This window comes from Microbulbifer sp. MKSA007 (genome assembly GCA_032615215.1).
GTDB lineage: Bacteria > Pseudomonadota > Gammaproteobacteria > Pseudomonadales > Cellvibrionaceae > Microbulbifer.
Map to the genome: position 1 here is coordinate 2,269,289 of CP128433.1, position 57,671 is coordinate 2,326,959.

A 57,671-nucleotide genomic window follows, 5' to 3' on the forward strand; every position below is an offset into this window, starting at 1 on the left:
ATCCAGGTCCTGCGGAAACTGGTGATAGCCGTCTTCTAGAATATCCAGGGCGAGTTCGCTGTTGCCTTCCGAGTGAACGGCTATGGCATATACGTAGAGATAGCGGCTCTGGGTTTGCTCATTCTCAGCTGCCGCCTTTAGAAAACCCATTGCCTCCTGGTGGCGGTTCTGACGAACCAGGGAAAGTCCTAAGGCATGCTGGATTACGGCGATATCCTCACTCTTCGATAGTGCTCCTCTGAGTAATAATTCCGCGTCGGTTTCACGTCCACTTGCCCGGTAAAGGTCGGCCAAGTTGATATAGGCGGGTGTGTAGTAGGAGGCCTTGGTTATTGCCCGGCGATAGAAGGCTTCCGCTTGTTGCGTGTTTCCTCTCCGGAAATGGAGGTTGCCCAGGTTTACCAGGGATTCCGGCCGGTCGCTGTTGAATAATTCTGAGGTGGTATAGGTTTTAAGGGCCTTTGAGTATTGCTGCTGTACTTGCGCGGGCATAGTCCCGTTCTGAGCATCGGTAACGCCATTGGCAGCCAGCGACCTGGTCACGGCCATTTTACTGAAAAGCAGCGGTACACCGATCATCAGTCGCAATTGCTCCGGTAGTTTATCCAGAGACTGCGCAAGGGCCAGGTTTAATAATGGTTCTTCGCTCTGGGCAATTTGTTGGAGTAACTGAGCGGAATTTATCGTCAGGTAGCGCGATAACAAACGGATTGCGCTGGCCCGAACAATCTCCGGTTGACTGTCGTCCTGAATAAGGTTCATTAACATCTTATCGGCCTCGCTATCCCCGCGCATAGCTGCGTGCAATGTCTGCCCGTAGTGAGGGGGAGGTGAGCCGTATTTGTCTTCCAATATCTTCGCCGCCCACTGGCTCGATTTATCTTGATGGCAGCTGTTGCAAGTATTGGGGGTGCCCAGCGCCTCGGAAAGGTCAGGCCGGGGAATGCGGAAACTGTGATCCCGGCGTCCATCCACCTGCATGAAATTTTTCTTCGGCATATGGCAGTTTGTGCAGCGGGCACCGGGGCTTTGAGTTGGGTGCAGATGGTGGTCAGTACGGGCAAATCGCTCCGGCATATGGCACTGGGCACAAACTGCATCACCAGCTGCTCTCAGTTGTAGGCTGTGGGGGTTATGACAGTGGCTACAGGTAACACCTGCTGCGTACATTTTGCTTTGCAGAAACGATCCGTACACAAATACCTCGCCATCGGCCTGGCCATCTGCGTGGTAGAGAGGCTCTTGCAGAAGTGTGAGGTTGAAATGATCCAGTAATTCGCTGTTAGCCTTCGCTCCCGGTAAATGGGTACTCCGCCGAGAATGGCACTGGGCGCAAGTTGTTATTTCACGCTGGATGGCTGCCGATGGCGCAAGCTTGGCAATCCCCGTTTGCAGATCCATTCCCCGGAGCTGTTGGGTTGGGTCAATAAGATGGGGATCAAGCCCTTTATTCGGCAATGTCTCATTCTGTGTTTTTGCCCACTGAATGTGCCTTGATCCCGGGCCATGACAGGATTCGCAACCGACACTGATCTCTGACCAGGATGTCTGGTAGCTATCGGTTTGTAGGTTATAGGCCTTTTGCAGATTGGTGGAATGGCAGTCGGAACACATAAAGTTCCAATTCTGGTTTATGCCGGTCCAGTGCAGGGGGTGTTGATGGTCTATCGCTTGATCGGGATAGAGATGGAACCAGCGCTGGCCACCGACAGATTTATCCCGGCTGTCCCAAGCGATATTCAGTGCCTGAAGACGTCCGCCTCCCAAATCAATCAAGTATTGCTGTAAAGGGTGGACACCAAATGTATAGTCAAGGGGATAGTCCTGAAGGTCTCCATTGGGCCCATCAGTGCGTACGTAATAGCGCCCTTCCTTTTGATAGAAGTGAGATTTCTGCCCCTGATATTCAAATGCCACCCCGGAGAAATCACCTAGAACGCTGTCGCTATTGGCGGCCTGCATTGCTAGCTGGTGGTGGGAACCTTGCCAGGCACCGGCCTCATCTTTGTGGCATGGGGCGCATTGCGCGGAGCCCACGAAAGTGGCTTCTGAGCTAATTGCTTCGTCCGGGCGCTTGAGAGGTTGGGTATCAACCGGCTCTTCGTTACCACAGGCCACCAGTACGAGACAGATAAGGCTGATTTGGAGGAGGCTAGTGCCAGCTATATTTATCACGGTTTTTTTATTGTGATGAGTTCTTATCTTAGGGAGTTATTCAGAGGCCCCCTAGGCCAAAAGATTAGTTCATGTGCCGTAAATGTCATTTTGTGAGAGGGGCAGAATGCTGGATTGGAAATTTAGGGTTGCCCTGAGCCGAGGGTGTCTGCTGCTGGTTTTGGCAATCAGCTTACCGGCACTCAGTTCTCCCTTGCCATCCTGGCAAGATGGCGTTAAAGCCCAAATTATGGCCTTTGTTGACAAGGTTACCCGTAAGGGCAGCGCCGACTTTATACCTGTCGGTGAACGTATCGCGGTATTTGATAATGATGGCACCCTCTGGTCCGAGAAGCCCGTGTATTTCCAGCTACTCTATGCCGCCGATGAAGTTAAAAGGCTCGCGCCCCAACACCCAGAGTGGAAAACCCAAGAGCCCTTCGCTTCGATCCTAAAGGGCGATTTATCAAACCTGTTGGGGCAAGGCAGGGAAGGTTTGGAAGTAATGCTTACTGCGACTCATGCGGGATTGAGTACGGATGCCTTTCAGCGCTTTGTTGCCCAATGGCTCAAGAGCGCTAAGAACCCGGAAACTGGCAAACACTACAGTGCGATGGTGTTTCAGCCCATGCTGGAGTTGCTGGATTACTTAAGGGCAAATGGTTTTAAAACCTACATCGTTTCGGGGGGCGGCACTGATTTTATCCGAGTGTTTTCCCAGGAGTTATATGGAATCCCCCCAGAGCAGGTTATCGGCAGTCGCCTAAAGTCGCGCTATGAAAATGGGGGTGGGCATCCCTATATCGTGAAATTAGATGAACTGGCCTTCCTCACCGACAAACAGGGGAAACCTATCGCAATCAATGACGTGATTGGCCGGAGGCCAGTTTTGCCGCAGGCAATTCCGATGGTGATTTACAAATGCTGGAATGGACCACCGCCGCTAAGGGGCCGCGTTTTGCCATGCTGATTCATCATACCGATGCCAAAAGAGAATGGGCATACGATAAGAACTCCTCAGTGGGGCGCCTGGACAAAGCGCTACAAGCCGCTAAGGCAAATGGCTGGTTAGTGGTAGATATGGCTAAGGACTGGCGGACGGTGTTTCCGCCAGAAGAGAAGGATCAATCAAGCCAGGGGCCGGTGATTCCTCAAGTTCCCGCCTACCAGGACTAGTCTTAAAGCGGTGTATTGAGCCTGCCAATATTGAGGTGTGTAATGCTCCTGATCTCCCGATCCCGTCTCCGACAGTTCCTTTTGGTTGTACTGGCTGCTGTATCCCTTTCCCCTGGTAGCCTCTTCGCGCAGACCAAACCCAATATTTTGGTGATCTGGGGAGATGATATTGGCATCTGGAATATCAGCTTCAACAGTCGCGGCATGATGGGCTACACCACGCCCAACATTGATCGGCTGGCGGTAGAAGGGCTCTCTTTTACCGATTACTACGGCCAGCAATCGTGCACAGCAGGCCGCGCAGCGTTTTTAGCGGGTAATGTCCCAGTGCGCACCGGCATGACTAAAGTAGGGCTTCCTGGTGCCAAAGAGGGTTGGCAGAAGAGTGATGCCACTATCGCCACAGTAATGAAAAGCCTGGGTTATGCCACCGGCCAGTTTGGTAAAAACCACCAAGGGGATAGGGACGAACACCTGCCCATCAACCATGGTTTTGATGAATTTTTTGGCAATCTCTATCACTTGAATGCGGAGGAAGAGCCTGAGAACCGGGACTATCCCAAAGACCCTGAATTCCGCAAGAAGTTTGGCCCCAGAGGAGTGATTAAAGCCAAGGCCGGCGGACCAATCGAAGATACCGGCCCCCTCACCAAGAAGCGGATGGAAACCATCGATGATGAAACCCTTGCAGCTGCTATCGACTTTATCGAACGTGCACACGCGGCTAAGACTCCATTCTTTGTCTGGTGGAACGCAACCCGGATGCATTTTCGCACCCATGTTAGAGAGGAGCACACAAACCTTGCGGGCCCCAACAGCAATGAGTATATGGATGGCATGGTAGAGCATGACATTCTGGTAGGAAAGCTGCTAAGTGTGCTCGATCGCCTGGATATCACCGACAATACCATCGTGTTTTATTCCACAGACAACGGCCCCCACTTCAATACCTGGCCAGATGCTGCAACTACGCCATTTCGTAGTGAGAAAAATTCCAATTGGGAAGGAGCTTATAGGGTGCCAGCCTTTGTACGCTGGCCGGGTAAATTTCCAGCGGGTACTACCTTGACAGGTATTGTCTCCCATGAAGACTGGCTGCCGACTTTCGCTGCGGCCGGGGGGAACCCGAATATCAAGGGACAGCTCAAGGAAGGGGTTGAGCTCAATGGGCGCGAGTACAGAAATTATGTTGATGGCTACAACATGATGGATTACTTCACCGGCAAAGCAAAACTTTCACCAAGAAAAGAATTTATCTACGTAAATGATGACGGCCAAATTGTAGCTATGCGCTACGAACCCTGGAAAGCTATTTTCCTGGAAAATCGCGGGCGGGGTTTTGAAGTCTGGCGAGAGCCCTTTACTGAATTACGAGTGCCACTATTGTTCAATTTGAGGCAAGATCCTTTCGAAAAAGCCCAACACAACTCGAATACCTATAACGACTGGTTTATAGACAGGGCTTTTGTCCTGGTTCCCATGCAGCAACTCGCATCAAAATTTTTGCAAACTATGAAAGAATATCCACCCAGCCAGGTACCCGGATCTTTTAATTTGGATAAGGTACAGGAGCAGCTGGAAGCTGGAGCGAGTGGTAGTAACTAAAAATGTAGATACCAACGCAAGTATCAATAAAGGTAGGGCCCATGGATAAAATTCATATCGCACTGTCGACTAATCAGATAGAAGAGTCAGTTACCGATTACAGTAAAAGGTTAAATACTGTACCCTGCGTGCATGTACCCAATGAATATGCTTTATGGCGAACTACCACTGTTAACTTATCGATTCGCCATGATCCAAATTGCGAAAGCGGAGCGCTTAGGCATCTAGGGTGGGAATCAGATGGTGCCGATACATTTACCGCAGAAACTGACATTAATGGCATTACATGGGAACACTTTAATGCTGAGCTTCAGGCAGATGAAATCAACAAGGCTTGGCCCAAAGCCAGCTACCACCCAAAGACATAGCTGCTGGGGGACCGAAATCAGTCAAGAGGGCTGGTAACACCACGCTCATGTACGCCTATAACATGGGTGTAAATCATGGTTGTACTGATATCGCTGTGGCCAAGCAGCTCCTGAATATTGCGTATATCAGTACCAGCACGTAAGAGGTTGGTAGCAAAAGAGTGGCGAAATGTGTGGCAACTCGCCTTCTTACGAATATTGAGGGCTGAAACGGCCTTGGAAACCGCCCGTCTTACTTGTTGCTCACCAATATGGTGCCGTCGCATCATATCGCTGCGAGGGTCTTGCGATAGAAATCGAGCAGGGAACACATATTGCCAAGCGGCACTTGTAGCCGCGTGTGGGTACTTTTTTGACAGTGCGAAAGGTAAATAGACATACCCATAGCCTTCTGCCAAATCCTGCTGATGTAGAGAGAGCGCATGTGCAATCTGCACCTTGAGGGGCTTAATCAGAGACCGAGGCAGCAGTGTTCTTCGCCACTTCTCCCCCTTGGATTCCCGTACTATCAAGCATTGATCACTAAAATCAATGTCCTGCACCCTGAGCCGCACAGCTTCCATAACTCTAAGGCCTGAGCCATACATTAATGAAGCGGCAAGCTTATATGGGCCACTAAGGTACTCTAATACTGAAGTTGCCTCTTCATGGCTAAAGGTAACAGGCAACCGCTTAGGCCGATGGCTTTGTTCGAACTGTAGTTGCCCTAACTCAATATCCAGAAACTGCTTATAGAGAAAGACAACCGCATTCAAAGCCGTTCTCTGAGTGTTTGCTGATACATTGCGATTAGCGGCAAGGTGACTTAACCACTGATCTATTTCAGACTTTCCAAGGTCTTGCGGATGTTGCATCCCATGAAAGCGTATAAAGTCCTTCACCCAGAAACAGTATGTCTTCTCTGTTTTGTATGCCAAATATCGAGACCGAATAAACGTCCTAAAGCGGTCCATAAAGCGGGATGGCCGCTTGGGAAGCGGAATAGGGATGTCGTCCATCTCCACAGCCTCAATGCTGTATGGATTAACAGTTTACTGAACATTTGGCTGGGAGTCAGCAGGATTTTCGATCAGTTTGACTGTTATTTTTGGCCTAGGTCCGGAATGTTTGAAAACCTATTTTATTTCAATGGGTTAGGGAGCTCGTATAAAATGGGGATAGTAGTCAAAGTGATCGTTTTTCCATTTGGTACAATGGTTCTGAATCATGAATAATATATTGATTTTACTTGGGTTTTGTGTATTTTTTCGTTAGATTGATTCCAGGATAGTAATCAGGATAATAGTGATCAGAATGATTACTATATAAATGTTATATTTTTCGCAGTAATGTACTGCCAATATTATGAGAAAGAAAGTTAGGCCTCCAACCTACGATGCACTAAAAAAAGGTAGAACACATGGATTTGGTTTGCTGCTCGACGCAGTATTGAATGAGCCTCAGAAGGTAAGGGATATAATTTCAGAGAATCCCGAAGTGCTATACGAGACATGCTGGGTGGGTGAAAATGTACTGCACTGGTTGGCTGTAGAAAATAAGCATGAGGAAATTCGTCTACTGAGAAGCTTGGGGTCGCCCATACCAGTCTATGCTCTTGTTGAAGCTGTCGAGCATGGTCATACAGAAACCATTATTGCACTATTGGAACTAGGAGCAGAGGTTATTCCTAGTGACATAACACGAGCATTGGAAAATACGTATTTTTCGCATAGCAAAAAGAAAAAGTCGTTAATTAGACGCTACTTTAGGCAGTTTGGGCATGAAGTATAACAAGTTTATGAAACACCGTTCCGGCCAAAAGACGGCCTCCACTGGACACGCGAAAAACGCGCGCCGTTTATAAAATCGTTAACTGTTCCTAATTATGAAAGCTATTCTGTATTCAAGTGAGGTTTTATTTGGTCTAGGGCCAATTCTGGTGCTTTGGCTAATCGGTGTTGGTATGGGGTTGCCGTTTAGCGTGGCAGCGGTATACAACGGCGAGGTGATGGGTGCTTTAATTCTTGGCTCGGTCCTACTTGGTTCAATTGGTATGTGGGGGCTTATTCAGCTCCTAAAAAAGCTAATATGGCCAGATATCAATTACTCTATCAAAAAATATCGGTTTCACCTTATTTGCGGTAGCCTGGCAGTGTTATTAGCGGCAATAAGCTTTATTGGCATCAACAATTTTGTGGTTATTTATATGGTGGTTCCAATATTGGTTACAGGTCATCTTTACCATGTTTGCAGTAAACACAGTTAACAAAAAAATCAACCAGACTCCGCTAAGCGTGGTTCGCTTTGCTCACAATGCCACGCTTAGCTACGCTCGGTTATTGTGGCGTTATGTGAGTACGGCAAAAAGATGAGTGGATTTAAATGGGCAGACTTACCGGAATTTGAGCAGAGAAATTATCTCTTTAGGTGGTTCTGGTCTGAAATACGTGAGGAAGGCGAAGTTAATCTTGTCAATATTCTCAAAGAACATCCTCCTCTGGCTTTGTTAATTCCGGAGGTTGTAAAAGATATCGCGGAACTCTTATGTGTAGAAGCAGATGAAGTAGAAAAACATATAGTGCGTTAAGTTCAGTTGTGATATTGGTAGCGGGTACAATAAATTATTATCAATGAGCACATAACAAACCGCTCAAAGTTCAGCCGCGTTGCGGCTTGGACCTCCGTTCCGGCGCTCGTTTTGGGGTTTACGCTACGCTACCCCAAAAAGTTTGCCTCCACTACGGCCCTTTAGCGGGGCGTTAGAGCTACCAATAAAACCGAGTGTAATTAATGTTCACACAAATATGGAAAGGTTGGACTACGGGTGTTTCCGTTATCTTTACGCCGCTGTTCTTAATTGCTGCTTTGGTACAACCTGACGCCCCTGGTAATATGCTTTTAGCCGTACCATTAGTTCCGATCATAGCTGCTGGGCAAGGCGTGTTAATTGGAGCGCTGGTTTGTCTTGGTCTCAAAATATTGTCATTTAAAAATTAACATGAGTGCCACAAACTCTAACAAGCAGCAGCACGAACGCCCGGCAAAAAACGCCGGGCTGGACGGCCTACACGCCGCTTCGCTCTGTTTCGGCCGCCCGTGTGCTGGGCGTTAAATTTCTATGAGCCATATTCACATTAATCACAGAGCTCTCTTGAAGTCGGTGCTAATTTCAGCAATTGTGAGCACCGTTGTAATGGCTTTTTTTTCAGGCTATGGAAAAACGATTACACCTGATGGTGTTGTTACTCATTATTACAATTTCAGTTCCGTATTTTTATGGATGCCAATATTGTTTATGGTAATGGCGCCAACCATCGTGATAGTTGCTTACCTGCTGGGTATTGCCCTAATCAAGAGCCGACTATTTTCATTGCCAGTTGTGGTTATTGCTGGGGCTGTGGGTGGTGGCCTGGTTATATCTATGCTGTCGGGGAAATGGCTAATGTTCTCAATAGTTGGTTTGTATTACATTGCGTCAGGTATAGTTTCAGCAGTTACCTGCTATTACCTGTACAAAGAATTTAACAAGGCGCTCAATTCGCAGGCTTCGCCTGCTGGGACGCCAAAAAACGGCGCCCATTAGCGCGGCGTTAGAGTTTAACGATGATTATTTCATTGATAAAAGGTAAAAATTTCTGGGAGTTATTGCTATCCATATTACTACTGCTCCAAACTCTACTTCGCATTGTAGGTGGTCCCTTATCACTGAGAATATCGATTATTGTGTTGCTTTGTGTAACACCATATTTAATCACACTAATCTTTAGGAGTTGGAGTTTAATTTATGAGCTTCACAGGCATGCGCATCGCCATCGTGCCGATTATCAAAAGCCAGCATTTCTGTCTCCGGAATTGATGCCCCATAGTATGGCAGTTGCTTTGTTTATACTTCTTCCGCCGATACTATTTATTGAGTTAGTGTTCGGTTTGGATAGTGTTTCTTCTAGGCCCTCTGAAGGCCAAACTATAATCTTATTATTTACTTCAATCGCGTTTTGGTATTTTCGAGTAGCAGAGCCGGTGCTATCCAAGGAAGTAGATACTAATGGGGGATAACTCTAACAAGCGCCGGCACAAGCGCGCACGTAGTGCGCTGGACTCGCAACAAGTTGCTCGCCTGTGCGGCAAGCGTTATACGTATGACTATGAATAGTGAAATTATTAACTCGCTGATTGAGCTGATCGAGAATTATGAGCGAGGATTGTACCTAGACCAGGAGTTCATAAATAAGATATTAGAAATCTCGGTAGCTTCTGGTATTGAAACAGCAGTGGAAAATATGTCAGTGAAAACTATTCAGTTGTTGAAGGAGGCACCGCTTATAAAAGAACCTCTCATAGACAAGAATGACCTACTATTAATTAATTCTGATTCCTCGGTGACGCCTGACCAGCGTATTGCCATATGCAAAGCATGGAATAAGTATTTTTATGATAGTCCTATTGCATGGTAACGTATAACAAGTTGCTGCTGTTCGTTCCGCCCCTATGGGGCTCCACCGGACAGCCCACACTTCATGCGGGCTGCCTCAGAGCAAAACGTTTAGCATTCAGTAAATATGAAATTTTTATATAGAATACTGCGTTGGCTGTTTCTTGGAGCAATTGGAGTTTCAGCAATCCTTATATTCTTAACTATAGGATTTGTCTGGTTGTGGGATATAAACTCTATTAACTCAATCGGCGAGGCTAAAGAACTTCTGAGCAAACATGGCAGTATCGAGCACGAGCAAATAATTAATGAGTGCTCGAAGTTAATAAAGGATGGAGAAGAGCGCACTTTAATGCATGAGGATATCCCAGAAGTGCTAAAGTCGTTATCGCCACAATATGTCCGAGCTTCAGAGTACTCATGTGAGGTAAACCTTTACAAACAGCCAGGCAAAGGAATTGGCTACTTTGTAAAAAAATCTCCTAGTGGCTCTTTCATCCTTAGTTGGTTTAACCACTTTGAAAGTTGGGAAAGTCATGATATTGAAGTCAAATAGTGAACATGCTAACAATCACAGGCAGTTAGCGTCGGCCCCTATAGGGGCCTCTGCGGGACGGCCTACGCTTCGCTTCAGCCGCCCCTGCTGTGGGCGTTATTGTGGCGGTCATTTTCTAGATGGTTTGTAGTTGCTGCAAGTAGCAATCTCTACCTGAACACGCTTCGCCAGAGAGTTCTCCTTCAAACTGGTACCGCAGTTTCGTTCAAGTTCCTTCGTTTAAAGCCAACAAGTTCTGCAAGCCAGCTGCACCATTGTGGAGTGCCAATCAGCTAGTTAACTGGTGGGGAAAGTATGGTATTTTTCCCTGTAAATTTATCTGGCAGTGGCCAGCCAAAGTTGGCTGGCAGAGAGCAAGTAGGTCGTTCAGAGCGCGCCAGCTATAACCAGGCCAGGCAAGATCGCCCAGCCGGTGGCTGGGCTGGACAGCCTACGCTTTGCTTCGGCTGCCCTTGCTGGCAACGTTAGGCGTCCAAGAGGATTGAGTCCCTAATGGAAATTAGCGATATTAGAAAAACGTTTGAAGAGTTCGTTGGTACAGAAAGATATTTGAACTTTTTGGCTACTATCTGTTGCTCCAACAAAGAAAATAGTCGCCTTAAATTCAAACAAGAACTTGAATGGGAAAAATTCGTTAGTGAGTATGGGCTAGGCTACAAAACATACCAAGAAATATGGTCGTTGTTTCAATACTGCCATTTGCATCAAGTAGAGCTTGAGCAGGATCATGCTGAAATCAGCTATGGTACAAGAAGATCTCCTACAAAAGCTGAGCGAAGAACTATTAATGAAAACTACCCTTATGCTAATGTTGTGGCTTATGGGCCTTGCTGGGTTGAAGATGCAAAGACAAAAGAGGTTCTTTACTGCAGCAAGTGCAGAGAAATCTATGGTAGCTAAGATAGGTTGTTCGCCTAACAAGCGGCTGCATTTCGTTCCGGCCTTCGACCTCCACCGGACTCGCTGCGCTCGCCGATGAGCCGGGCGTTAAGTGTACATATGAAAAAGCAACTTCTCGGCATTTGGTGTGGCATAGCTTCAGCCAGCACTAGCTTCGGTATCATTATGATGCTGTTAGCAGAGTTGGCTAGCGATTTATTTTCGGATTCGCACATTATCCTTTCTGCGGCTATTTCTGGCGCAATCAGTGCCGTAGTATCCCACTTAGTTTCAGAAAAGATATCTATCAAGATTTATTCGGTAGCTATAGTGTTGCTGGCAATAAGCTGGTTTGCTTTATTCCCAGCACCTGATTGGCGTAATCCATTTTTGTGGCACTGGCCCATCTATGGTTTTGTAGGTTTTTACATCGCAGTCATCTGGTTGCGTTTACCACTTAACAATCATAGTCAGGTCGACATCAATTCCGGTGTTTGATTTTTATGCTATCCGCTACGCTTGCATAAAAACAATCACCTCCATCAATGCGCCTGCTATGGGCGTTATGTGTAAGAAGAGGTTCCATCCATGGCAAAACAGCAGCAGAACTTTTGGCAGAGCTCAAAGATGATCAGGATTACAAGCTACTGAAAGCAGCTCAAAAGCAGAGGTTTTCAAAGCTTGAAGCAAGCTTTGCTGAAGATGAGAAAGATCTTGTCTCTGAAATCAATTTCGCTGGATTTAATGTCACATCTGTTTGGGATTTAGTAAATAGAAAAAACGACTATGACTCAATAGCACCAATATTGATAAAGCATTTATCCATAAAGCATCACCCTAGAATCATCTCAGGAATTGCACGTGCATTAGCATTACCATCACAAGCAGATAACATTACACTTTGGAATACTCTCAAAGATCTTTATATAAACACAAGAACTGACTCAGAGATCATAGAGCCAGTAGAAAGAGGGTGTCAAGAAGCTATCGCAGTTGCACTCGAAACTCTAGCAACAAAGTCAAGAGTCTCTGATCTTAAGCAAATTATCGATAAAGTCCCAAATGCAGATGGTATAGTCTGGCTAAAAGCAAAACTACAGAAAGTGCAATCTTACACATAACAAATCCATCTAGCCGACACGCAGGCGTGCGGCTAATGGAGGCGTTAAAAGCTGAAATGAGCTATCGAGAAGAAGCAGAAAAAAGAGGGTGTTATTGCGATGTCTGGGATAATAAAGAGGCACCAAAATACCTAATAGAGCAAGGCCTGCCAGAAGGATTCTGTGGAAAGTGTGAGCGATGTGGTGCTAATGGTCATACGTGCCATTATCCAGGTCCGGCTCCCTACACAGGAGCATGGTGCGACGATTGCTATCGGCTTTTAGGTAAAACATGGTTTTTTCGTTTGCCTATGTTTTGGTTGGTACTTATTGGTGTTTTAATTTATGGATTCTTTAAAATATCAGTGCAGAGTTTTAACTAGGCCAGTCAAGCTCGCCCAACCCCTTCGGGGCTGGGCTGGACAGCCTACGCTCCGCTTCGGCTGCCCTTGCTGGCAACGTTATTGTGGCGGTCAATATTTAGATGTTTTGTAGCTGCTGCAAGCATCAATCTCTATCTGAGCACACTTTTCCTGAGAGTTTTCTTGCAAGTTGGTACCGCGATTCCGTTCCAGTGCCTTCGCTTTCAGTCAGTAAGCCCTACAAGCCTGCTAGGCCATCGTTGAGTGCCAATCGGATAGTTATCCGTTGGGAAAAGTATGGTATTTTCTCCTGTAAATTTATCGGGCAATGGCCAGCCAAAGTTGGCTGGCAGAGAGCAAGTAGGTCGTTCAGTGCGCGCCAGCTATAACTAGGCCAGGCAAGATCGCCCAGCCGGAGGCTGGGCTGGACAGCCTACGCTCCGCTTCGGCTGCCCTTGCTGGCAACGTTATTGTGGCGGCCGATTTTCAGATGTTCTGTAGCTGCTGCAAGCATCAATCTCTATCTGAGCACTTTTTTCTGAGAGTTTTCCTGCAATTTGGTACTGCAGTTTCGTTCCAGTGCCATCGTTTTAAGTCAGCAAGCCCTGCAAGCCAGCTACGCCATCATGGAGTGCCAATCAGATAGTTAACCGGTTGGGAAAGTATGGTATTTTCCCCTTTAAATTTATCGGGCAGTGGCCAGCCAAAGTTGGCTGGTAGAGAGCAAGTAGGTGGTTCAGTGCGCGCCAGCCATAACCAGGCTAGTCAAGCTCGCCCAACCCCTCCGGGGCTGGGCTGGACAGCCTACGCGTTGCTTCGGCTGCCCTTGCTAGCGGCGTTATGTGCAAACCATGATTGACCGAGAATCTAGAAATAAACTTGCTGAGCTTATTCGTAGCTTGGTTGCTGGCATAATTACAAATGATGAGTTTGAAGATGCTTTACCTCAGTCAAAAGATGATGCTGTATGGGAGGTTTTTCATCACGGGGTTTGGTGTCTGTACAGCGATATGAAAGAGTACAAACTTAGAGGCAAAGAGGCACTTTCCAATGAAGAGCGGTCTGTTGTAGCGCGTTGGATTCTTTTCCTAAAGTCAGACATTGAGTATAAGTGGCCCTCTGCTAGTTTCAGAGACAGATTTCTTAACTCAATCAGTTTCGGGGCTTTCGGGCAAAGCACTCTCGAAAAGTGGCAAGAACATGGTGAGTTGGCATATTGGCCTTTCACTGATATCGCTCAGTACAACAAGACAAAACTGAGTAAAGGGTATCTCGGTGCCAAAAATACATAACAAATCAATCAACTTCGCGCCTACGGCGCCGGACAGCTTGCGAAACCTTCCCCCATTGAGTAGACGCCTACTTTTTGAGTAGGGTAGGAAAAAATGCCGAAAATACTGAGTGAAGAGCGGGTTGTTGAATATTCAACAGAGTTCAAAGTTAGAGTGGTAGCTCTCACTAACCAACTGAAAGTAGATACAACTACTATCGCCAACATTATTGGTTTGCATCCAGTAATGGTGTATAGATGGCGACAGGAAAGTAGAGAAGGCAAGCTGGTCGAGAAGCCCAGTCGTAGAATAAGTATGACAAAAATAACGAAAATTCCATCTCAAGCTGATGATAAAGAGATAAGACGTCTAAAAAAGCAGGTTGAAAAACTGCAAAAGGAGAATGATTTCCTAAAAAAGTGGGGAATGTACCTGAAAGATCCAAAGCCGAAAGATTCTCGTTCATAGCTCTTAATCGATCAGACTTTGGTGTCAGGTACTTATGTAGATACTTGAATGTTTCACCCCAAGGGTTTTATAAGTGGCTCAACCGTGATGAGAGCACTCGAGACATAGAAAATAGGCGAATTCTTGGGTGTATCGAAGCTATCTATGCGCAGCATGATGGTAATTATGGAAGTCCAAGAATTAGCGCAGAGCTGAAAGCTAATGGTGAACGAATAAATCACAAGCGCGTTGAGCGCCTTATGAGAGAGGCTGGAATCGTGGGGAAAGCTGGAAGGATCTATCGTCGACGCCCTTTGCCTGGAAATCCTTGTATTAAGGTTGAAAACCTACAAAGAGAGCATGGTATGCCGAGTAAACCAAACTCTCAATGGGCTGGTGATGTAACCTATCTGAAGATCAATGGACAATGGCAATATTTAGCTGTGATTATTGATCTTTACTCCCGGAAAGTGTTGGGTTGGGAGTTGTCGGATACTCGAACTGTTGAGCTAACACTGACAGCGCTAAATAAAGCTGTTCGTCGCAGAAATATAGAATCAGATCTAATAGACCGAGGTTCTGAGTACGGTGCTTATGCATACCAGAGTCGACTCAAAGAACTGGGTATTGAGCCGAGCATGAACCGTCCAGGATTTATGAATGATAATGTGTATGTAGAATCATTTTTTCAAACACTGAAAACTGAGAGTTTCAAAGGATTTAATTTTGAATCCGTTGAGGATCTAAGAGCTAACTTAGCTTGGTATCTTGATAGGTACTATAACTTTAAAAGAAGACATGGTTCACTTGGGTTCAAAAGCCCAGATGAATATGAAAGAATGGCCGCATAAGATGAATATAAGGTGGCGTCTACTTTAAGGGGGAGGCTTCTGCTCTACGCTTCGCTTAGTTCCAGCTGCCGGTTATTGAGGCGTTATGTGTAAATAGAGATTATGAGCAAAAAAGTAAAAATCACGCTCACGGAAGATGAAGCATGGGTTCTGTTTGAGCTGACTCGTAGATTTAGTGATTCAGACAAGCTTATGATTGAGGACCAGGCAGAAGAAAGAGCGTTATGGAACTTGTGTTGCGTATTTGAGAAAACATTGCATCAAGATTCTGATCTTGAGTATCGAGACTTCATTCAACAATGCAGGAATAAACTCAGAGATGGAACTTAAAATACACATAACAAGAGCCGGCACGATCAAAAATGCTGTGCATTTTTTGGACCTCCGGTGCTTTGGACCTCCGGCAGGGCTGTCCCATATAAATCGGTGTAAAAACGAACAAAATAGACCTAGAATAGCTATCTTTTTTGATAAATAGAGTGTTTTTCAGACAAAATGGATAGCGTTAGCCTTTTACATCACTTTGACGACATGGAAGATCCTCGAGTTGATCGGCACAAGCTGCACGCCCTGCCCGATATTTTACTTATCATGTTTTGCGGTGTTATTTGTGGTGCTGAAAGCTGTAGAGATTTTGTCGATTTCGCAGAATCTAAAATAGATTACCTAAAACGATTCACCCCGCTAAATAGCGGAATACCCTCAAAAAACACTTTTAGCCGTGTTATTTCAAGCTTAGACCCCGAACAATTTAAGCGCTGCTTTCTGCAGTGGGTCCAAGGTATTCAGCAAGAACTCGGTAACGTGATTGCGATCGATGGCAAGACGCTAAGGCGCAGCTTCGATCAGGCCAGTAAACGATCTCCTATACATATGGTGAGTGCTTTTGCGTCCGAGGCGCGACTTGTCCTTGCTCAGCAAAAAGTAGAAGAAAAGTCGAATGAGATTACGGCCATACCGAAGTTACTGGAGGTTCTTGATCTTAATGGTGCGATTATTACGCTTGACGCCATGGGCTGCCAGAAAACGATCACCCAGAAAATTATCGAACGAGGCGGCGATTATGTGATTGCTGTGAAGGGCAATCAGGACAAACTGCACCAGCAAATTACCACGCATTTTAATAATTTGTTCGATATGCAGTACCACAAGCATGTCGATACTGATTGTGTGGAAGAGGTGAGCCGAGGCCGAATAGAATCCAGAAAATGTCTCTCTACTAACAGTATTGATTGGCTCGGAGGTGAAGAGCAATGGCACGGTCTAAGAAGTGTTATCGCAGTCCAGGCGAAGCGAACTGTAGATGGGCGAACTAGTTGCGAAACGCGCTACTATATCAGTAGTTTAGAGCCGTGCTCAGCAGAACTCAATCATATTATTCGCTCTCACTGGGGTGTTGAAAACTCGTTACACTGGATTTTAGATGTGGTTTTTCGTGAGGATGATAGTCGCTTCAGATCAGGAAATGCACCAGAAAACATGGCGATCTTGAGGCATTCGGCACTCAATCAGTTGCAAGCGGCAAAGCCCAGCTTTAAAAAAGACATGAGCATTAAAAGGCTTCGAAAAAAGGCTGGCTGGGATAATGAAACCTTGGGCAAGATAATTACAGCCACCATTTAGACTGATTTATATGGGACAGCCCTGGGACCTCCGGCCCGTGCGGCTAGGCGTTATGCATAGGAAGACATGACATACCAAGGATACAAATCTCGGGAAGAAGTTTATAAAATGGTGAAAGATTCGTTTCCATTCCAGAGTAAACCCGAGGGCAATAGACTAACGAATCAAGGAGCAGAAGATTGTATCTGTAGGTATATTGTTGAGCATATGGAGCGCTACTCTGAAGCTGAAATTCCTATGGATGGTATTCGATATCTCCACTCCGAATTACCAAATCTGTCTGCTCGTGGTATGAATTGGCTTTTGCCCAACTTGCTAAGAAAGGCCGTAATTTGCACCAATCGTTTTGATACGATTACGGATACAATAATCTACGATCTTGAGCTTGCCGCTGAAGGAGAGAAGCAAGCAAGGTCACGGTATTCGTGGTTGTCTGCTGTTCAGCGCCAATGCCTAGAAAGTACCCTGGAGTATCTATCCGAAGTGCATGGTCACGCTATATCAAAGGCAATCTCAGCACTTAGTCCAACAAATGCATAACAAGTCAATGAACTACGCGCCTTCGGCGCCCGACAGCTTACACTCCGCTTCGCTGCGTTCCAGCTGCGGGTTATTGAGACGTTATAGCTCCTTAAATGGATAATGCGGAATGTACGAGCTGTTTAATATTTCCAATATCGAAGCCCTGGGTATATTGCTATGGTTTTGTGTTGTATTAGCTCTTAGCTATATGCTAGCTATCAAAAAAACCTTAAAGGTTAAACGAGCGGTTGTAGTTGGTGGATTTATGGCATTATTACCTCCTCTGGCAATTATATATTTGGTCTCGCTGCTACTTAGAAAAAGCCTTTCTGTATCAGAGAGATTAGATGAGACGTTATAACAAAACGCTGAAAATTCGCCCCCAAAAAACGTGGGCTGGACCTCCGGCAAAAAAATTCCTCCGGCCTTTTAGCTTTGCGTTAAGCATACAAACCATGAAGAGAATTCTACTAATATTTACAATGCTCTACTCGGCTTCGGTCCTCTCAAATGACTTTGATAGTCGGCTATCTCAGGCAATGAAAGCGGCTGAAACCGAGCCAGGAAAGAGCTATGAAAAGGTTGTACGCGAAAGTACATGGGACATTGACTCATCTTGTTTCCATGAGTCTGCAAAGGTTCGCTCCACACCGGGTTATTATCAATTGGTTGCCACCATTAACAATCAAGGTGTTGCAAACGATGTGGCGGTAAAACCAGAGCACCATTATTCAAATTGCGTGGCTAAATGGTTCTCTGAAAATACGTTTGCTAAACCCCCAAAAGACAATTGGCCGGTTTTTCTAAATGTTAACATTCAGCCGTAGTTACAAAGTGCAAATGCTTAACAAGTGACTATGGTTGCTCGTCAAGTTTTTAAGCCATACTTTCATCCCAGTAGGTGTTATTTTTCACCATCGTATTCAGAATCGTAATCTGCTTTCTCATGCAAGCAATTAGAGCGACCTTTTTAGGTTTGCCAGCGTCGACTAATCGCTTATACATCGGCTTTAATTTGGGATGATGTTGTATGGCAGACATAATGGAAACAAATAGAACCGACGTACACGATGCCTTCCACCCCGAATATATCTCTTTCCCTGGAAGCTGCCGCTATCACGGTTCATCGGGGCGATACCGACAATTGCAGCGATTTCTTTACGGTTCAATTTTCCTAGCTCGGGAAGTTCACTCATTAACGTATAAGCCAATACATTTCCGACCCCTTTAGCACTCAACAATAGGTCGCGCCTTTGCCGCCACTCAGACACACTGTTAACCAGTTTATCCAGTTGCTTGTCGATACCTTGTAGCTCTTTTTTGATGGTGTTTAGAATGGTCTGTATAGGTTTGTGTACTGATTTCGGCATTCTCTGAAGCCGATTCTTTTGCATTGTGCTCATCTCTAAACACTGACTTCTTACCGCCAGTAAGTCACTGATCTCCCTAAGCTTTTCTGGTTTTAGTGCCGACAGCCTTGGATTCATGGCCTCACCAAAATGTGCAATATCCATTGCATCTAGCTTGTCGATTTTGGCGAGACGCCCTGCGGATTTAGCGAAGCTTCTTATCTGAGAAGGATTGCAAACAACAATAGGTAATCCTGCTTTGTCGGCGGCGCAAACAAACTCTAACTCGAGTCTTCCCGTAGACTCTATTAATACTCTTTGAGGTTTAAGAGGTTGAAGTTGTTTAATGGCATCCTTAATGCCACTTTTATCATTGGCAACACTAAAAAACTGGCCAGTAGGTCTCACATAAATATCGAGTTGTTTACTGCTGGTATCGATACCGACATTGATCTCTTGAGGTTCCATAAGATAAGCTATCTCCGCCTTGCTATTTGGGCTCGAGGCCCACATGACTATCCGAGTTATGCCTAGTGAGTGCTTATCACGTTCATACTTGTTATCGGTCTTTTACGAACCGGCCAGGCAGCGAACTGTGATAAACAAGGCCTTCGGTGGCCGCCGAAGGTGGGTCTCAATTTACCCGTTAACGAAAAGGATTTTCAACATCAGAATCAGGCAAGAACAACCATACAAGCCAGGCACAGCCGCCCACTTCGTGGGCTGGACCTCCGCACTGCATGCTCCGGCCTGTGCTGGCGGCGTTATATTGTATTTTAGGTGGTGCTCAATTTGGTTATTTTGATATCTATTGCTTTTTTAGTGATTCCATTTCTCAGTATTTTTTTATGGCTTGTTCTAGAAATTAATAACTCCAAAAGAATCTATAGGGTTGCACTTGGAGCTTTATCAATTATCTCTGTTGCGTACTTTTCAGTCAGTGTAAAGAAAAAAGAAATTGTCGCGCTTCAAAAGCAGCAAGAAATGCTGGTTGAGAAACGAAAGCGGGCTGATGAGAAGTAGCTGATTTTTGAAATTGAGCCGGTGTGATTATGATCTCTGTACAATGCTTGAGCTTTATACTGCAAATTCGCTGCACTTTCGTGGAGTGTCATTAAGCAAGGGGATTCGGTTGGGAAAGTATGATATTTTCCCTGTAGATTTATCGGGGAGTGGCCAGCCAAAGGTGGCTCGCAGAGAGTATGTAGGTCGTTCAGTACTCGCCAGCTATAACCAGCCCAGGCAAGACGCCTAGCCGATGGCTGGGCTGGACAGCCTACGCTCCGCTTCGGCTGCCCCTGCTGGCAACGTTCAGGCTGTAGAAAAACTCTTAAAAGGTAGCTTTTTTGTTAAAATGGAGGTCTTGATGTCGAGATTATCCATATGCCCAATTTCAAACGTTACGATTACAACCAAGATGCAATGGTAATCATCAATTTCGAAGAGCAACTACAACCTGAAACCTTTGAGTTTACACTTCATCATCTGATTGATGACCATATCGACCTCTCTGTCTTCCATAAAAAATATCAAAATGATAGCGGCGGGCGAACCGCTTATGATCCAGCTATCCTCCTGAAAATCATATTGTTTGCTTACTCAAAAGGCATTACCTCAAGCCGTGAAATTCAATGGCAATGTGAGAACAATATCCTCTTCAAAGCACTGTCATGCGATACCGTTCCACATTTTACTAGTATTGCGAGTTTCGTAAGCAGTTATCCTGATGCGATTGAGTCGGTGTTTGAGCAAGTGTTACTGGTCTGCGATCAGCAGGGGCTGCTTGGCAACGAACTTTTCGCAATAGATGGATGCAAGATGCCATCCAATGCCAGCAAAGAACATTCGGGAACTTTTAAAGAACTAGAACAGAAGCAGGAAAAAATTCTCAAGAAGATCAAATATTGTCTCAAAGAGCACAAGAGGCTTGATGGCAGGAAGCCTAATGAAAAAGAGCGAAAACAAGCGGTAGCTAAAGCGGCGGATACTCTTCAGAAACACTTTGATAAAATTGATCAGTTCTTAAAGAATCACTCCCCCAGGATGGGACAAGGTAAAAACCCTAAAGAAGTAAAAAGTAATATCACAGACAATGAGTCAGCCAAGATGACTACCAGCAAGGGAACCATCCAGGGCTATAACGGCGTTGCCGCAGTTGATAGGAAGCATCAGATAGTTGTTGAAGCACAGGCCTTTGGTGAGGGGCAAGAACATCATACATTGAAGCCTATTCTCGATGGCATCAGTTGCCATTATCAGCATATAGGAATAGATGAAGACATCTTGGCCAAACAGGTCATCATTACTGCTGATACTGGGTTCTCCAACGACGCTAACTACAGCTACCTGCGAGAGAGCGGCATCAATGCCTATATACCTGACAATAAATTCCGTTCACGTGATAAAGCTTTTACAAAGCAAAAAACCAAGTATGGCAAGCGCAATCAAAAAGGTAGGGCTAATGTCCAGAAGACTATCCCAGCTAGTGAATTTACATTCAACAAGAAAAAGAAAACCTGTATCTGTCCTGCAGGAAAAGCGATGCTCTTGTTAAAAGAAGAGCATGTCAGTGAAGGTAAGAAAAAACTACTGTTCGAAGGGCGCCTCACTGACTGCAGGGAATGCAGCCTTAAAAATCAGTGTATGCGAAACCCGGAATCTGCCAGCTCTCGAAAAGGACATGGAAGGCAAGTATCCCTAACTTGGACAAACGGACGGACAGCCACTGACTGGATGAAAAAGCGGGTTGATAGTATCGAAGGCAAGACCATTTATGGACATCGAATGTCTGTTGTCGAGCCAGTGTTCGGGAACATTGGTACCAACAAGCGATTGAATCGCTTCTCGCTACGAGGAAAAAGTAAGGTTCAGGGACAATGGCAGATGTTCTGCTTGGTACATAATATAGAAAAGTTGATGAGATATGGCAGTATCCATTGATTGAGTATAAATTAGGGGCATCAAGGCGCCTAAATTTAATACAATGAAAGAAATTTAGTGGTATCGCTAAATTTAGACCGAAATTTTTGTTTGGAGGAACCTGAGGAATGACAGCTTTTTCTAAAACTGTTTTTCTACAGCCTCGTTCAGGCTGTAGAAAAACTAATTTATGTCTTTGCTTTCTTAGATGCGATCAAATATTAACCATAAATGGTGATTCTACGTGAATTCTGATCTAGCTTTCACTGATGAGTAGGCTATTTTTCACGTAGAAGCACAATACGAAAAGAGGGCTGAGTTTTTCTACACCCTCGTTATGAGTCATAAATGAAGCAACTAAAACTACTATCTATTAGCGGCTCGGCATGTGCATTATTTTGCGCAGTCGCGTCACTAGTTTCTACTTCGGTGATTGGAATCGCTTATTGGTCGTTAGTGCTCTCGGGTTGTTCATTGGTTTTCTGGCAGCTCCTGAAATTGACCCCAAAGCTTTTAAAAAGGCGTGGCTGGTTCAGTTGGTTTGTGGCGCCATTGCTGGTGTGCTAGCTGGCTTAGTTTTTAGCTTAGCGGCCAATGATCTCATTTATACTGCAATTATCGGTGGCTTCATCGGATGGTCAGCTAATCTGTGGGTGAAACATGTTACATTGCCATAAAATAACTCATAACAAACTGCTCAATGATCAGCCAAGGAAACCTTGGCTTGGACAGCCACTGCTGCGCAGCGCCTGCCCATTAGCAGGGCGTTAATTGCCGGAGGTGACTCATGGAGCGGTTTACTAACTCAATAAGAAAAAATTTAGAAACAGAGAATTGGTATGGGGCTTTGTTTATGGCTCTAACTATGCCTGATATCTGTGGAAAAATAACATATCCAGAAATAGAACACTCTGGCCCTAGATATAAAGAGTGGTTTAATGCCAACCTATCCCAGATAAATAAATCTAATATTATGGGGAAAGAAGTTGTGTTCTTAACAGCTTCTGATTGCTGGGCATTAAGATGCTCTCTACTTCATGCTGGCACAGACGACATAACCGAACAGAGAGCTCAAGAAGTACTAGAAAAGTTTGAATTCACTACTTTGGGAATGCACCGAATTCACATTAATAATATTCTCACTCTAAACATAAAGGCATTTTGCAATGAAGTTATCCAGGCTGTTGAAGCTTGGTATGAACCCATTGCGGAAACACTTGAAGTAAAAGAAAAAATTGCAAGAATTATTAGCATAAAAACTGAGCCATTCTCACCAATACCAGGAATACAGTTTGAGTAAAACAATTAACAAGTTTGGCAATGCGACCACTAAAAGCGTGGCTTCGCCACAACGCGGCACATTCCAAAAGCGTTAAGTGTATGAGTATGAGGATAGCTTCAATAGTGGCGTTCTTGTTGATGTCTCAGGGGGTTAGTGCTGAGGTATCAGATAAAATTCCATCTTTTGTTGGAATGTGGGTGCAAGCTGTAGTTTTTGGTATGGTCTTTTTGTTTGCCTCATTCAAAAAGCCGTGGTGTGTATTATTGGGTTTGCTGTTTTCATTGTTCTTGGCATCCGGGTTCTATGACATGGCAAATGACAAGTTTATGTATTTGGCTGTTATTAAAGAGCAGGGAGAGCTTTATTTTCTCAATGGCTATGCTTCCTCTTTTACGGTCGGGGTTCTAGCACTCTTGGGCTTAATAATTAATCGGAGCGTTAATGCAAGGAAAAACACTTAACAAAGGTAGGCAAGGTCGCGCTTCGCGCTTGACCTCGTCGCTATCGCTTCTAGGCACTTGCTACCGGCGTTAATTTTCTAAGAGTAGCCATGCCTTACAAGAGTATTATTAGGTCTGTTGTAGTGATTTTTTTAGTCGTTGCTGCTTACTATGTTGGCGAGCATCGGGGGTTCAATCGGGGTGTAGAAATTTCTGCAGTTTTTTCTTCATCGGGAAGGTCAGTAGATGAAGCAAATATGATTGCTCTTCTTCTCGGATATGCGAGGCGGGGGGAAGAAGAAAAAATGTATGAATGGGGCGAAAAGTTCATTGTTCAGAACATGGATACATACAACAGTGTTCAGAGTGTGCTCGCTACAGAGTCTGCGGCAATAAAAGATACAAAGCTCTATGATGTGCTTGATGTAATGGTCAACTCATACCCACACAGTACAACGGAAGATTATATAGAAACATACATTAAGGCGGGCAAGAACTCCTCGGCCAGCCCCGAAAATTAACCAGGCCAGTCAAGCTCGCCCACCCCTTCGGGGTTAGGCTGGACAGCCTATGCTCCGCTTCGGCTGCCCTTGCTGGAAATGTTAAGTGCATGAGAGAATGAAGACATCAGTAGCAATTGTTTTACTTACATTAATTTTGAATGGTTGCGCTACACCGCAAACCTATACCGGAACGGTAACTGATTGCCAAGATAATCCGATTGCTAGAGCAGAAGTAGAAGCATGGGAAAACGAATGGATTCCTTTTCAATTGCCTGGCAAACTTGGAGAAACCAAAACGGATGAAAATGGAACTTTCACATTAAACACAGAAAAAGGGGCGAGCTTCTTCGTTTATTCTGGTAGCAAACTAGTATTTACAAGCCACCCTGGGAAATCGGAGACCAAGTGTGCCAAAAATAGCACTTAACAAATCGTGGCAGCAAGGGCGCCCCGGGACGGCTTACACTTCGTTCCAGTCGCCCCTGCACTCTGCGTTATATGTGAGCAAACATGAATAATAGGTTAGGAACGATTATTGTAGTGGCTTTGGCATTGTTGCTTTCAGCTTGCCGTGCAGGGTACAAAGATATCAGTAGCGAGCCAGAGTATTCTCAATATATTGGCAAGCAATATAAACTAATATCCGATATGGACTATTCCGGGGTTAACTTGTCACGAGGCTATAGCGATGAAATTCATGTTTATATTATTTCATCACGAGATCCTGGCTGGAGTGGTCCAGAGGTAGTAACAAGAGAAACACTGCCTACTGGCTCTGTTGTCATAATATCAAAAGTAGAGGAATGCACAAACTGTTTAACTTTTGGCGCTCCACTCAGGCGTGCACAAGTTGAAATTAAAGGAGTCCCATCTATTAATCTACCAATACAGTTAGACTTTGATCAAATACTATCTGGAAAGCACCTTGAACGAGTTCAATGAAAACATAACCAGTCAAGGTAGCAAGGGTTACTTCGCGCACCGGGATGCACAATCCGCTACGTAGTTTGACGCCCCTGCTTGAAACGTTATTGTGGCGGTCAGTTTTATTGATTTTTCGTGGTAACTAATAGCTTAGTACGGCTAAATAGCAGCCAATATCGAGCAATTTTTACTGGTTGCTATTTAAACAGTTTCGCTCCTAGAGTGTTCGCTCAGGTGCTGTAAAAAGGGGCAGTCCGCTGCAATTTCGCGGATTGCCAGTAAGATAGGAATTGGTTGGGAAAAGTGCGGTATTCTTCCCTCGTAAATATTGGGCAGCGGCCAGCCAAACTATGGCTGGCAAAGTGCTAGTAGTCGGTCCCGAGCGCGCCAGCCATAACCAGGCTAGGCAAGCTCGCCCAATCCCTTCGGGGTTGGGCTGGACAGCCTACGCGCTGCTTCGGCTGCCCTTGCTAGCGGCGTTAACTACAAGACTTACCCACGTTTAGTAGACACCCTGTATAGTTAGGTTTAGGCCTAACACGGAGGTGTATCATGGGTAAGAAAAGAACTCAGGCGTATACGGAGGAGTTCCGTAGAGAAGCAGTTAAGAGAGCGGAAAAGCCTGGAGCAACAACGGCTTCTGTAGCACGAGAGCTAGGTGTCAGTGCACAGCAGATCTACAACTGGCGTCGCCAATTTAATCGACTGTCTGATAAGCAGTTCAATAGTTTAGAGGGTGTCGACTACTCCAAACAGGAAAGCGCTGAAGTTCGCAAGCTCAAGAAGGAACTGCATGAAGCTCGTCAGGAGGTTGAGTTCCTAAAAAAGGCAGCTGCGTACTTTGCGAACCACCAAGAGTAAAGTACGCATTGATACAAGAGCATGTAGGGTCATTCCCGATTAGCTTGATGTGTCGGTGTTTAGAAGTCTCAAGATCGGGTTATTATCGATGGCGGGGGCGACTGCCATCTGCTCGCACGATTAGAAGGATACGAACAATCGAGAAAATCCGAGAGACGTTTTTTGAGTTTAAAGGTCGTTATGGCGCGCCTAGAATTGCTTGCGAGCTTCAAGAGTTAGGTGAGCCATGCTCGCGGAACTACGTCGCTAAGCTTATGCAGCAGGAGCATATTAACGCGAGAAACGGCAAAGGCTTTCGATATAGTCAGCCCGTAGAGGGGAGCATTAACGTCTCCGCCAACTTACTTAAGCGTTGCTTTGATGTGGATCGACCAAATTGCCGCTGGACCAGTGACATTACGTATATCTGGGTTCTGGAGAGGTGGCTATACCTCGCGGTAGTTATGGATCTGTACTCTCGACGTATTGTAGGTTGGGCATTTGACTCGCAGATGACCGATGAATTGACACGTCGAGCATTGAAAATGGCCCTAGAGCGACGACCAATAAAGCCTGGACTGCTAGTTCACTCTGACAGGGGTGTGCAATATCGATCGCAGAAATACCAGGATCTCTTGTCCGAAAGCAAGTGCAAGCCGAGCATGAGTCGCCAGGCTAACTGTTGGGATAATGCGGCAATGGAATCATTCTTTAGCAGGCTAAAAGTCGAGCTGGTCTATGCCAGAACATTCGAAAGCGAAGAGCAAGCAAAATCTGAGGTGTTTGAATACATTGAGATTTTCTACAATAGGGTTCGTAGGCACTCTGCATTGGGCTATGTAAGTCCAGCAGAGTATGAGCGAAAATACGTATAGTTAGAGTGTCTACTTTTTGTGGGCAAGACCACTACCCAAGCACCCCACCATCTTTAGATCAATGAATTATGATAGATCGTGAAAAATTGAAAGAAGAAATACGAAATGCATTTGGAGATGTAGAGTTTCCTCGGCATTGTGGTATTAGGGCGGCAGAACTAATAGATGGGTGGATTGATGATAAAGAATTATTAGCCAATGAAACAAAAGCGAGAGATTTCTGTGGGCATTGGTGGGATGTGCCCGAAGAGCATATAAGTGGACAAAGTTTAGGGTTTAACTACCTAGATGCTGAAGGGGTAGAGTTTTATCTTCCGGCATTTATGGTTCTGGCCATTAATAAGCCGATATATAAAAACTTGTATACATTAGCATATGAGCTTGTTCCAACTGAGGAAATAGAGCTGGATGGTAAAGGATTGTATAAATACTATTGTCTGAAGTATTCTAAAATTATTGGATTAAAAAGAGATATTACAATTAAATTCATGCAGTACTTAGTAGTGGCTCTGCGTGAATGCACTCCCGATGTTCCTGGCTGGGATGGAAGAGAGGTGGAAAAGGCTTTATCGCACGAGTTTTGGAGAGCCAGTAGTTAACAAGGTGTTCAAGTTCGCTCCGGTTGCAAAAGGCGCAACCTCCACGGGACAAGCTACACTACGTTTCGCTTGCTCCTTAACACAGCATTAACTGTACTTATGGATCAGGATATAAAGTCACAATTGAGAATAATCTTTAGAAAATCGGAAGAGGTTTTTGGTGCAGAAAATTCGCTAGGCACCCCAGACTTACTCCCTTTTTGTAACTCTATTTTAGAGCTTTACAAAGCTGCTAGTGATATGCACATGGAGTTTGAGGAAGCATTTATTGAAGACTTTGATATCCACAAAGAGTGTACTTGGGAGTTAGCCCAGGTTTGCATGTATCATTTACGGCTGCCAAAGTATAAGACACATTTAGAAAAGCGCTTGAAAGAGGCCCGTAGTGCCCCTGACTGGAGGGCGATTCCTGTTATCGAACACATCTTGAATGCGTATGAAGATCCTTGGAAGGATAAAGAGATGTTTTATGATACAAACAGTTAACAAGGCTATCAAAAAACGGTCACTTTGTGGCCTGATTGTTCGAGCCAAGGCTAATCGTAGTTTAGAGATCGAAGGAGAAAATACGACTTTACTTTGGGACTATTTGTTCAAACAGAAGTCCATCGGAAAATACTCAGTCGGTATCTCCAAAAGAAATGGAGAGCCAGAAAGGGGAGCTAAGGTCAGTGTATCCATCGCAGAAGTAAGATTAGCGGGAAAAGGAAAATAAAAACGACCTCTTTCTATCTACGCAGTTTTTGCTAAGGAAATTAAGCCCACCAGAAGGCAAAAAAGATATTGAATGGATGCTGCTGACCGACCTTGCAGTTGAGGACTTTAAGCAAGCGAGGATCATCATTGAGTGGTATCGAAGTCGATGGGAAATTGAAACCTATTTTAGAGTGGTGAAAGGCGGATGCCAGATAGAACGTAGTCGCTTTAGAACCGAGCAGCGAATGCTGAACTGTATAGCAATCTATATGATTATCGGGTGGCGTCTACAATCCATGACAACACGAGCACGAACGCTTCCTGATACATCGTGTACGAAAGTCCACTCTGAAAAAGAGTGGCGTATGATATGGATAATGTAAGCTAAAACCTCCCCACCAAATGAAACTTCAAGTATGAGAGATATAACTCGTATGTTGGCAGGACTTGGAGGCTTTCTGAGGCGGAGCGGCGATGGTGAGCCTGGAGTTAAAACCGTTTGGCAGGAGTAAACTAAGCTTCTCCATTATATGGAGGCAGCGGAGGCTTTAAATGGACTTGAATGATGTGTATAAAACACAGGCACGGCGCTATCAAAAATATAAAGTCTCCTTATTAGTACTCTGACCAGTTAGTAACTTATTTCTACTGATTTCACCTTCATTTCACCTTTCCTTCTTTAAAGTGCTACTCAACCAGTTATTTAAAGAAATTAACTATGTCGAGTAGCATTCACTTAAAGCAAATTGACCATTATTTTACCTTGGATAAACAACAGGTCAGCCTGTTTGAGGGTTTAAATGTTGAACTGCACAGTGGCCATTCTTACGCCATTGTGGGTCCCTCTGGAGTAGGCAAATCAAGCTTATTACTGTTAATGGCGGGCCTTGAGCGTCCGGTTTCTGGCGAAGTGCAATTTCAGAAAAACGGTGAGCCACAATTATTAAAGAACCTGCGTCAAAACTCAGGTTTTATTTTTCAGCAGTTTCATTTGTTACCCGAACTTGATGCCTTAAACAACGTCGCACTGCCTTTAAAACTAAAAGGTGACAAGCACGCATTATCCACAGCTGAATTATGGCTCGATAAGGTAGGGTTATCTGAGCGAATGTATCATAAACCACAGCAACTGAGTGGTGGTGAGCAACAACGGGTGGCCATTGCCCGTGCTTTTGTAATGCAGCCGCAATTTATTTTTGCCGATGAGCCTACGGGCAACCTAGATGAGAATACCGCGCAGCATGTCGCGCAATTGATGTTTGATTTCTGTCAGCAAAACGGCGTAGGGCTGGTACTGGTCACTCACTCGATGGAATTAGCGCAGCAGGCCGATACCTTACTGCAATTGAGCCGAGGCAAATTAGCGGTCAAGGCGCGCAACAAAGCTGCGGTTATGGCGGGCCCATTATGCTGATTTTATTAGTGTGGCAGTTATTCCGCCAGCAATATCACCAAGCGGATGTGCGCTTAATTCGCTGGACCCAAGCAACTTTGATGTTTTTCATTTTAACGCTCAGCTTAACCAGCAGTTCTATTCAAACTTATTTAGCCAATAATTTGCAGCAAATGCTCGGTAGCGATTTGGTGATTTCTCAGAATCAAGCACTAACCGATGCACAACTAAGCAAGTTGCACCAGTATGCGCGGCAGTTGAGTGTGAGCCAGCTGGTGAATGTAACCTTGACCAATGATCACCATTGGCAAGCGGTTCAATTAAAAGCAGTGGATGATCTTTATCCAGTGCAAGGCACAGTGCAAGTGGCATTTGAGGCGGATGGACAAGGACAACCCCTGAGCCATGGGCCTAAATCCGGTGAAATCTGGGTCGATAGCCGATTGTTTGCTTCGCTGCAGCTCACCCTTGGCCAATCCTTAGACATCGGACACGGACAATTGAAGCTCACAGGTTTGGTGCAACACGAACCCGACCGTCTGCTCGAAGGCCATTCCGTAGCGATGCGTGCATTGGTGCACCTGGATGATCTTTCACTGATACAAGCAGACAATGCCCGCTTTCGCTATTTACTTACGGGGGATGAAAGCGAACTGAACACCCTCAAACAGTGGGCCACTACTGAGCTAGTGACTGCACAGTTTTATGATAAATACAGTGGCCATCCGCTGGCGATGTTTTGGCAACGGGTTGAGAATTTTGTGGGTTTAGCATCGGTACTGTTGTTTTTGATGGCTGCCATTGCTATCGACCAAGCCGGTCGACGTCAGTTGTTATCCCAGCACCGCTTTGCTGCGGTGTGTTTAGCCATGGGCAGCAATAAACCCCAAGTGTTTGCTTTATCATTTGGTCAATGGCTACTAACAGTCATTGCAGGTCTAATTCCGGCAACCGCCTTGGCATGGGGGGCGGAATACCTAATTTTGCAGCAAATGCAGATACAGTTTACGGACCTATCCGCCACCCGGGTATGGACGGATTTATTCAACAGTTACATGCTGTTATTAGCCCTATTGGCGATTTTCCAAATTCCCAATTGGCTAGTGATGGCCAAAGTAACCCCGGCGCAGTTGATTCGCCAAATGGCGAGTCCGAATCACCTATTGCCACGATATGGATTTGCGTTAATCGGTGTGGCTGTGGTGGCCTTTGTTTACTCCGATAACGGTCTGCTCACGGCCATGACTCTATCCGCTATGGCGGCCACCTTGATGTTGATGGTGGTATTGACTTGGTTGGTATTGAGGTTGGGCTATACGGTGACGAGCCGTACAACGGGCATCATGGCTTTTGGTTTTTATATGATGAAACAGCGTTTGCTCAGCAAATCCATTCAAATTCTGGGTGTTGGCATGTGTGCCACTTTGTTGCTGTTCACCTTAAGTTTGATGAAGGACATTGGTCAAACCATGGAAGGCTATACCCGCGAGCACGATGGTAATCTGATGATCACCCAGGCCAATGAACAACAGGTGCAAGACATACGCCAATGGAGTGCGCAAACTGGCAGTGAGATTCGCCAATTAAAGCCATTTTGGTACGGGCAGTTAAGTCATATCAATGGTCAGTCCTTGGTGGAATTAACCACCGGCCCCAGCGAAAGTTTGGCTAGCTTACAGAAGCCTATCCGCTTGCATTTCAGTATTAAGTAAGCAAACAACAACCAAACCGTGATTGGCCAACGCTGGCAAGATCGGGATGCTGACTGGCAACAAGTATCGGTGGAGCAAGAAGTTATGACTGATATGGGGTTGAAGCTCGGCGACCAATTGCGGTTTGAAGTTGCGGGGCAATCTTTGAACTTTGAAATCAAAGCTAGTCATAAATATGTACCAGGCAAAGGTTCCATCACCTTTTGGTTTAATGTGCCGCAAAGCACCATGAACCAGCTTCAAATATCGCCTCTTTATATGGGTAGCCTTGAGCTTGTTGACACTGCTTGGGTGCAGTTGGCAGAGCTTTGGCTGCGTCATCCAACTTTGCGGTTAATATCGGTGCGCGAATTAACGCAACGCTTTGATGATACTTTGTCGATGGTCATTAAGTTGGTATCTGGATTTAGTTTGATGATTATTGTGCTGGCACTGTTGGTGATCAGTGCATCGGTCAAAGGCTATGAAGCTGATGAGTGTAAAAAGAATGCCTTACTGATCAGCTTTGGTCAATCACGCCTTGCGTGCTGTAAACTAAGCCTGTTTGAGTGGTTGCTGACTTCTTTAATTGCTAGCGTGGGTGCCATTTTAGGTACTTACCTTATGGCTCAATTGATTTATCAGTCTCAATTTGGCATCAATTATAAGCCTGATTGGTTATGGATCATCGCTACTTTACTCGTCAGTGCATTGGTGGTGTGCAGCGCTGGTATGATAGCCAATCGCAGCAGTTTAAAGTTTTCCGTTGGAACCTTGTTAAGGAACACAGGGTGAATAACATTTCAATTTAGTTGGTGGAAGACCAACAGGATTTGGCCATTAATGTCACAGAATATTTTGAGCCAAAAGGTCCGTCGGTAGATTGTGCGAACTGTCTCAGGGGATGACATGAACTTTGATCATCCGGGGGGCAGCATGGTCTTCTGAACAATACAGGCGAAGATATAGAGTTGCTTAACGATGGAGGTTGCATATTAATGGTATGTAAATTGTAAAAATGTGTGTTGCGATACCTATAAAGAGTGCTCCATGCCTCTGGGCGCACTGTGTTCGGCATAGTGTGCATCGCCGTTTACGGTGATATTAGTGAGTAAAAAATGTGAAGATAATTATCGCTATAGTTAAATCTGCACATGATTTTAGTATTTACTAAGAAAATTATTCATGAAAAAGAGCCTTGATCAGCTAATAGATAATAGAGAAGACTGGCGAACAATAGCATTTGCTTTTTACTCCCTGGTTCACAATGACCCAAGTGATTGGGATAAGCTTTCAGACGAATTGAAAAATAGTGAAATAGGCAATATTGTCAGAAATATATAGATACTAAAGATGCTCAGTACCTAATGGGGGCAGGTAAGATGCTTGCAGGTAAAAATTGGTACACAGCTCTTGGAAGAGCATTTTAAATGTTTGTTATTTTAAGTTGGTATAAAAGTTGTGGTGTGTCAAAAAGATGTTAAGTATTGCAAATTAGAGTGAAATTATTTTTCCTAGATTTAACGCTGCTCGCACTCGAAAGATAATATTTCTTGATAAAGCTGAATCCAATCCACTGTTGGTTGGCTTATTTCTGGAAATTGCAATAAGCGATTATTCCAGAGCCTTTCAGATGTGTATGCAGTTTATGGCTTCGTTTAACAGTACATTGTGCTGCCAGGGATGGCACTAAAGTATGAGGCTGTCGTTCATAAAGCTCTTCTCGCTAATTATCTTTACTCCCTTTGAGGGGATGGTTTGTTGTTCAGATCGACTCAGTGTGTTTTTTCAAGAAATGTCAGGTAAGTGCCTGTAATGTCCTAGTGAATACAATTCTAGTAGAATAAAATCAAATAGCTGGTGCTGTTATATATGGCAATGATGGCAGTTCCACGCTATCCGTATTTGGGTTAAGTGGGCTTTAATTATTTGGGGCTCATAAAATAAGACAAATAAATCCGATATCAGCAGAAAGTGTAATTTAGGTAATTGAATGGAAATGTGTTGGATTTATAGTATTAAGTACTGCCGCATTAGTACTTTTATCACTATCTGTGTTGGGCTGGCTCGTGTTTATAGGAAATATATGCTGGGATGACGCCCCTTTTAATCCAAAAAATATTCGCTAAGGTGTAACTTTTTTGACTTTGCAGTTTGTTAAAAGAAAAAATGGATTGTTGTCTTTTTAAAAGGGCTTGCCAATAATTTGAATCTCAAAAAATTACTGTTTCTGTGAGCTGGTATCTTTACAAGTAATTACTTTGCAAGTAATTTCATTAGCTTGCCTTAATTGTTGGTTTTGAATTTTAGATTCTGATAATACAAGTGCTGTCGGCACTAAAAGAATGTCAGGAATTATGGTCATTTACAATTGAAATGGGGGAGAGAACAGTCTGTTTTAAAGTGTTTTTAGGTGTTTATCATTAGAAAGTGATCGGTAGTTAGAATGCTACATTGGTCACATGGATATAGCAAAAAGGAAAATCCAATGCTAAAAGATGTAACTTATAAAAAAGCTTTAAAAAGTATTATAGGATTAGTATTTGTGTCAGCAAGCTGGCAAGCGCAGGCCATCAGTTGTCCTCAGTTAGAGGACGTTTCATTGCCTCCAAAATGTAGCTCTGAAGAGCTAGGAACTTGTAATGTTGCGGTACAAAATATAATCCCAGCTGCAGCCTGTGCAATCTTCGAAGTGTCTCCGGCTGCAAATGATGCGACGTTGGTACTCCGTTTTACAACGCTAATCACTAACTCCTGGTTTGATGCAACAGCACCTTATCATCCGACAGCAAAGGGCGTTTACTCAGATATTAGTCGAATGACAGAGCCGACAGATAATACTGAGTTAAATATTGCATTGACCTATGCTTCCCACAAAGTACTAAGTGGTTTATTTCCCCATTTGGTATCTGAATGGGATGATATGCTAATTGAGCTAGGGTTAGATCCTGAAAATATTTCAGAAGATACGACGACACCAATTGGTATAGGAAATTATGCTGGCAGAAAAGTTCTGGAAGGACGTGTCAATGATGGGATGAATCAGTTAGGTAATGAAGGTAACCAGCTTTATCATCGCTTGCCTTATGCCGATTATACCGACTTTAAACCTGCTAATTCTGCCTACAAGCTGCGTTTTCCATCAAAATGGCAGCCGGCAGTTTTAATGGAGCGACCAGGCGTATTTCGGGTTCAGCAGTTCGTAACTCCTCAAATTGCATTGACTACGCCCTACAGCTACGAATCTCCTGATGAGTTCACTTCGCCGATACCAATTAAATCCAAAATTTGGAACTACCCCAGTTACGTAGCGCAAGTAAATGATGTATTGGCGACATCAGCGAATTTAACTGATGAGCAGAAGATGAAAGCTGAGTTATTTGATATGAAGATATTCAGCTTAGGCTTCGCTGCCGTTTTTGCATCTGAATCTCAAGCTTTATCCCTGATGGATTTCATACACTATGACTTCCTGACTAATATGGCAGCTTTTGATACTGCTATTGCTATCTGGAAGGAAAAGCGTCGCCATAACTCAGTAAGACCTTTTTCTGCTGTTCGATATATTTATAAGGATGAACCTGTAACGGCTTGGGGTGGTGCTGGAAAGGGAACCGTGGATGATTTACCCGCCAGTCAGTGGACTAGCTATCTGCCTGTAGCTGATCATCCCGAGTACCCCTCCGCATCAGCTAGCTTTTGTGCTGCGCATGCCGAGACAAGCCGCTTGTTTTTACCTCAAGGCGATACTTTGGGATATTCTGTAACTGCTCTGTCTGGCAGCTCTCAGATTGAACCTGGTGTAACACCACAAACTGACTTGAATCTATATTTCCCTACCTGGACTTCATTTGAAGAGGACTGTGGTAATAGTCGTGTATGGGGAGGTGTACACTTTGAGCCTTCAGTACCTGCAGGGCAGGCGGTAGGTCATCAAGTGGCACATCGTGCTTTTCAGTTTTACCTCTCAAAATTAGAAGGTAACTAAGAGAGATGACGTGGGGCAGAAGAATCACTAATTGATAAGCTCGGATCCAATTAGTATCTTCTGCCTCATTTATAAGTTAGATGTTTCTATTCTGGGACCTCTGTTCATCTATGTTTAAAATGTGAGCTAAGTTGTCATTAGATAATCTTTTATCTCGATACTTGGGAAATCTAGAGTGGCTTTCGATCACAAGAAATGTGAACCTAAGAACCCGATAATAAGTTCACTCAAGTGACTGAAAAGGCCATATAGATAATGCAGCCTATTGTACCATAAGTTAAGAAGTGAAATACTTGACAATGATTTTTGACAGAGGAGCCTGAATCTCAGTAGGGAACAATATCCCGTTGATGTATTTCTGCAGTTTTTAGATGTTTTACAGGGCTTAACTTTAATTAAAATATAATTCGGTCCTGTTTCTCTTATGCTAATTACTTTACTTATAATAATTGGATTGTTATTGCCTGCAGTATGGCAGGTATTGTTAGGATAATTGTGATGAAGCGAATCCCTGAACCCTTCCGTATAAAAATGGTTGAGCCGATCAAGATGACAACCTATAAAGATAGGGAGGTTGCACTCAATAAGGCTGGATTAAATCCGTTTTTACTGCGCAGTGATGATGTCTATATTGACCTATTGACAGATTCAGGTACTGGTGCAATGAGTGATAATCAATGGGCGGGTTTGATGCTTGGTGATGAGTCCTATGCCGGTAGCCGAAACTACTACAATTTGTGCAATGCAGTAGAGCATTTTTTCGGGTATAAATTGGTTGTTCCTACACATCAGGGGCGTGGAGCAGAACAAATTTTGTTTCCTGCGCTGATTGAGCGTATGCGTCAAGTGCGTGGAGGGACGGAGCCTGTATTTATTTCAAATTATCATTTTGATACTACTGCAGGGCATATAGAGTTAAATGGCGGAAAAGCAATTAATGTGGTGGATAAACGTGCTTTTGATACCACGACAGCATACGACTGGAAAGGTAACTTTGATTTACAACGCCTGGTTGCCACTATTGAGGAGCACGGAAGCCACAATGTCTGTGCGATTATAACTACTGTGACCTGTAACAGTTCTGGTGGTCAGCCTGTGTCCATGAAAAATATGCAGGCAGTTTATGAAATTGCTACTAAGTATGATATCCCAGTGGTAATTGATTCGGCTCGATATTGCGAGAATGCTTACTTTATAAAGCAAAGGGAAGAGGGGTATCAAGAGAAATCGATTTTAGAAATTATTCGCGAGATGTATCAATATGGGGACATGTTGACAATGTCCGCAAAAAAAGACCCTATGGTAAATATTGGTGGCCTTTGCTGTATTCGAAACAATGAGGAACTGTTTCAAGCCGTACAAACCCGCTGCGTCCCTATGGAGGGTTTTGTGACCTACGGAGGGATGGCTGGTCGCGATATGGAAGCGCTGGCCCGGGGGCTCTATGAGGCTGCCGATGAGAGCTATTTGAGCTACCGAATTGGCCAAGTGGCCTATCTGGGAGAGCGATTGAGATCTGCTGGAGTACCCATTCAATATCCCACAGGTGGGCATGCAGTTTTTGTAGATGCATCGAAGATTCTTCCCCATATTCCATCAGAGCAGTTTCCGGCACAGGTGTTAACCAATGCGCTGTATCTAGAAGCGGGAATCAGGGCTGTGGAAATTGGCTCTTTACTTCTTGGGCGGGACCCGGATACCGGTGAACAAAAGAAAGCAGATCTAGAATTAATGCGGCTTACTATTCCACGTAGAGTCTATACAAATGATCATATGGATTATGTAGCAGATGCGATTATCGAACTTTGCTCGCGGGCCAATGAATTGCGGGGGCTAGCTTTCGAGTATGAGCCACAAGTTCTACGACATTTTACTGCCAGATTTACAGAGATTTGAGCTATAATTAACTATTTTTTCTATTATAGTAAAACCATTCTTTAGTATATTTTACAACTAAAATAAGGTGGATACATTGGATGTTTGTATCCACCTTATTTTTTCTAGAAATTATCTTGCTGCCTTACCTGGTTCCAGCTGGCCCCTAAGTCGGTCGACTCATAGAAATCACCATTGGCACCATCGCAGGAAACTAATAAACGATCGGCAACCAGAGGAACTATAGAGGTGCAGTAATCTGTAGGTGGTTTATTGTCTGTAGATATCCAGCTTTTTCCGCCATCCGTTGTTGTTAAGATTCTGTTTTCTGTTTCACGATCCCTACCAGAAAAGTTACTTTGTGAAAAACCAACAATCGCAACGGCTTCATTGTCAGTTGAGAACCAGGGAACGGATCGAAATGTGAAATTTCTATTTATACAGCGATTTCTGGAAGATTTACTTTCTTTACATTCTTTAATGTACGTAGTTATTTTATCCTGGTTGCCATTTTTATCAATTTTGTAATAGGTTGGCTTTCCTGTCCAGGACCAGAAGCCAGCTTCCTCGACACCTAACTGAACTGCGCCTGCGTCAATAATTGCATTTAGGTCAAAATCATCTACTGTTTTTTCGATCATCCAACTTTCAGGATCATAGATGAAGATTTCGCTATTGATTGGCGAAAATATAATACTTCCATACGTTGATTGCTCACGGACAGTTATGTAATTCTGGCCGTTGAATTCAAAAATAGTTGTATTGTATATATGTTGGTCACTCTTGGTGTGGGCTTTCATTTCCCCTATTTTTACTTCCGCAATATGCTTCCATCCTTGACCTGATCTTGAGGAGTATTGATTCAAAAGTTTCCACTTTACTTGTGAATTTGCTACTACTCCCCTATAAATATTCACTTCAAAGTCGCGAGTAACTAGAAGTTCTATCTCTCCTGTATCTAGAAGTTTCAGGTTTTCAATGTGAGTATTATGCTCCAATGATATGTCTAGCCAGTCCCCTTTAGCAGAGCGCCAGAATAGGGCGCCTTCACTCCCCCCGACTACTAGATCACCATGATTGTTTTGTGCGATAGCCGTTAATTCATGATTGGTGTCAACAGCATCAAGCTCCCAGTCCCCGTCGGGAGTACGTTTCATAAACACGCCGACCTTTCCAAGAAAGTAGATGGAATTATCAGGAGAAATATACTCTTCGCTGTATGTCAGGGGGTTCTGTGCAATGGATATATAAGCTGACTCTCGCTCTTCATCATTTTCATCGATATGCCACCCGTTGATTGATTGAGGATCGTATTTTATGAATGGAAAGTGCTTTGCAATTACCTCTCCTTCTTTTGATTCAGGCGCGCGAATCAAAAGGTCAAGGTATCTATCACCTTGTGGCTTTGGATAATAGATCAAAGTACCAAGATCAGTGACCTCACCCTGCGTAACTGAAAAGGTCCCCAGCTTCTCATCTGCACTTACGAAACGGCTGTACCATCCATTACCGTTTGAATAGAACGCCCGAATGCTACTAATAGAGTAATTCCCTGGTTTGACAGAAGAGGCAAATACCGTTGTACCATTTAGCTTTGGTCGATCCGCAAGGAGACGTTCCGGTTTTATGGATTTAGACTCGTTCAAGTTTTCCGGGTTAATTGTGAGTTGATTAAACGGCAGGGCAACTCCAGAGGCGTTAATGATTCGAGCGACAACAATTCCATCTTGTTCGCTAATAGGGGCGTCTTCTTTCAATGTTGTTAGCATATTAACTTGCCCCGCACAACCTTGTAGAAATAATAAACAGACCGCTAAAAGAAGTGGGCAAGACTTAACGTACCTGAGAGGGTTCATCCCTGACATATTATTCTCCATAATTTGGACCAAAGCTTGCCAATTGTATTGCATTTGGCTCTGAGATAGTATTCAAAACGTTGTCACTTATTTATAAATAAACATATGGAAGTGTTATTTTGACACTAAATTTAAGAAGCGTGATGCCGATAGGCTATCAGGCAAGTGGAGTTAATACTCTTCTTAAAGGCATAATATTTGCGGCAATCCTTGTGTCTGAATCAGTAATTGCTCGGGCGCTGTCATTGGTACCCTATGATAGTCCGCCTGAGTTAGAGGGCGGGCGTGGGTATGTTTTGGTAAAGCTCGATGTAGGAGGTACTGCGCCCTCAATAGAGTTTGCTAAGATGTACGCTAATGGAAATAAATACCTGCTGAGTGGGCAAAAATATAAACTGCGAAAGAAAGGTCGTTATAAAGTCAGCCTCAAGGATAAGTCCGAAGGCTTTTACCTGATGACAGTCCCTGCTGGCCTGTACCAAATTACCCAAATAAATGCACCTTACTTCAATCTTCCCTACAAACTAGATACTGCTAAGCGGCGCACATGGCGTTTTCATGTGGAAGCTGGAAAAACAAATTATATTGGCAGCTTGTTTATAGGTAAGCAAAGAAAGTCAGATACGGTAGAGGTCTATTTCAAAAATCGAATAGCAACAGATTTAGATGGAGTTCAAGAAGCCTTAAACTCATTAACTGAGTTGTATCCTCTGGTATCTGGTGCGGGAGTGCAAGATGAATTCTTGCAAAGTTGGTTAAGTCCTCTGGAGATAAATCAATGATTGTTTTTTTTCGAGGGGCTTTATTGGTTTTGTTATGCATTCTGGTGAAAATTGGTCCAGTAGTAGCAATGCCAGCAGAAAGCTACTTTAAATCGGTTGATACTATAACAGCACAGGTTAGTCCAGATGGAAGGTTGGTAGCGTCCATTAAGCAGAGTGACGCTAGTCAAAAGTTAGATATTTGGAGTCGTAAAGATGGATCTAGTCATACCCTAATTGATCTCGAAACATTGACTTCCAGGGATGCATCAATTCAATTTATCCGTTGGGTTGGCCCAAAGTATCTTGTTGCCCAGTTTAAGGAAGTCAAGAAGGGTGTTAAAAATTTACTAGATACCAAGCCAGCTTATCGACTATTAGTGCTTGATGTATCAGGCTCCGAAGGCCAGCCTCCAGAAATATTTGAGGTAAAAACGCCGGGTTGGTTGGTCCATGCGTTGCCAAACAGGCCGGGCCATTTTCTGTATGCAAAAAGTGGGATTTACTCCAAGGTATACAGTATTGACGTATCTAAGCTTAACCGATTTAAACAGAAAGCAAGTAAACTTTTACGAAAAGATGGAGGCCAGTTTACAGTTCAGAATGAAGTGGCGTCGGTTGAAGGGTATGCGATACGCTGGTTTTTTGATCCATCAGGCCAGCCAAAGTCCGTTTTGTTTTTCAATGACAGCAAGCTTCATCTGAGTAAAGTTGTTGATGGAAACTCTACCGCCCCAATAAAGAGTTGGTCTGAAGAAGAGTTGGAAGAGGAGCCCGCTCCCGGAGCAGAGCATGGAGTCCTTATTCCGGTGTCTATAAGTTCAGAGCCTGGAACTTACTTTTGTTTAGATACTAATTCGGAGAAAGATCGGGTAGTTTACCGCTGCAATTTCACTAGTGGAGAACAGAGCATAGCTTATCGATCTGATAGCTACGATATTATCGATCTGGTAATAGAGCAATCGACAGGGGAGTTGATTGGTGTAAAAGTCGTTCATAATGGACGGTTAGAATATCAATATATTGATGAGGATAGACAAGAAAAAAATGGCATGGCGAGTCTACTAAAAACAACAGTAGGAAGAAGCCTCGATAGTACTATAGAACTTTACTATAGTGAGAGCCACGGCCAGCCAGGACGTTATTTCATTAGCAGGAAAAACCAGAAAATTGACCAGCTAGTGGCCTCAAAATTTCCACATTTAAATGATCAGCTTGAGAGTCGCCAATACCACGAGCAGGTTAAAGTGGAGGGATTGGATATTCCCTATATATTGACCATGCCAAAAGGTAACGGGCCATTCCCTCTTATAGTTATGCCACATGGTGGTCCTCTTGGCGTTTTTGACCATCAGTATTTTGACTACTATACACAGTTCTTTGTGGCGAATAATTATGCCGTTTTAAGGGTGAATTATCGAGGGTCGAGTGGTTATTCAACTGAGCTGGAGGAAGCGGGTGTTCACCAGTGGGGTAACTTAATGCTTGAAGATATATTTCAAGCAACAAAGGTGGTAAGTGACCGAAGCGATATTTTGTCTTCGGAAATTTGTTCTGTTGGAATGAGTTATGGTGGATATGCTGCACTAATGATGGCTATCAAACACCAGCAATTGTTCCGCTGTGCAGTCAGTGTGGCCGGTGTCACAGATGTTAACCTCTACCTGAACTCACCCTATGCAACTGAGGCTCAAAGTAAGTGGATGCAGGAGAATGTTGGAGATACTGTTAAAGACTATGGCAAACTGAAGGACATTTCACCGGTATATCTGGCACAAAACCTTCAAAGGCCTGTATTTATTATTCATGGTGAGAAGGATGAAACTGTTGATGTTGAACATATGTACCGCATGAATATGATGTTAAGTAAGTTTGATAAGGACTATGAGTGGAAACTATATCCAGATATGGCTCATGGCCCTACTGATAGTGAGCACCATAGAGCTATTTTTGGGTCGATCATCAGTTTCCTTAAAAAGAACATGTAGGTTTCTGGGATTATGGAGGCTCGGAGTAATTTCATAGCAGTATTTGTGGGATTACTTAGAGCCATCTATTACCCAATTAGAGAGCTAGCTGAGACTTTAATACTCTCCTTTAAGATGGAAAGAAAACTGCGAGATACTGGGATAAGTGTATCTGTTCCGGAAAGTCGGACAAAATGGCGTCGTGACTGTAACTTTAATTCAAGGATTCTATGGCTGTTAATGATGTAGCTTCGATGTAATCGGTAAAAAGTTTCCTTAGGTAGCTGCTCACTGAAACTGTCAAGTGTCATATCTGAAATAATGGTATTTGTATTGTGGGATTTAACTCCTGTCTCGGTAAGGTGGATGCGACGATAACGACCGATACTGTCGATATAGTTAATTTGGTCATATTCAAATATCTTCATTTGATTGTAATCACTCAAAACCAATCGGTTTCCGCTTGTCGAAGACGTCTGTTGCCCTAAGGCATACATCTCTTGCCGTAATATCTTGCGAATGCTTTTCTTTATTAATTCTGGATGAGCAGGCTTTGTCAAATAGTCGATTGCATTTGTGTCGAACGCACGCAGGGCATAGTGCTGATAGGCTGTTAGAAAGACAAGTTGATAGTTTATATGTTGAGTTGCATTGGCCACATCAAAGCCATTCACCTCTGGCATTTCAATATCAAGGAAAACGATATCAGGGCTTTTGGTTACGATCTGCTTTATTGCTGACTTTCCATCAGTTACTTGCGCCACAACTTTCAATTCATCGAAGGTGTTAATTACTTCTATTAGATTGGATCTTGCTGCAGGTTCATCATCGACAATAATTACTTTTTTAGTATTCATTTTCGCCATTTTCAATCTACGGGGTTATGGATGAATTTACTTGTGGGAAGCGAATTTTCAAACTTGCTCCTTCACCGCTTGAATTTAACTTGAGGGCGTGGTTGTCACTGAAGTTGACTCTTAATGTTTGAGTTAGAATACGTAATCCTTCACCATAGGTAATGTTCTTGTCATCAAAGCATGCCCCTGTATCCTGAACTTCCACTTCTATGTAGCTATTATTTAGTTCGACATTTACACTCACATGACCACTTTTAGCGTAGGGTGCAATACCGTACTTTATGGCATTTTCCACAGCTGGCATTAGTAGTAATGACGGTATATTCATTCCATTCAAATTTTGTGGGCAGTCAATATCAAAGGTGAATCGATCCTCAAAGCGCTTTTGCTGCAGCAAGAGGTATAACTCGATTAATCTTAGTTCTTCCTCAATAGTTATCCATTGGGTTTTGGTTAAGTTGATTGTGTCGCGCAATAAATCGGAAAGGCTGTAAATGAGCTCTTTAGCTTTTGATGGGTGCTGAATGACTTCTGATGCAATCAAATTTAGGGTGTTAAATAGAAAGTGAGGATTAGATTGCATTTTAAGTATTTGTAGCTCTGCCTGTTGTGCATGAAGCTGCGAGCGATAGAAGAAACTTTGCTGTTGAAATATATATATGGCAAAAATATAAACTGTGGATTCAAGTAGTATTATCGCCAATGGTAATATTTTAATATCAGGTACTTTAAAAGTTAATGGGGGTTCTACGATCGGTGCAATGCTTATAAATAGAAAAATGACTACAATTGGTCTAAGTAAGTAGGTATGTTTTTCTTTTAATAATCGTAGAGGGCTGTTGGGAAGATTTTCAATAAAAATGAAAAGAAGGTGACAAAAAATAAATGTTCCCCATATTTTAGCTGTAGCCAACAGGAAGAGGTGGGGGGTTAGTGACTCAAGTGAATAAAGTGTAGCAGAGACGATAAAGATATTCACCCATGGCCAAATTAGAAGAAATATCCATGCTTGGATCTTATTTATTTTGCGAAATTCAAACAAGGTTCCTTGCCTATATTGCATTCAATATCGATTTTATATATCAGAATATCAACAGTGAATGATATAGGTAATCTTATATGAAAGAAACTTGCCATTTGCTCCATTGAGCTTGAAATATGCACCGTTCATACAAAACATTCTCGATTGCAAGCAAATTTTTAAGTATCTAAGCATAAGTTTATGTATCTCAGGTTCTTAAATTGGCGGAGGTTAGTCATGTGCTTTTTTATTGAGTTTTCCCTGTTTAATTAATGATAAAACTTCCAACAGTTCTGGTCGTGCGGAGATTTTCACCATCCGCACAATTCTGTTATAGGTGGATGATCTGATGGTGATATGAATATCCTCTCCAGTTAAAGGAATTTATATTTAATGTAAAAGGAAGGTTTATATTATGAATTATTCTTTTGTCTCTATATCTATAACTCCCCAATATATCTCTATATTCCGGTGCCTGTTCGGTATCTGCTTTTTGGGTTCCCTATTGGTTGCTTGTGACTCGGATGACTCTGAAGATGTCTCAGGGACAGAGATTCCCTTAGTTACAGGTCCAAATAGCGATGCTTGTAAATTGTCTGAAAGTGAAATATATGCAACCGCTACGGGTTTGGAATATATTGTTACTCCCGATGCCTGTTTTGACTCCCTTTCAGGATATGAATTTGAGCCAAGTTACGTAGAAATTGACGGCTTAAATATGCATTACGTGGATGTTGGGCCTGATAATGGCGAAGTTATATTGTTACTACATGGCCAACCCAGCTGGTCCTATTTATACCGAAAAATGATCCCGATCCTTGCTGATGCCGGTTACCGAGTGATTGCACCAGATAATATTGGAATGGGAAGGTCAGACAAGCCGATCGACGTCACAGTTCATCAATATGAACAACATGTTGCTTGGACTAAGGCGTTTATTGATAAGTTAAATTTAACTGATATTAATCTATTTGTACAAGATTGGGGAAGTGTTATTGGTCTTCGTATTGCAGGTGATATGCCACAAGTTATCGGAAGGCTAGTTGTCGCGAATGGTGACCTTCCGGTGATTCCATTGGGGGGAAATCCTTATATATACCCGACTTTTGAGATTGATGAATCACTGGGTGATGCAGAAACATTCTTTACTTCAAAATCGACTGACAGGGTGGAGGGATTCCAACAATGGATTAACTATGCTTCTAGTGTACCGGAATTAATTGCTGGAGATGTGGTACAAACATTGACTATTAACCTGCTAAGTGATGAGGAAGTACTTGCGTATAACGCCCCCTACCCAAATATTGAGTATAAAGCGGCAATACGAGCATTTCCTGCGATGATGGTAGGCATTGAAATGCAGAATTTTTCTGCCTGGAAAACACTTGGAGCTTTTCACAACCCATTTATGTTTAATGCCGGTGAGTATGATATCAACTTGGGGAGTATTGAAACGCAACAGAAGTGGGTGGAGCATGTACCAGGTTCGGATGATGGTGATCATAGGCGCTTTGCTGCAGGCCACTTTATTCAAGACGATGTAGGCGAGGAATTGGCCATACACTTTTTAGATTTCTTGCGAAATACTACGGTTGAGGAACCATTGCAAGCTGGCGGTCCACTCTTTAATTTTCGCTATTGTGAGATATTACTGTCTTATCTAGACGGAGCTGAGGAGTCAACAGAGATTTGGGGTACCCCGGGTGTTAATTTTTGTCCCCAAAATCAGTGGGATGCTATCAACTTCAGCGATATAGAAATTGAGTATGGTGCGCTTTTTGCAATTCCTAACGGGCCGCGTTTTTTTGTGGTGGATGAAATTTTAGGTGGCGATATTGTCTCACCTAGTCCGGATGATGAACACCGTTTTTTCGGTGACTTAGAAATGCGCTTATTGACTACCACGAATTATAGTTCTGATCTCGGAGAGAGTGTTTCCTATATTCCTGGACAAGTACTAAGGAATAATACTTGGTTGTTTTATGAAGGCCGTCGTGTTTATGAGCTAACTGATATCAGTGGGCAGGTGTATATTATGCAATCATTTAGTCGTATTGAGGTCTCTGATCTTCAGTTTGACGATTTAAAAGACCTGGGAAGTCGCCTCAATCTGCCAGAAGGCTGGACATTTAGAAGTCGCATTCTAAGTGAGCCATTAGAAGTCTCCGCCATCGATGGTATTGCTGAGGTGGTACAAGACGACTTAGGTAATAGCTACCAGTTAGTGCCGTAATATAAATGAAGTAACATTCATCGGTGTTATAAGGAATTACTGTTCTTTAAGAAGCCCATTTTTATTAAAGTGGGCTTCTTATGCATCGCCATACCCTTCAAGTGCATAGGTTAATGGAGGCTTAGGTGGTCTCTATGTCAAGTTGCTAGCGCTTGTTACTTGTGACTCTGCCAATTAAACGAGTTTCACGCTCTATCCCTGGGATTTATCTATAAATATCCTCGCTTCGCCGATATTCCGCATTTGAGGTGTTGAAACTCATTTTGTTACAGTGCCTACTATAAAATAGGAAATTGAAGTTTTCTTTATAGAAACCTTTTTAATGAGTTTTATGTTGCGGTCTTATAAGAATGATTAATGTAAAAAGAGCGGGTTTAGGTGTATTGGTAGTTTCATCGGTCCTAATGGGGTGCTCAGTTACTGATAACCAAACTGATGTGGCCGGTAGGGAAGCTATTGACAACTCGGCGCTACTCCATGATCTAGCGGATCAATATGCTGAAGCTTATTTAGAAAACTTCCAGCCGTACGCTTACTTCTCAGATATGGAGCTGGACAGGCACAACCTTTTTTTAAGTAACTCCCCCAGTAACGCTGCCTCTCTAGCGGCATCTGAGGACAGAATACTCAATAAATTGGCAGAGATAGATCTTAATGGTCTAAAAAGTGATCAAGAGAAGGTATTCTACTTCAAACTAAAAGAGCGATTAGAGTCCAATGTTGGCCTAAGGGTGTGTAAGACTGAACTCTGGTCTGTTGATCATATGTTTGGGCCTCATATCATTCTTGGCTTTTTGACCGAGGTTCAGCCGGTTGAAACAGCCCAAGAAAAGGCAGATGCGATTGAACGTTGGCTTGACGCGGCTCGTTACTATGAGCAAGAAATAGCCAATCTCCGCCGGGGGTTAGAGCAAGGTTACTCCGCACCTCAGAGTGTGGTTAAGCGAGTCATTCAGCAAGTTGATGGCTTGACCCAAGTACCTATCGATGAGCACCCGTTCTTGGGGTTAGCGAAGAAAGCTGGGGACCCTGAGTTTGAAGCTGCATTTAAACAGGTGCTTTCAGATTACGTTATCCCCTCAATGGAGAATTACAAGAATTTTCTAGAGTCTGCCTATTTACCTGAAGCCAGAGCGGAGCTTGGTATCCATGCGATTCCTAATGGCCGTAAATGTTATATGGCTCAGTATCGTTCTTATACGACTTTGCAGAGAACACCTGAAGAAGTTTTTGAGTTGGGTTTAAGGGCTGTCAACTCAAACAAGAGCGAAGTGGTTCGCTTAGGCAAGGAGTTCTATCAAGTAGATTCCTATTCTGAGGCAGTGGCAAGGGCCAGTGAGGATAAAACTCAGAAATTTAATAGCGCTGATGAAATGCATCAGTTTTATGAGCGCCTGGTAGATAAGTCTAGAGATTTAACCGTTGACTTCTTCCATGAAATGCCTTTGATCGAAATGGAAGTAAAAGCTATCCCTGAGCATGAACAGGGATCAGGTCGCAGCGCACACTATATTCCGGGCACCAAGGAGCGCAAGGCGAGATTTGGATATGATCCGACAACTTACAAGGATGAGTCTTACGCTTCTGCAGAGAAGGTTACTATCCACGAAGGGTACCCGGGCCATCATATGCAAATTGCTCTCGTACAAGAGCAAGAAAAGTTTCACAAAATAGAAGATGCTTTGTCTAACTCTGCTTTTGCTGAAGGTTGGGGTAGGTACTCTGAACATCTAGCGGAGGAAGCGGGAATGTATCAGTATGGGTCAACCAAGATCCTAAGGAGAGCATGGCCTGCGCGAGGTATGGTAGCGGACACCGCAATGCATGTACTCGATTGGAGTGATGAAAAGGTTGCGGAGTTTTTGCAGGATTCTGGCGCTTCATTTGCAAAAGGCCCGAGGACTCTGATGGACCGAATGGCGGTTATGCCTGCGCAGCTTACTTCTTATGATTCTGGTGCCCTCGAGATTTTCGCCTTGCGAGAACTGATGCAAAATGAACTTGGTGAAGACTTCGATATTAAGGACTTCCATGAAATCATTCTGAGAAATGGCAATGTTCCTATGGCCGTACTAAGTGAGCAGGTAAGGGATTTCATTCAGGATAAGAAGCAAGGGTAGCTGCGTTTAAGTCTGATCTCGGGCTCGTGTTATTGCGAGCCTGAGCTACACAGTTGGGTGCCAATTAATTTTTGACTAAGTGTCAGCGCTATATAAGTTGGGTTCCCGAATTGGGCTATGTTTAATTTTTTTACTATAGTGGTTTTTTCCTTCCCAGTTACGATTTTAATCAGTCACCTAAAGTTATCTGATCTGATTAAGTACCAATTTGAGAGGTACCATGAAAAATGGCTTAGGGATGGAAGTCCGATGGCTTTGTTTTTCAAACCGAGGGGCTCTTCCTCTTATGCCTTTCATGCTGTATGTAACAGGTTGGCTCGAGGGGAGAGGCCGGGTTGGATCTTTGGTGATCCTTATGCAGAAATACTCTTTGGGAAAGTGAATTTTTGGGATGAATTTTCTAAATATCACACAATTCTCTTCGCTATCTCTATATTTTTATTCCTCTGGTAGTTGTTAAGATGGTTATAAAGTGGGTAGTTAATTGTTCTCTTAAGAAGTTGCTGCTGCCTGAGTCAAAGTAACTACCCCAAATAAAGCTTCGTAATTATTAATATGATGTTTTTAGGAGGCCTTACACTTACTAAATCCCCATTTGCCTGGACGCCAGATCCCGCATAATTTCTTCAGATCCGCCACCAATCGCATTCACCCGCACTTCACGATATATACGCTCAACACGGCTGCCGCGCATATAGCCTGCGCCGCCCAATACCTGCATAGCCTCCCGAGCGCAGAACTCAAGAGTTTCTGTGGCTTGGACTTTGAGTAGTGCGATATCCGCTACTTTGAGCTGATGTTGTTGCTCTGCCCAGGCACAGAGGTCCAGATAGGCTTGGGTGGCATTGATACGTTGAAGCATCTGGGCAAATTTGTGTCGAATCACTTGGTGATTGGCGAGACGCTTTCCGAAAGTCTGGCGCTCCTGGGCCCACTCAATGGCGTCCTGCAAACAGACCCGGCTGAACTCTACACAGGAAGCGGCAATGCCCAGGCGCTCGCGATTGAAGTTGTGCACTATGGGCAAGAAACCTTGGTTCTCACCGCCAATTAGATTACTCGCGGGCACGCGCACCTGATCAAAAAAGATACTGGCCGTATCAGAACACCACCAGCCCTGCTTTTTATCGAGAAGCTGCCGGCTAACGCCTTCGGCATCCGCAGGGATTAAGAGCAGGGAGATACCGCCGAAGCCTTCCTCGCCAGTGCGCACCGCAGTAGTAAACCAGTTAGCGCGCATACCGCCGGTGATATAGGTCTTTTCGCCGGTAACGATATAGTCATCCCCATCACGCTCTGCGCGGCACTGAAGATTGGCTACATCGGAGCCTGCGCCTGGCTCGGTAACAGCCAGGGAAATATGCTTTTCGCCACGTAATACCGAGGGAATAACCTGATCTTTTAGGGCCTCACTGCCATAGTGCAGTAATGGGGGCAGGGCAATGCCGTGGACCATTAGGCTGGCGTAGAGACCACCAGCGCCGGGGCGGGCTAACTCCTCTGCGGCAACAATCATATGGAAGACATCGGTTTCGATGCCGCCGTAGTTTTCCGGATAACTCATCTGCAGAAGGCCAACTTCTGCGGCTTTTTTCCAAAGCTCGGCGGGTAGCTGGCCGTCTTCGTCCCATTCAGTAATGTAGGGAGTAATCTCGCGGTCGACAAAGCGGCGCAACTGGGTGCGCCATTCCTGATGGCCTTCGTCATAGAAGGGGCTTGCCATACGGGAGGCATCAATATCGTACATGCTGATCTCCTTTAGGAAGTAGCGTCGCTGGGGATTTTGGCGGTTTCCGTGGGAGCGGCTTCGATCTGAACTAACAGCTGGCCACCGCGTACCTGGTCTCCTTCACAGGCGCCCAGTTTAATTACGGTACCGTCGCGGTCTGCGCGCAGGGCGTGCTCCATTTTCATAGCTTCCATTAAGGCGATAGTGTCTCCCCGCTGAACTCTTTGATTGGGCTCAACCAATACCTGCACCAGGCAACCGTCCATAGGGGCCGTGATGCGGCCACTGCCTTCATTAAGGCTCGATTTGGCCGGGGCGTGGGTGATATCGACAAAATGAAATTGCCTGCCGTCTAACAGGAGATGCAGATTGCTTTGGTTGGCTAGGAACAGTCTCTTTTGGCTAACGCCATCCAGCAGGAGTTCAGCACTATAAACTCCACTTTCTTTTTTTGATTTCTCAAAATGGACCCACTGAATCAGGAACTGCTGGTCGCCTACTGAGATTTGATAAGAATTATCTACTAACGCCAGCAGCTCACAGTTTAGGGTTTGTCCTGCAATTTCCAGTCGGTAGTTGATCGGCACGCTGTTGTCACCACTGCGCCAGTCACTGCGGCCGCTACGCCGATCCTGAGGGTTGGCTTGGTGCAAGTGATTAAGTAATGTGGCTTGGGCTGCGATTACTGCTGGAACTGGTTCTGCGGATGTCAGCGTGCTCTTTTGGTCGAGAAAGCTGGTATCGGCATCGCCAGCGATAAACTGTGATTCGGCCAGGATCTTCTGCAGGAAATGGATATTGTTTTTGGGGCCGATAAATTCCAGCCGGGTTAGGGCTTGAGTTAGCTTGCGCCGAGCTTCTTCTCGATCCTGCCCCCAAGCAATTAATTTGCCGAGCATGGGGTCGTAAAATGGCGTAATTTCGCAACCATTTTTCAAAGCGTGGTCGATACGGATTCCTTGCCCCTTTGGCGCTACCCAGTGGAGTACTTTTCCGGCCTGGGGCAGGAATTGTTGTTCCGGGTCTTCGGCATACAGGCGGACTTCAATGGCGTGCCCCTGCTGGGAGACTTGCTGCTGGGAAACGCATAGGGCTTCGCCGCGTGCTACTGCCAGTTGCCAAGCTACCAGGTCAAAACCGGTTACCATTTCTGTTACCGGGTGCTCTACTTGCAACCGGGTGTTCATTTCCAGGAAATAGAATTCGCCGTTGGGGCAGAGTAGAAACTCTACGGTGCCCGCGCCTAGATAACCGCAGGCTCGCGCGGCGTCGACAGCTGCTTGCCCCATTCTTTCCCGCAGTTGGGTGTCGACCGCTGGGGAAGGGCACTCTTCGACCACTTTTTGATGGCGTCGCTGTACGGAGCAATCCCGCTCCCCCAGGTGAATACAGTTGCCATGACGATCCGCAAATACCTGGATTTCGATATGGCGAGCGTTGACCAGTGCCTTTTCCAGAATTAACTCGTCGCTGCCGAATGCACTCATGGATTCACTGCGGGCGGCGCGCAACTGGGAGGCCAGCTCGTTGTCTCCGTGAGCCAGGCGCATGCCGCGCCCACCACCGCCTGCGGCAGCTTTGATCATTAACGGGAAGCCAATGCGCCGCGCCTCGGCGACCAGGGTGTCGTCGTCCTGGGCACCCTGGAAGCCGGGAATACAGGGTACGCCGGCAGCGGCAACAAACTCCTTGGCTTTGCGTTTGTTGCCCATCAATTCTATGACTTCGGCACTCGGGCCAACAAAACTCAGTCCATTCTCTTCGCAAGCGCTGGCAAATTCCGCATTCTCAGCGAGAAAGCCGTAGCCAGGGTGGACGGCAGTGGCTCCGGATTTTTTAGCTGCGGCGAGAATTTTTTGGATATCCAGATAGGACTCTGCCGAAGTCTGCCCGCCAATGGCTACGGCGATATCGGCAGTCTGTGCGTGAAGTGCATCGCAGTCCGCATCGCTGTAGACGGCGACTGTGCGATAGCCTTCCGCCCGAGCAGTTCGCATAATTCGCAGTGCGATCTCGCCTCGATTGGCGATTAACAGGGTCTCTGTTGTCGACATCAGTGCTGCCACTCCGGTGATCGTTTTTCCAGAAATGCACGGGCGCCTTCCCGCCCTTCATGGCCTTGAATTGCACGGGAAAACTGCTGCGCAGCGCCGTCGAGCAGTTGGCCGAGGGCAGTCTCATCGCTCACCCGTGCAGCATCCAGCAAGATCTGCTTGGTCGTTGCCAGGGCGCCGGGAGCGCAGGCATTGATCGCGCCCAAGTGTTCCTGCAGCGCGCCTTCGAGGGCTTCGGAATTATCGAGCAACTGGTGGATTAACCCAATTTCCAAGGCCTGCTGTGCATTGACTTTTGCTCCGCTCAGGGCCAGGCGTCGGGCCTGGGAGAGGCCGACCCGTGCCACGACAAAGGGAGCAATTTGTGCAGGCGGTAAACCCAGGCGGGTTTCCGGAAGGGCAAAGCGGCAACTGCGATCGGCGATAGCAATATCGGCACTGCAAGCGAGCCCGAAACCACCGCCCATTACGGCACCTTCCAGTACGGCAATGACTATTAAAGGGGTGCGATTAAAGCGTTCCATCAGTTCACCGAAACGACGGTTTAGGTGAAAAAATACATCACTATTTCCATCGCTCGCGCCCTGCTGAGCATTGAGCATATCGGCAATATCGCCACCGGCGCAGAAGTTGTGTTCTGCACCCCGCAGTACCAACGCTCGCACCTGCGGATCTTCTTCCGCTTCTGCGAGTTTTTGCAGAAGCTCATCTACCATTTGCAAACTGATGGCGTTGCGCTGTTGCGGGCGATTTAGCGTGAGATGGCGGGCGATGCCGATGGTTTCATCAATAATTGTCTCCATGGCCTGACCTCACGCGGTGGGTTTGCGTTTGCTGGGCAGTATGCCCATCAGCTTACAGATAATGCCGAGCATTACTTCATCTGCACCGCCGCCGATAGCGGTGAGACGGCTATCCCGGTATGCGCGGTTGATGACAGTCTCCTCGATATAGCCCATGCCACCCCAGAACTGCAGGCACTGATCGGGAATAGAGCGGGACAGGCGACCAGCCTTGAGCTTGGCCATTGAAGCAAGGGTAGTGACATCTTGACCTGCCACATAAGCTTCCACCGCGCGCCAGGTTAGAGAGCGCAGGCATTCCACTTCGGTCTGCATTTCTGCGAGGGCAAAGTGGATAGTTTGATTGTCGATCAATGGTGCTTTAAAGGCATGGCGTTCGCGCACATAGTCGATGGTGCTGGTTACACAGTGCTCCAGGCCTTTTAAGTTCAGCGCGGCGCCGGCGAGGCGTTCTTCCTGGAACTGAAGCATCTGCAATAGGAATCCGGCACCTTCATCGCCGATACGGAAATGCTTGGGCACCCTTACATTGTCAAAAAAGATGGGAGCGGTTTCCGATGAGCGCATGCCCAGTTTGTCGAGTTTTTCGCCGATGCGTACCCCTGGCGTTTTTGCCGGAATAATGATCAGGGATTTGTTGCTGTGGGCTTTGCCCTCACTGGTATTCACCAGGGTGCAGAAAAAGTCTGCGCAGGGGGCGTTGGTGATCCACATCTTGCTGCCGTTGATCACATAGTCGTCGCCATCGTTTTTGGCAGTGGTTTTAATTGAAGCAACATCGGAACCGGCGCCGGGTTCGGATACGGCGATTGCGCCGATCATCTCGCCACTCACAGCGGGAATCAGGAACTGCTCTTTCAGATCCTGGCTGCCAAAATTAGCCAGAGCCGGGGTGCACATGGAGGTTTGCACTGAAATTGACAGGGGTACGCCGCCACAGTGGGCGCTGCCCAGCTCTTCCAGGAAAACGGTTTCGTAACTGAAGTCGAGGCCCAGACCACCGAAGTCCGTGGACTTGCTGATGCCCAGCAGGCCCAGGTTGGCCAGTTGTTGGAAAATTTCGTGGATAGGAAAGCGGCCGGCCTTTTCCCATTCCGCCACATTGGGATTGATTTCCTGCTGTACAAAGTTTTGTACAGTGCGCTGCAGTTCCCGGTGTTGATCGCTAAATATCATTATTGTTTTCCCTGCCTTGAAGTGTGAACCCGGTGATTGTGTTAATGGGCAACCGCATTTCCTTGTTGCCCCGGTTTTTCGTTAGAACCTAGCTACGCCAAAGGTATTTTTATTGAGTTTTCTCTGCTCGGCCTCATTGCAAATTTCTAGCAACATGCCTAAAAGTTTGCGTGTATCGCGGGGATCGATAATGCCGTCATCCCAGAGGCGTGCACTGCAGGCGAGAGCATCGGAATTGCCATGCATAAATGCGCTGGTGTCATTTTCCAATTTGTCCAATACAGTCTCATCCACATTGCCACTGCGTTGCATTTTTTGCTCGGTGACGATGCGCATTACCTTGCCGGCCTGGGCTGCGCCCATAACTGCGGTGCGGGAATTGGGCCAGGCAAAAATAAAGCGGGGATCGAATCCGCGACCGCACATGGCGTAGTTGCCGGCCCCGTAGGAACCGCCCACGACAATACTGAGTTTTGGTACGCTGGCATTGGCCACGGCCTGAATCATTTTGGCCCCGTGCTTGATGATGCCGTTGCGCTCCACCTCGGTACCCACCATAAAGCCGGTGGTGTTATGTAAAAACAGCAGTGGAGTGCCACTCTGTTCGCACAACTGAATAAACTGCGCGGCCTTGTTGGCCCCCTTGGGGGTGATCGGGCCGTTATTCCCAATAATTCCTACAGGAAAGCCTTCAATACGAATATGGCCACATACGGTTTGTCGATCGAATTCCGGCTTGAAATCCAGCATGGCAGAGCCGTCGGCGATACGAGCGAGAATTTCGCGCACGTCGTAGGGCTTTTTGCTGTCTGCTGGAATCAGGCCGAGCAGGTCGTCGATAGGATGCAATGGGTCTCGGTAGTCTTTTTGTACTGAGCTTTTAATGGGTGAGGCTAGGGTGGCAATAATTTCCCTTGCTATGCGGATACCATCGGCGTCGTTCTCAGCTAAGTAATCGCCACTGCCGGATTCGGTACAGTGCATTTCCGCTCCGCCGAGGCTTTCCGCATCGGCAATTTCACCGGTGGCTGCTTTCAGTAGCGGCGGCCCAGCCAGATACATACCGGTTTGCCCGCGTACCATGACCACATAATCTGACAGGCCTGGCTGGTAAGCACCGCCGGCAGTAGCGCCGCCATGTACCACGGTTACTTGCGGAATACCGGCAGCGGACATTCGAGCCTGGTTAGCAAACCCCCGCCCGCCGGGAGCGAAAGTGTCGCTGGCATACATCAGGTTGGCACCACCACTTTGTGCCAGGGCGACAATCGGCAAATGATTCTCCAGAGCGATCCTCTGCATTCGCAGGGCTTTATCCATCCCGGCTGGTGAGATGGTGCCACCTTTTACGGCATAGTTATCCACCCGTACCATGCAACGTTGTCCGCTGACCTGGCCAATGCCACAAATGGCTCCACCACCCGCACCGGTACCATCCTGGTCGTCAAAAAGTTTATAGCCGGCAAGGGAGCACAACTCTACAAAAGGCGCGCCGGGGTCGAGCAATAAATTAAGGCGCTCCCTTGGCAGCAGCCAGCCCCTGTCACGATAGCGCGCAGCCTTACTTTTCTCTGCCTGTACCGGGCGTTGCTCAGCTTCACGAAAATGGTTGATCTGTTCCAGCATGGCAGCTTGGTTGTCATTGAACTCTGCCGAGCGGTTGTCGAGCTGGGAATCAATCGGCTGCATTAGAGCTTGCCCTCCGCTTCCAATTCTTCCACTACCTGCGGCCGACGTTTGCGATGGAATCCGTTGAAGCGCTTAGAGTTACGGGCCGCCTGTGGCTGCCAAAGGGGAGAGTGATGTTTGAGACTCGAGCCACCATCGATACGCAGCGTTTGTCCAGTGATATAGCTGGCGGCATCGGAAAGCAGGAAGCACACGGCCCCACTAATTTCCGCTTCCTCTCCCAATCGATAGAGGGGAATACTGTCTCGGAAGCCCGGTAATAGCTCGCGCAGGAATTTGGGGTCGTAAGTATCAAAGCCGCTGGAGAGAATATAGCCTGGCGCTACAGCATTAACTCGAACCCCAAAAGGTGCCCACTCTAAGGCGGAGGTTTCGGTAATATTTTCCATGCCTGCTCGAGCGGCACCGGAATGCCCCATCATTGGCATACCGCCGGCGTTATCTGCGGTGATATTTACGATACTGCCGCCGTGCTGTTTCATAGATTGAACAAAAACTTCTCGGGACATTAAAAAGCCACCGAGCAGGTTACTGCGTACAACAGCATCGAACCCTTTTGTGTTGATCTGCTCAAGGGGTGAGGGGAACTGGCCACCGGCATTGTTCACTAATCCGTGAATTTGGCCCCGGGCCTGGACTATTTGCCCCACTGTCTCCTGCACCCCTTCTTCATCGCGGATGTCCAGGCTGAATAAGCTGCACTCGCCAGCATCGTTGTTGATCTCGCCGGCAACCCTTTCCAGCTTGTCCAGTTTGCGCCCGATCAATACTACATGGGCGCCGAGGCTGGCCAATTCGTGGGCAATGCAGCGTCCAATACCGCTGCCGCCGCCGGTGACGATATAGGTTTGCTCGCTAAAGCTGCCGGAGCGCAGCTGGCTTTGATAGCGCATGAAAGTTTCCTTTTTTACGGCCTTACGGCTAATTCAGTTTTTATTGTTCTTGTCGGCGCTTGCGCCTGCGTGTGGGAAAACGCAGAATGGCTTAACGCTACCAAGCAAGCGCTTGGTATTCAATACTTGGCGCCTATTTGATTAAAAATTCTCAGGGCCGTTAAGATGTTTGACTCAAATTGACCAATATGGGGAGTGGTTCGTGATTGAAAGTGGGCAGGATTTTGTGAGAGTTCCCGAAGAGTTATCGCCGCAGCAGCTGGTAGGTGCTTTGGTGGCAGAGGGAGTGCTAACTGATCCTGAATCTGCCCGTGGACGTTTGCTGAATGCTGCAGCGCGGTTGTTTGAGCAAAAAGGGTTCGCCCGGACAACAGTGCGGGATCTCGCTGCGGAAGTGGGTATTTTGTCTGGCAGTATTTTTCATCATTTCTCCAGTAAGGAGCAGATTCTCTGTGAAGTAATGCGGGAGGTGACGATATTTGCCGGTGCGCGAATGCGAACCGCAGCGGAACAGAGTCGAACACCGCAAGAGAGGCTTCAGGCCTGTATTCAGTGTGAATTAGAGGCTATTCATGGATTGGCAGTACCGGGTTTTTCTATCCTGGTGGTGGAGTGGAGAAGCCTATCCGAAGAAAGTCAGCAGGAGGTTTTACGCCTAAGGGAGGAGTATGAGCAGATATGGCTGGACGCTATTGAGGCCGCCGAATGTCCCGGTGGTGATCCCGCTCTGGTAAGGCGTTTGCTGGTTGGTGCCTTGAGTCACACATACAGTTGGTATAAGCCGAGAGATAAGGGGTTGTCTATTCCAGATCTGGCGGCGCGTGTTCTAGCGATATTCACTCCCTGAATTCTTCCTAAATTGGCAAAGCGTGCCATAAAAACTGTGAACTTTGCCTTCTTTCCTGCCATTTTTGTTTTTGAACTGGCTTGGTGAGAACTGGTGCGCAACTGATTTTCTCTGAATCTTTTACTCTCCGCGCAAGATGTAATAAATGTGACAATTTGCGTCACTTGGTGACAGGAGAGGGAGATGGCGGGCCAGGATTTGTACCAGGTGGTTTCCACGGGAAGGACACTTCACGCCAAAGAACCGGGTCCGGTTATCCGGGATGTGGCGAAGTTGTTCTCTATCTCGGAGCCCCAGGCGCGCAGGCTGCTACTAAAAGGCTGGGTAATTAAAGATCGGTTGGTTTCTGACCAGGCGCTGGAGTTTCGCACCAGTCTGCAGAAAATTGGCCTGCGAGTGGAGGTTTGTCCGGCGGGACGATTTGATAACCGCGAGCTGATTGCAAAGATAAAAGTCGCCCAGCGGCGCAAGGCCCAGGTCAATGCTGCATCGGTGGATGCGCCGGATAAGTCGCGCGCTGGTACTGACCCTTTTGTTCCTGTTAGCCAGAAAACTCTCGAAGCAGACGAGCCCCAGAAAGTCGTTTCATCCACTCCTGCCGCAGGCAATCCAGTAATAAAGCCGGAAGGCTCCCGGGATTCGGTTGAGTGGTATTTATCTGATGCAGGCCGATTACAGGCTGACAGTGTCACCAGTCAGGGAAAGGCAGTTTGGGGAGTGGTCAAAGCAGTAATCGTGCCTTCAATATTCTGGTTGGTACTGTTCGCTTGTGTTTTCTCCAGTGGATATGCCCTATGGCAAATCCCTATGGCTGTTTGGCTGGGAGAACTTACTTGGGTGGGGGTGTCGCTGAGTATTTTAACCGTACTTCTCGCCCTGCTTGTTGGTCTGCTGTTTGTTTGGCCATTTTTCTGCTTATCCTCCCGTTTGCGAGATTCATCGGAGCCCCGTCAGCTGTTGCCCTCT

At 45.5% G+C, this 57,671-nt stretch carries 59 protein-coding genes and 1 pseudogene (2 of these 60 running past the window's edge); 48 read left to right on the forward strand and 12 right to left on the reverse strand.

Annotation, left to right across the window (positions count from 1 at the left end; all coding sequences use genetic code 11):
* Positions 1-2,175, reverse strand: partial view of a tetratricopeptide repeat protein gene (locus QT397_12975; protein WNZ58203.1) — the 5' portion only. It extends 90 nt beyond the left edge of the window; 2,175 of the gene's 2,265 nt are visible here — the first part of the coding sequence; the start codon lies at positions 2,173-2,175; the stop codon falls past the left edge of the window.
* Positions 2,176-2,281: 106 nt separating this feature from the next.
* Between QT397_12975 and QT397_12980 the strand changes: the two genes are divergently transcribed.
* From QT397_12980 to QT397_12995, 4 genes are read left to right on the forward strand one after another with little or no spacing between them, the layout of a single operon-like run.
* Complete coding sequence (locus QT397_12980) at positions 2,282-3,124, forward strand: HAD family hydrolase (protein ID WNZ58204.1); 843 nt, start codon at positions 2,282-2,284, stop codon at positions 3,122-3,124.
* Positions 3,076-3,330, forward strand: coding sequence for a hypothetical protein (locus QT397_12985; protein WNZ58205.1), 255 nt, complete (start codon positions 3,076-3,078; stop codon positions 3,328-3,330). The genes QT397_12980 and QT397_12985 overlap by 49 nt, the downstream gene beginning before the upstream one ends.
* A gap of 42 nt (positions 3,331-3,372) precedes the next feature.
* The gene (locus tag QT397_12990) at positions 3,373-4,935 is read left to right on the forward strand and encodes an arylsulfatase (protein WNZ58206.1); all 1,563 of its coding nucleotides are present in this window, start codon (positions 3,373-3,375) and stop codon (positions 4,933-4,935) included.
* Positions 4,936-4,976: 41 nt separating this feature from the next.
* Positions 4,977-5,303, forward strand: a complete 327-nt coding sequence (locus tag QT397_12995; GenBank protein WNZ58207.1) for a hypothetical protein — start codon at positions 4,977-4,979, stop codon at positions 5,301-5,303.
* A 17-nt stretch (positions 5,304-5,320) separates the two neighbouring features.
* Here the strand turns inward: QT397_12995 and QT397_13000 are convergent, their stop codons facing one another.
* The gene (locus QT397_13000; protein WNZ58208.1) at positions 5,321-6,301 is read right to left on the reverse strand and encodes an integron integrase; all 981 of its coding nucleotides are present in this window, start codon (positions 6,299-6,301) and stop codon (positions 5,321-5,323) included.
* A gap of 346 nt (positions 6,302-6,647) precedes the next feature.
* On the opposite strand from QT397_13000, the gene QT397_13005 reads away from it, so the two are divergent.
* From QT397_13005 to QT397_13095, 19 genes are all read left to right on the forward strand, one after another.
* Positions 6,648-7,073, forward strand: a complete 426-nt coding sequence (locus QT397_13005) for a hypothetical protein (GenBank protein WNZ58209.1) — start codon at positions 6,648-6,650, stop codon at positions 7,071-7,073.
* 94 nt (positions 7,074-7,167) lie between these two features.
* Positions 7,168-7,548: a hypothetical protein gene (locus QT397_13010; protein ID WNZ58210.1), complete on the forward strand. Its 381-nt coding sequence runs from the start codon at positions 7,168-7,170 to the stop codon at positions 7,546-7,548.
* 102 nt (positions 7,549-7,650) lie between these two features.
* Positions 7,651-7,869: a hypothetical protein gene (locus QT397_13015; protein WNZ58211.1), complete on the forward strand. Its 219-nt coding sequence runs from the start codon at positions 7,651-7,653 to the stop codon at positions 7,867-7,869.
* A gap of 203 nt (positions 7,870-8,072) precedes the next feature.
* Positions 8,073-8,279, forward strand: coding sequence for a hypothetical protein (locus tag QT397_13020; protein ID WNZ58212.1), 207 nt, complete (start codon positions 8,073-8,075; stop codon positions 8,277-8,279).
* 121 nt (positions 8,280-8,400) lie between these two features.
* Positions 8,401-8,865, forward strand: coding sequence for a hypothetical protein (locus tag QT397_13025; protein WNZ58213.1), 465 nt, complete (start codon positions 8,401-8,403; stop codon positions 8,863-8,865).
* Between the two features lie 562 nt (positions 8,866-9,427).
* Entirely contained in the window at positions 9,428-9,736 is a 309-nt protein-coding gene (locus tag QT397_13030) for a hypothetical protein (protein WNZ58214.1), read from the forward strand.
* A 105-nt stretch (positions 9,737-9,841) separates the two neighbouring features.
* Complete coding sequence (locus QT397_13035) at positions 9,842-10,270, forward strand: hypothetical protein (GenBank protein ID WNZ58215.1); 429 nt, start codon at positions 9,842-9,844, stop codon at positions 10,268-10,270.
* Between the two features lie 492 nt (positions 10,271-10,762).
* Entirely contained in the window at positions 10,763-11,170 is a 408-nt protein-coding gene (locus tag QT397_13040; GenBank protein WNZ58216.1) for a hypothetical protein, read from the forward strand.
* Positions 11,171-11,269: 99 nt separating this feature from the next.
* Positions 11,270-11,647 carry a hypothetical protein gene (locus QT397_13045; GenBank protein ID WNZ58217.1) on the forward strand — a complete coding sequence of 126 codons (378 nt, stop codon included), beginning with the start codon at positions 11,270-11,272 and terminating at the stop codon, positions 11,645-11,647.
* A 113-nt stretch (positions 11,648-11,760) separates the two neighbouring features.
* The gene (locus tag QT397_13050; protein WNZ58218.1) at positions 11,761-12,270 is read left to right on the forward strand and encodes a hypothetical protein; all 510 of its coding nucleotides are present in this window, start codon (positions 11,761-11,763) and stop codon (positions 12,268-12,270) included.
* Between the two features lie 35 nt (positions 12,271-12,305).
* On the forward strand, positions 12,306-12,632 hold the full coding sequence (locus QT397_13055) for a hypothetical protein (GenBank protein ID WNZ58219.1): 327 nt from the start codon (positions 12,306-12,308) through the stop codon (positions 12,630-12,632).
* Between the two features lie 821 nt (positions 12,633-13,453).
* On the forward strand, positions 13,454-13,903 hold the full coding sequence (locus QT397_13060) for a hypothetical protein (GenBank protein ID WNZ58220.1): 450 nt from the start codon (positions 13,454-13,456) through the stop codon (positions 13,901-13,903).
* 93 nt (positions 13,904-13,996) lie between these two features.
* Complete coding sequence (locus QT397_13065) at positions 13,997-14,350, forward strand: transposase (GenBank protein ID WNZ58221.1); 354 nt, start codon at positions 13,997-13,999, stop codon at positions 14,348-14,350.
* Positions 14,302-15,180, forward strand: a complete 879-nt coding sequence (locus QT397_13070; GenBank protein ID WNZ58222.1) for an IS3 family transposase — start codon at positions 14,302-14,304, stop codon at positions 15,178-15,180. Before QT397_13065 ends, QT397_13070 begins: the two co-directional genes overlap by 49 nt.
* A 102-nt stretch (positions 15,181-15,282) precedes the next feature.
* Complete coding sequence (locus tag QT397_13075) at positions 15,283-15,510, forward strand: hypothetical protein (GenBank protein ID WNZ58223.1); 228 nt, start codon at positions 15,283-15,285, stop codon at positions 15,508-15,510.
* Positions 15,511-15,675: 165 nt separating this feature from the next.
* Positions 15,676-16,803 (forward strand): ISAs1 family transposase, encoded by a 1,128-nt coding sequence (locus QT397_13080; protein ID WNZ58224.1) that lies wholly within the window; start codon positions 15,676-15,678, stop codon positions 16,801-16,803.
* 66 nt (positions 16,804-16,869) lie between these two features.
* Complete coding sequence (locus QT397_13085) at positions 16,870-17,343, forward strand: hypothetical protein (protein ID WNZ58225.1); 474 nt, start codon at positions 16,870-16,872, stop codon at positions 17,341-17,343.
* A 109-nt stretch (positions 17,344-17,452) separates the two neighbouring features.
* Positions 17,453-17,686: a hypothetical protein gene (locus QT397_13090; protein ID WNZ58226.1), complete on the forward strand. Its 234-nt coding sequence runs from the start codon at positions 17,453-17,455 to the stop codon at positions 17,684-17,686.
* The gene (locus QT397_13095) at positions 17,673-18,152 is read left to right on the forward strand and encodes a hypothetical protein (protein ID WNZ58227.1); all 480 of its coding nucleotides are present in this window, start codon (positions 17,673-17,675) and stop codon (positions 18,150-18,152) included. Before QT397_13090 ends, QT397_13095 begins: the two co-directional genes overlap by 14 nt.
* Before the next feature lie 49 nt (positions 18,153-18,201).
* Here the strand turns inward: QT397_13095 and QT397_13100 are convergent.
* Positions 18,202-19,142 (reverse strand): annotated as a pseudogene (locus tag QT397_13100) (IS110 family transposase).
* A gap of 324 nt (positions 19,143-19,466) precedes the next feature.
* Here QT397_13100 and QT397_13105 point away from each other — a divergent pair.
* The 19 genes from QT397_13105 to QT397_13195 all read left to right on the forward strand — a co-directional run bounded on the left by QT397_13105 (position 19,467) and on the right by QT397_13195 (position 36,720).
* Positions 19,467-19,697, forward strand: coding sequence for a hypothetical protein (locus QT397_13105; GenBank protein ID WNZ58228.1), 231 nt, complete (start codon positions 19,467-19,469; stop codon positions 19,695-19,697).
* Between the two features lie 360 nt (positions 19,698-20,057).
* The gene (locus QT397_13110; protein ID WNZ58229.1) at positions 20,058-21,614 is read left to right on the forward strand and encodes a transposase; all 1,557 of its coding nucleotides are present in this window, start codon (positions 20,058-20,060) and stop codon (positions 21,612-21,614) included.
* A gap of 425 nt (positions 21,615-22,039) precedes the next feature.
* On the forward strand, positions 22,040-22,270 hold the full coding sequence (locus QT397_13115; GenBank protein WNZ58230.1) for a hypothetical protein: 231 nt from the start codon (positions 22,040-22,042) through the stop codon (positions 22,268-22,270).
* Between the two features lie 110 nt (positions 22,271-22,380).
* Entirely contained in the window at positions 22,381-22,893 is a 513-nt protein-coding gene (locus QT397_13120) for a hypothetical protein (protein WNZ58231.1), read from the forward strand.
* A gap of 119 nt (positions 22,894-23,012) precedes the next feature.
* Positions 23,013-23,336 carry a hypothetical protein gene (locus tag QT397_13125; protein WNZ58232.1) on the forward strand — a complete coding sequence of 108 codons (324 nt, stop codon included), beginning with the start codon at positions 23,013-23,015 and terminating at the stop codon, positions 23,334-23,336.
* An 89-nt stretch (positions 23,337-23,425) separates the two neighbouring features.
* Positions 23,426-23,836: a hypothetical protein gene (locus QT397_13130; protein ID WNZ58233.1), complete on the forward strand. Its 411-nt coding sequence runs from the start codon at positions 23,426-23,428 to the stop codon at positions 23,834-23,836.
* A 97-nt stretch (positions 23,837-23,933) separates the two neighbouring features.
* Positions 23,934-24,245: a hypothetical protein gene (locus tag QT397_13135; GenBank protein ID WNZ58234.1), complete on the forward strand. Its 312-nt coding sequence runs from the start codon at positions 23,934-23,936 to the stop codon at positions 24,243-24,245.
* A gap of 83 nt (positions 24,246-24,328) precedes the next feature.
* Positions 24,329-24,760 carry a hypothetical protein gene (locus QT397_13140; GenBank protein ID WNZ58235.1) on the forward strand — a complete coding sequence of 144 codons (432 nt, stop codon included), beginning with the start codon at positions 24,329-24,331 and terminating at the stop codon, positions 24,758-24,760.
* 534 nt (positions 24,761-25,294) lie between these two features.
* Positions 25,295-25,603 carry a transposase gene (locus QT397_13145; protein ID WNZ58236.1) on the forward strand — a complete coding sequence of 103 codons (309 nt, stop codon included), beginning with the start codon at positions 25,295-25,297 and terminating at the stop codon, positions 25,601-25,603.
* A gap of 8 nt (positions 25,604-25,611) precedes the next feature.
* Positions 25,612-26,457: an IS3 family transposase gene (locus QT397_13150; protein ID WNZ58237.1), complete on the forward strand. Its 846-nt coding sequence runs from the start codon at positions 25,612-25,614 to the stop codon at positions 26,455-26,457.
* A gap of 68 nt (positions 26,458-26,525) precedes the next feature.
* Positions 26,526-27,056, forward strand: a complete 531-nt coding sequence (locus QT397_13155) for a hypothetical protein (GenBank protein ID WNZ58238.1) — start codon at positions 26,526-26,528, stop codon at positions 27,054-27,056.
* A 99-nt stretch (positions 27,057-27,155) separates the two neighbouring features.
* Positions 27,156-27,542, forward strand: coding sequence for a hypothetical protein (locus QT397_13160; protein ID WNZ58239.1), 387 nt, complete (start codon positions 27,156-27,158; stop codon positions 27,540-27,542).
* Positions 27,526-27,771 carry a hypothetical protein gene (locus QT397_13165; protein WNZ58240.1) on the forward strand — a complete coding sequence of 82 codons (246 nt, stop codon included), beginning with the start codon at positions 27,526-27,528 and terminating at the stop codon, positions 27,769-27,771. The genes QT397_13160 and QT397_13165 overlap by 17 nt, the downstream gene beginning before the upstream one ends.
* Positions 27,772-28,470: 699 nt before the next feature.
* Positions 28,471-29,166, forward strand: coding sequence for an ABC transporter ATP-binding protein (locus QT397_13170; GenBank protein WNZ58241.1), 696 nt, complete (start codon positions 28,471-28,473; stop codon positions 29,164-29,166).
* Positions 29,160-30,857 carry a hypothetical protein gene (locus tag QT397_13175; GenBank protein WNZ58242.1) on the forward strand — a complete coding sequence of 566 codons (1,698 nt, stop codon included), beginning with the start codon at positions 29,160-29,162 and terminating at the stop codon, positions 30,855-30,857. The genes QT397_13170 and QT397_13175 overlap by 7 nt, the downstream gene beginning before the upstream one ends.
* A gap of 18 nt (positions 30,858-30,875) precedes the next feature.
* Positions 30,876-31,631, forward strand: coding sequence for a hypothetical protein (locus tag QT397_13180; protein WNZ58243.1), 756 nt, complete (start codon positions 30,876-30,878; stop codon positions 31,629-31,631).
* Between the two features lie 390 nt (positions 31,632-32,021).
* Complete coding sequence (locus QT397_13185; GenBank protein WNZ58244.1) at positions 32,022-32,180, forward strand: hypothetical protein; 159 nt, start codon at positions 32,022-32,024, stop codon at positions 32,178-32,180.
* Positions 32,181-33,324: 1,144 nt separating this feature from the next.
* Positions 33,325-34,824 (forward strand): vanadium-dependent haloperoxidase, encoded by a 1,500-nt coding sequence (locus tag QT397_13190; GenBank protein ID WNZ58245.1) that lies wholly within the window; start codon positions 33,325-33,327, stop codon positions 34,822-34,824.
* 498 nt (positions 34,825-35,322) lie between these two features.
* On the forward strand, positions 35,323-36,720 hold the full coding sequence (locus QT397_13195) for a tryptophanase (protein WNZ58246.1): 1,398 nt from the start codon (positions 35,323-35,325) through the stop codon (positions 36,718-36,720).
* 104 nt (positions 36,721-36,824) lie between these two features.
* Here QT397_13195 and QT397_13200 read toward each other — a convergent pair whose 3' ends face one another.
* Positions 36,825-38,468 carry a hypothetical protein gene (locus QT397_13200; protein ID WNZ58247.1) on the reverse strand — a complete coding sequence of 548 codons (1,644 nt, stop codon included), beginning with the start codon at positions 38,466-38,468 and terminating at the stop codon, positions 36,825-36,827.
* A 206-nt stretch (positions 38,469-38,674) separates the two neighbouring features.
* Between QT397_13200 and QT397_13205 the strand changes: the two genes are divergently transcribed.
* Both QT397_13205 and QT397_13210 read left to right on the forward strand, forming a co-directional pair.
* A complete protein-coding gene (locus QT397_13205) occupies positions 38,675-39,337 on the forward strand; it encodes a hypothetical protein (protein WNZ58248.1) in 663 nt (220 codons plus the stop codon).
* Positions 39,334-41,304, forward strand: a complete 1,971-nt coding sequence (locus QT397_13210; GenBank protein ID WNZ58249.1) for a prolyl oligopeptidase family serine peptidase — start codon at positions 39,334-39,336, stop codon at positions 41,302-41,304. The genes QT397_13205 and QT397_13210 overlap by 4 nt, the downstream gene beginning before the upstream one ends.
* A 68-nt stretch (positions 41,305-41,372) precedes the next feature.
* On the opposite strand, the gene QT397_13215 is transcribed toward QT397_13210, so the two are convergent.
* Positions 41,373-42,149: a LytTR family DNA-binding domain-containing protein gene (locus QT397_13215; protein ID WNZ58250.1), complete on the reverse strand. Its 777-nt coding sequence runs from the start codon at positions 42,147-42,149 to the stop codon at positions 41,373-41,375.
* Between the two features lie 7 nt (positions 42,150-42,156).
* Positions 42,157-43,182, reverse strand: coding sequence for a histidine kinase (locus QT397_13220; protein ID WNZ58251.1), 1,026 nt, complete (start codon positions 43,180-43,182; stop codon positions 42,157-42,159).
* 394 nt (positions 43,183-43,576) lie between these two features.
* On the opposite strand from QT397_13220, the gene QT397_13225 reads away from it, so the two are divergent.
* Together QT397_13225 and QT397_13230 are read left to right on the forward strand one after the other, a co-directional pair.
* Positions 43,577-45,394: a haloalkane dehalogenase gene (locus QT397_13225; GenBank protein WNZ58252.1), complete on the forward strand. Its 1,818-nt coding sequence runs from the start codon at positions 43,577-43,579 to the stop codon at positions 45,392-45,394.
* A gap of 350 nt (positions 45,395-45,744) precedes the next feature.
* Complete coding sequence (locus tag QT397_13230) at positions 45,745-47,514, forward strand: DUF885 domain-containing protein (protein WNZ58253.1); 1,770 nt, start codon at positions 45,745-45,747, stop codon at positions 47,512-47,514.
* A gap of 583 nt (positions 47,515-48,097) precedes the next feature.
* On the opposite strand, the gene QT397_13235 is transcribed toward QT397_13230, so the two are convergent.
* The 6 genes from QT397_13235 to QT397_13260 all read right to left on the reverse strand — a co-directional run bounded on the left by QT397_13235 (position 48,098) and on the right by QT397_13260 (position 55,858).
* Positions 48,098-49,261, reverse strand: a complete 1,164-nt coding sequence (locus tag QT397_13235; GenBank protein WNZ58254.1) for an acyl-CoA dehydrogenase family protein — start codon at positions 49,259-49,261, stop codon at positions 48,098-48,100.
* Positions 49,262-49,272: 11 nt separating this feature from the next.
* Positions 49,273-51,297 (reverse strand): acetyl-CoA carboxylase biotin carboxylase subunit, encoded by a 2,025-nt coding sequence (locus tag QT397_13240; protein ID WNZ58255.1) that lies wholly within the window; start codon positions 51,295-51,297, stop codon positions 49,273-49,275.
* Positions 51,297-52,100 carry an enoyl-CoA hydratase/isomerase family protein gene (locus QT397_13245; protein WNZ58256.1) on the reverse strand — a complete coding sequence of 268 codons (804 nt, stop codon included), beginning with the start codon at positions 52,098-52,100 and terminating at the stop codon, positions 51,297-51,299. Before QT397_13245 ends, QT397_13240 begins: the two co-directional genes overlap by 1 nt.
* Positions 52,101-52,109: 9 nt before the next feature.
* Entirely contained in the window at positions 52,110-53,276 is a 1,167-nt protein-coding gene (locus tag QT397_13250; GenBank protein ID WNZ58257.1) for an acyl-CoA dehydrogenase family protein, read from the reverse strand.
* A gap of 81 nt (positions 53,277-53,357) precedes the next feature.
* The gene (locus QT397_13255; GenBank protein WNZ58258.1) at positions 53,358-54,965 is read right to left on the reverse strand and encodes an acyl-CoA carboxylase subunit beta; all 1,608 of its coding nucleotides are present in this window, start codon (positions 54,963-54,965) and stop codon (positions 53,358-53,360) included.
* Positions 54,965-55,858 carry an SDR family oxidoreductase gene (locus tag QT397_13260; protein ID WNZ58259.1) on the reverse strand — a complete coding sequence of 298 codons (894 nt, stop codon included), beginning with the start codon at positions 55,856-55,858 and terminating at the stop codon, positions 54,965-54,967. The genes QT397_13255 and QT397_13260 overlap by 1 nt, the downstream gene beginning before the upstream one ends.
* Before the next feature lie 202 nt (positions 55,859-56,060).
* Between QT397_13260 and QT397_13265 the strand changes: the two genes are divergently transcribed.
* Positions 56,061-56,705, forward strand: a complete 645-nt coding sequence (locus QT397_13265; protein ID WNZ58260.1) for a TetR/AcrR family transcriptional regulator — start codon at positions 56,061-56,063, stop codon at positions 56,703-56,705.
* Between the two features lie 183 nt (positions 56,706-56,888).
* A protein-coding gene (locus tag QT397_13270) for a hypothetical protein (GenBank protein WNZ58261.1) crosses the window boundary here: on the forward strand, positions 56,889-57,671 show its 5' portion. 1,761 nt of this gene lie beyond the right edge of the window; 783 of the gene's 2,544 nt are visible here — the first part of the coding sequence; it begins with the start codon at positions 56,889-56,891; its stop codon lies beyond the right edge, outside the window.

Excerpts from the sequence above, each read along its gene's own strand:
- QT397_12980 (WNZ58204.1), top strand. The coding sequence starts at position 2,282 with ATGCTGGATTGGAAATTTAGGGTTGCCCTGAGCCGAGGGTGTCTGCTG.
- QT397_12985 (WNZ58205.1), top strand. The coding sequence starts at position 3,076 with ATGCTGGAATGGACCACCGCCGCTAAGGGGCCGCGTTTTGCCATGCTG.
- QT397_12990 (WNZ58206.1), top strand. The coding sequence starts at position 3,373 with ATGCTCCTGATCTCCCGATCCCGTCTCCGACAGTTCCTTTTGGTTGTA.
- QT397_12995 (WNZ58207.1), top strand. The coding sequence starts at position 4,977 with ATGGATAAAATTCATATCGCACTGTCGACTAATCAGATAGAAGAGTCA.
- QT397_13000 (WNZ58208.1), bottom strand. The coding sequence starts at position 6,301 with ATGGACGACATCCCTATTCCGCTTCCCAAGCGGCCATCCCGCTTTATG.
- QT397_13005 (WNZ58209.1), top strand. The coding sequence starts at position 6,648 with ATGAGAAAGAAAGTTAGGCCTCCAACCTACGATGCACTAAAAAAAGGT.
- QT397_13010 (WNZ58210.1), top strand. The coding sequence starts at position 7,168 with ATGAAAGCTATTCTGTATTCAAGTGAGGTTTTATTTGGTCTAGGGCCA.
- QT397_13015 (WNZ58211.1), top strand. The coding sequence starts at position 7,651 with ATGAGTGGATTTAAATGGGCAGACTTACCGGAATTTGAGCAGAGAAAT.
- QT397_13020 (WNZ58212.1), top strand. The coding sequence starts at position 8,073 with ATGTTCACACAAATATGGAAAGGTTGGACTACGGGTGTTTCCGTTATC.
- QT397_13025 (WNZ58213.1), top strand. The coding sequence starts at position 8,401 with ATGAGCCATATTCACATTAATCACAGAGCTCTCTTGAAGTCGGTGCTA.
- QT397_13030 (WNZ58214.1), top strand. The coding sequence starts at position 9,428 with ATGAATAGTGAAATTATTAACTCGCTGATTGAGCTGATCGAGAATTAT.
- QT397_13035 (WNZ58215.1), top strand. The coding sequence starts at position 9,842 with ATGAAATTTTTATATAGAATACTGCGTTGGCTGTTTCTTGGAGCAATT.
- QT397_13040 (WNZ58216.1), top strand. The coding sequence starts at position 10,763 with ATGGAAATTAGCGATATTAGAAAAACGTTTGAAGAGTTCGTTGGTACA.
- QT397_13045 (WNZ58217.1), top strand. The coding sequence starts at position 11,270 with ATGAAAAAGCAACTTCTCGGCATTTGGTGTGGCATAGCTTCAGCCAGC.
- QT397_13055 (WNZ58219.1), top strand. The coding sequence starts at position 12,306 with ATGGAGGCGTTAAAAGCTGAAATGAGCTATCGAGAAGAAGCAGAAAAA.
- QT397_13065 (WNZ58221.1), top strand. The coding sequence starts at position 13,997 with ATGCCGAAAATACTGAGTGAAGAGCGGGTTGTTGAATATTCAACAGAG.
- QT397_13075 (WNZ58223.1), top strand. The coding sequence starts at position 15,283 with ATGAGCAAAAAAGTAAAAATCACGCTCACGGAAGATGAAGCATGGGTT.
- QT397_13080 (WNZ58224.1), top strand. The coding sequence starts at position 15,676 with ATGGATAGCGTTAGCCTTTTACATCACTTTGACGACATGGAAGATCCT.
- QT397_13085 (WNZ58225.1), top strand. The coding sequence starts at position 16,870 with ATGACATACCAAGGATACAAATCTCGGGAAGAAGTTTATAAAATGGTG.
- QT397_13090 (WNZ58226.1), top strand. The coding sequence starts at position 17,453 with ATGTACGAGCTGTTTAATATTTCCAATATCGAAGCCCTGGGTATATTG.
- QT397_13095 (WNZ58227.1), top strand. The coding sequence starts at position 17,673 with ATGAGACGTTATAACAAAACGCTGAAAATTCGCCCCCAAAAAACGTGG.
- QT397_13110 (WNZ58229.1), top strand. The coding sequence starts at position 20,058 with ATGCCCAATTTCAAACGTTACGATTACAACCAAGATGCAATGGTAATC.
- QT397_13120 (WNZ58231.1), top strand. The coding sequence starts at position 22,381 with ATGGAGCGGTTTACTAACTCAATAAGAAAAAATTTAGAAACAGAGAAT.
- QT397_13125 (WNZ58232.1), top strand. The coding sequence starts at position 23,013 with ATGTCTCAGGGGGTTAGTGCTGAGGTATCAGATAAAATTCCATCTTTT.
- QT397_13130 (WNZ58233.1), top strand. The coding sequence starts at position 23,426 with ATGCCTTACAAGAGTATTATTAGGTCTGTTGTAGTGATTTTTTTAGTC.
- QT397_13135 (WNZ58234.1), top strand. The coding sequence starts at position 23,934 with ATGAAGACATCAGTAGCAATTGTTTTACTTACATTAATTTTGAATGGT.
- QT397_13140 (WNZ58235.1), top strand. The coding sequence starts at position 24,329 with ATGAATAATAGGTTAGGAACGATTATTGTAGTGGCTTTGGCATTGTTG.
- QT397_13145 (WNZ58236.1), top strand. The coding sequence starts at position 25,295 with ATGGGTAAGAAAAGAACTCAGGCGTATACGGAGGAGTTCCGTAGAGAA.
- QT397_13155 (WNZ58238.1), top strand. The coding sequence starts at position 26,526 with ATGATAGATCGTGAAAAATTGAAAGAAGAAATACGAAATGCATTTGGA.
- QT397_13160 (WNZ58239.1), top strand. The coding sequence starts at position 27,156 with ATGGATCAGGATATAAAGTCACAATTGAGAATAATCTTTAGAAAATCG.
- QT397_13165 (WNZ58240.1), top strand. The coding sequence starts at position 27,526 with ATGATACAAACAGTTAACAAGGCTATCAAAAAACGGTCACTTTGTGGC.
- QT397_13170 (WNZ58241.1), top strand. The coding sequence starts at position 28,471 with ATGTCGAGTAGCATTCACTTAAAGCAAATTGACCATTATTTTACCTTG.
- QT397_13175 (WNZ58242.1), top strand. The coding sequence starts at position 29,160 with ATGCTGATTTTATTAGTGTGGCAGTTATTCCGCCAGCAATATCACCAA.
- QT397_13185 (WNZ58244.1), top strand. The coding sequence starts at position 32,022 with ATGAAAAAGAGCCTTGATCAGCTAATAGATAATAGAGAAGACTGGCGA.
- QT397_13190 (WNZ58245.1), top strand. The coding sequence starts at position 33,325 with ATGCTAAAAGATGTAACTTATAAAAAAGCTTTAAAAAGTATTATAGGA.
- QT397_13195 (WNZ58246.1), top strand. The coding sequence starts at position 35,323 with ATGAAGCGAATCCCTGAACCCTTCCGTATAAAAATGGTTGAGCCGATC.
- QT397_13200 (WNZ58247.1), bottom strand. The coding sequence starts at position 38,468 with ATGCTAACAACATTGAAAGAAGACGCCCCTATTAGCGAACAAGATGGA.
- QT397_13210 (WNZ58249.1), top strand. The coding sequence starts at position 39,334 with ATGATTGTTTTTTTTCGAGGGGCTTTATTGGTTTTGTTATGCATTCTG.
- QT397_13215 (WNZ58250.1), bottom strand. The coding sequence starts at position 42,149 with ATGGCGAAAATGAATACTAAAAAAGTAATTATTGTCGATGATGAACCT.
- QT397_13225 (WNZ58252.1), top strand. The coding sequence starts at position 43,577 with ATGAATTATTCTTTTGTCTCTATATCTATAACTCCCCAATATATCTCT.
- QT397_13230 (WNZ58253.1), top strand. The coding sequence starts at position 45,745 with ATGATTAATGTAAAAAGAGCGGGTTTAGGTGTATTGGTAGTTTCATCG.
- QT397_13235 (WNZ58254.1), bottom strand. The coding sequence starts at position 49,261 with ATGTACGATATTGATGCCTCCCGTATGGCAAGCCCCTTCTATGACGAA.
- QT397_13240 (WNZ58255.1), bottom strand. The coding sequence starts at position 51,297 with ATGTCGACAACAGAGACCCTGTTAATCGCCAATCGAGGCGAGATCGCA.
- QT397_13245 (WNZ58256.1), bottom strand. The coding sequence starts at position 52,100 with ATGGAGACAATTATTGATGAAACCATCGGCATCGCCCGCCATCTCACG.
- QT397_13250 (WNZ58257.1), bottom strand. The coding sequence starts at position 53,276 with ATGATATTTAGCGATCAACACCGGGAACTGCAGCGCACTGTACAAAAC.
- QT397_13255 (WNZ58258.1), bottom strand. The coding sequence starts at position 54,965 with ATGCAGCCGATTGATTCCCAGCTCGACAACCGCTCGGCAGAGTTCAAT.
- QT397_13260 (WNZ58259.1), bottom strand. The coding sequence starts at position 55,858 with ATGCGCTATCAAAGCCAGCTGCGCTCCGGCAGCTTTAGCGAGCAAACC.